The sequence below is a fragment of the Streptomyces massasporeus genome (assembly GCF_014648995.1).
GTDB classification, from domain to species: Bacteria; Actinomycetota; Actinomycetes; order Streptomycetales; family Streptomycetaceae; genus Streptomyces; species Streptomyces massasporeus.
Genome location: NZ_BMSE01000006.1, coordinates 225,068 through 282,560, shown reverse-complemented (window position 1 = coordinate 282,560; position 57,493 = coordinate 225,068). Strand labels below are relative to the sequence as shown.

The following is a 57,493-nucleotide window of genomic DNA, read 5'->3' as shown; positions in this document are numbered from 1 at the left end:
GGTCAGCGTGATGTAGCGGCCGGGCTTGGTGAATCCGGAGCCCGTGGGCACCGGATTCAGAACGCTCGTGTTGCTCGGCGACGTCACCGGCAGGATCGACGCCATCTTGTAGACGAAATACTCGTCCTGCGTCTCCACGACGATCGGGTCGCCCGGAGCGAGCTTGTTGATGTACCGGAACGGCTCTCCGTGGGTGTTGCGGTGACCCGCGAGCCCGAAGTTCCCGCTCTTGTCGCCGGGCATCGCCGTCTTCAGCGCGCCCTCGGCGTAGTGGCCGACCATGCCCCGGTCGAGCACGCCCTTGCTGCTGGTGCCCTCGGCGATCGGGACGACCACGTCCAGCTTCGGAATGTGCAGGATGGCGAAACCCTGCCCCGGTTCGAACGCCCCGGGGTTGCGCTTGCCGCTCGCCCAGTCGTTCTGGAGGCTGCTGGCCTCCTGGCCGGCCTGGGCGTGCGCCCGGACGTTCGTCCACCACAGCTGGTAGGTGACGAACAGCAGCATCAGCACGCCAGTGGTGATGAACACCTCTCCTATCGCCCGGCTCGCGACGACCGCCGCGCCGGGCTTGCGCGCCCGCGCCTGCCGCCGCGCCTCGACCCGCGACAGCGGCGCCCGCGACGGGCTGCCCGTGCCGGTGCCACGGCCGGCGTGGGCGGCATGGGAGCCCGACGGGGTGTCCGACGCGCCGCCATGGCGTCCGTGACGACGCTTGGCGGCCTTCCTGCGGGCCGCGCGCCCACCGTGGGCGGGCCCGTCCTGCCGCGAGGCGGAAGAGCCCGCAGAGCCCGTTGTGGAGCCGCCGGTCTCCGGCGGTGGATCCGGGATCCGCAGCGCCACCGTCTCCTCGTCGGCGGGCGGCAGATACGTCTCCTCCGGGACGGGTTCGTACGACGCGTACGGCTGCTGCGGCTGCGACTGCGGGGACACACCGTACGTCTCCCCGCCCGACCACTCCTCGAACGCACCCCGCGCCCCGTACGACTGCTGCCCGTACGAGGTGTCGGACTCGCGCTCGGGGCGCAGGGCGGTCACGCCGAGGCCCTGCCCACCACCGGGGCGAGCCCGGCCGACCTCGCCACGGCACCCTGGTCGCCGCACTCCACCAGCCAGTTGGCCAGCATCCGGTGCCCGTGCTCGGTCAGCACCGACTCGGGGTGGAACTGCACACCCTCGACCGGAAGTTCGCGGTGCCTCAGGCCCATCACGATGCCGTCGTGCGTGCGGGCCGTGACCTCCAGCTCCGCCGGGACCGTGGCGGGCTCGGCGGCCAGCGAGTGGTAGCGCGTCGCCGTGAAGGGGGAGGGCAGACCGGCGAAGACTCCGCCGCCGCCGTGCTCGACCAGTGAGGTCTTGCCGTGCAGCAGCTCGGGCGCCCGGTCCACCACACCGCCGTACGCCACCTGCATCGACTGCATGCCGAGGCAGACGCCGAAGACCGGGACCCCCGTGCCGGCGCAGTGCCGGACCATGTCGACGCAGACACCGGCCTGCTCGGGCGTGCCGGGCCCCGGGGAGAGCAGGACCCCGTCGAAGCCGTCCTGGGCGTGCGCCGTCGACACCTCGTCATTGCGCAGGACCTCGCACTCGGCCCCGAGCTGGTAGAGGTACTGGACCAGGTTGAAGACGAAGCTGTCGTAGTTGTCGACGACGAGAATGCGCGCGCTCACTGGTTGTCCACCGTCACATCGTTGAAGGGCAGCAGCGGTTCCGCCCACGGGAAGACGTACTGGAAGAGGACGTAGACCACGGCCACGACCAGGACGAGTGAGATCACTGCCTTCACCCACGTGTTCCCCGGCAGATGCCGCCAGATCCAGCCGTACATGCCGTCCCTTCCGTCGTACCACGGCACCAGACCCACGCCGTACAGCCACCAGACTAACGGCGCAGCGCCTCCGGTTTCCCTGCCTCCACGGGCTGGGTGGAGTCCAGGTGCGCCCAGACGATCAGACGGTGACTGTGTCCCCACTCCGGTTCGCACGTGGTCAGCGTCAGATACCGGCCCGGACGCGTATACCCGGATGTACGTGGGACAGGGTCGATCACCTCGATGTCCGAGGGCACTGTTTTGTACGGTCCTTTGTCGATCCGATACGTGAACCAGGTCGTGCCGTCGGTCAGCACCACCGCGTCACCCCGCCTGAGCTCGGGGAAGTCCTTGAACGGGTCCCCGTACGTGCGGCGGTGGCCGGCGACCGCGAAGTTCCCCCTCTGCCCGAGCTGGGCCGTCTCGGCGTAGTGGCCGAGGCCCTTCTTCAGGGTGCCGGTGGCGGTGCCTTCGAGCACCGGCTTGTTCCACGTGAAACCAAGCCGCGGGATGTACATGATCCCGAAAGGCCTGCCCTTGGCGTAGGGCGCGGGTTTCGCCGGGCCCACAGGGGAGCCGGCAGCCGGCGGACGGGGCTTGGACCACTCCTTCCGGAGCAGGTCGATCTGGTCGTCCATGACGCCGTCGGCCCGCACGCCGGTCCAGAAGAGCACGTAGACGACGAACAGCACGATCAGGCTGCCGACGGTGATGCACAGTTCGCTGACGGTCCTGACGATCACGCGCACCGGCAGCTCCCCCGGTCCGGCTACTGCTCCACGGGCTTCGCGTAATGCAGATCCACTGTGCCCGAGTAGCCGGGCAGAGTCACCGGGCCGTTCTCCTCGACTTTCCAGCCGAGCCCGTAGACGTTGACGTAGACCATGTAGTTCTGGATCGCCGGGGAGGCCGCGAGCGCCTTCTGCAGCTTGCCCGGGTCACCGACCGCCGTGATCTTGTACGGCGGTGAGTAGACGCGGCCCTGGAGGATCAGGGTGTTGCCCACGCAGCGCACGGCACTGGTGGAGATCAGCCGCTGGTCCATGACCTTGATCCCCTTGGCCCCGCCCTGCCACATCGCGTTCACCACGGCCTGGAGGTCCTGCTGGTGGATGACCAGGTAGTCGGGCTGCGGCTCGGGGTAGCCGGGGAGCTTGGCGGTGGCGTCCGGCGGGGCGTCGTTCAGAGTGACCGTGAGCGAGTCGCCCTTGAGCTTCTGCGTCCCCGCGCGCTTCTCCAGGGCCGTGAGCTTGTCGTCCTCCGCCTTGGTGCTGCCGTCGTCGCGCTCGGCGAGGGCCTCTATGTCCTGGCGCAGGGTGCCGTTGGTCTCGTCCAGCTCGCCATTCTCCCGGCTGCGCTCGTGGATGAGGTCGGACAGCTTCAGCAGCGAGCTGTCCGTGCGGATGTTGGTGCCCTTGGCGGTATCGAAGCTGGTGAAGAAGATGAGCCCCGCGAGAGCGAACACTGCCGCCGTGAGGATGCGCACGGGCCGAAAACGGCGCACGCGCTCAGGGGTGGATCCCGTCCCGGGGGAGTCGGCAGAATTGCTCAACGTACCCTTATCTCCTTCGGCGCGGCGGAAGCACTACGCTAACGGACGCCCGGGGGAGCAAATCGGAGTCCCCTCACGCTGCCCCGAGACCGACCCAGTTACCTGCGCGGCCACGCAGCGCATCGACAGGAGAGACCCTCGTGCCGAAGTCACGTATCCGCAAGAAGGCCGATTACACGCCGCCGCCTGCCAAGCAGACGACCGCCATCAAGCTGAGCAACCGTGCCTGGGTCGCGCCGGTCATGCTGGCCATGTTCCTCATCGGCCTGGCCTGGATCGTCGTCTTCTACGTCACCGACGGATCGCTGCCCATCGACTCTCTGGGCAACTGGAACATCGTGGTGGGCTTCGGCTTCATCGCCGCCGGGTTCGGTGTCTCGACCCAGTGGAAGTAGCGGCCACGACCCGGTGAACGCAGCTCTGCCCAGGGTTGTTCGCTGAGTTATCCACAGCGGTTTTCCACATGGGGATAATGAAGACGATCTGTGGATAACCCGCTGGACGTTGACGCCGGTATGACGGAAGTACCGGTCTTCGAAAACTTGTTCGCCCCCTGTCCGACCTGCGGAAACTCAGGTCAGTGACAGGGGGCACATGTGTTCCCGCACCGTATGCACAAGATCCGACACCCGCTGTGGACAACGCCTGGTCAGGCGAGCTGCGCCGTCCTCAGAACGGTCATGAGCACGACCACACCCAGGACCAGGGCGCAGGCGCCGTACTGAACCAGTGCGCGGCGCTCCCGCGGGGCGTGGACCATGGCGTATCCGACGACGACACCGGCGACCAGGCCGCCGATGTGGGCCTGCCAGGAGATGTTGAACCCCGGGCTGAAGGTGAAGATCAGGTTGATCACCAGCAGCGCGATGATCGGCCGCATGTCGTAGTTGAGCCGGCGCATCAACACGGCCGTGGCACCGAACAGGCCGAAGATCGCGCCGGAGGCGCCCAGGGTGGCCGTGCTCGGGGACGCCAGCAGGTAGGCGAGTGCGCTGCCCGCGAGGCCGGAGATGAAGTAGAGCGCGAGATAGCGGACGCGCCCGAGGGCCGCTTCCAGCGGGCCGCCGAGCCACCACAGGCTGAGCATGTTGAACGCGATGTGCCAGGGCTCCTGGTGCGTGAACATCGACGTCACCATGCGGTACCACTCGCCTCCCGCCACGCCCTGGGTGGGCGTGAAGGGCGCGGGCGGCCAGGCGCCGAGCAGGACGATGTCGGTCAGGAGTGACTCGTGGACCTGGACGGCGATGAACACGGCCAGGTTGATCCCGATGAGGATCTTGGTCAGCAGCCGGGGGTCGGCTGCGATGGAGCCGCCCGCGATCGTCCGGGGCATGGCGGCCGTGGACGAGTGGCCCGTGCCGGAACCGGTGCGGACGCACTCGGGGCAATGGAAGCCGACGGAGGCGTTGACCATGCACTCGGGGCAGATCGGGCGTTCGCAGCGCGTGCAGCGGATGCCCGTTTCACGATCTGGGTGGCGGTAGCACATGGGGACGCTGTGGGCGTCCTGCGGGCTGCCCGCAGCCTGGTCGTCCATGGTCTCCCCTAGGTCGTGTGAGAAAAGCCCGCCCCGCCCATCCTTACGGATGAGCGGGGCGATTGGTTCCCTGCGGGAGCCGTCGCACTCAGCGGGTCTCGATGACGACCGACTCGATGACCACGTCGTTCAGCGGCCGGTCGGTGCGCGGGTTCGTCTGGGTCGTGGCGATGGTGTCCACGACCTTCTGGCTGGCCGCGTCGGTGACCTCGCCGAAGATGGTGTGCTTGCGGTTCAGCCACGCCGTCGGGGAGACGGTGACGAAGAACTGGGAGCCGTTGGTGCCCGGTCCGGCGTTGGCCATCGCCAGCAGGTAGGGCTTGTCGAAGCGCAGGTCAGGGTGGAACTCGTCCTCGAACTGGTAGCCGGGACCGCCGGTGCCGTTGCCCAGCGGGTCACCGCCCTGGATCATGAAGCCACTGATCACCCGGTGGAAGACCGTGCCGTCGTAGAGCTTGTCCGTGGACTTCTCGCCCGTCTCCGGGTGGGTCCACTCCCGCTCGCCCTGGGCGAGCTCGACGAAGTTCTTGACCGTCTTGGGCGCGTGGTTCGGCAGAAGCCGGACTTCGATGTCGCCGTGATTGGTCTTCAGGGTGGCGTAGAGCTGCTCAGCCACGATCTGCCTTCCGTTGTCTTTCCGTGACCCCCTGATCCTCGCACGGACCGGCCCTCGCGTCGTCCGGCCTCGGTGCGGCGGGGGGAAACCCTCGGCGGGTGTCCGTGGAAAATCCGGCCAGTAGTCCCGGGGCGGGGGCGCTGGGCGGCGATCCGTGGCATTGTCGACGACAAGCTCCTGTTGCCCCCTATTCATCCGCTATTGCACGTGATCGGCTCCGGATGCCGACTTGTGTGACCCGGATGCCCTTCCGCGCATGCCTGGTCGTGCGCCAGGAGGCATGATCCGTAAAAGGGTGGAAAGTCGAAATACCGTACGCCACCGAGGAGGAGGAACCCGTGACCCGCATCGACAGCGTGCGCGCCGCGACTGGTTCGGCGAAGGACAGCGTGCTGCACGCCGCGGAAGTGGTGGCGCCCTACGCCGACACGGCCAAGGACAGGGCCGCGCACTACGCACACGAGGCACGCGTACGGCTAGCGCCCAAGGTGACGCAGGCCGCAGGGCAGGCGCGTGTCCAGTACGGCACTCTGGTGCAGCCGTATCTGGAGCAGGCCCGCACGCATGTGCCGCCGAAGGTCGACCAGGCCGCCCAGGAAGCCGCCGAACGCACCCGTAAGGCCGCCCGCCAGGCGGCGGAGTTCTCCAGGCCGAGGATCGAGCAGGCGGTGGCCGCGGCCGTGCCCGTCACGGCCGAGGCCGCGGCGCGGAGTACGGCCGCCATGGCCGCGCTGCGCGGCCAGGTCACGTCCAAGGAGATCCAGAAGTTGGTCCGCAAGCACGAGCGGCGGGCCAAGGCCGGTAAGGCCATGAAGACGCTGGTGATCCTGGGCGCCGTGGCGGGTGGTGCTTTCGCCGCGTGGAAGTGGTGGGACAAGCAGGCCAACCCGGACTGGCTGGTGGAGCCGCCGGCGGCGACGGAGGTCCCGGAGTCGGGGCATCTGTCGACCGTGGACGGCACGGGCCCGTCGGTCCTGGACCCGGAGGTCGAGGCCAAGCAGGCCGAGGACGAGGCCGCCGGGCGCGACGACCGTTCCTGAGGGCGCACCGGATTCAACAGCACGGCGGGGCGGGAGACTTGAGGGTCTCCCGCCCCGCCGTGCTGTTTCACGTGAAACACCGGCAGCCCGCAGCCGCCCCCGTGCGCGAAAAATGCCCCCCGAGACCGCGTTTCCGCAGTTCGGAGGGCATTTCCGGAAGTGGAGCCTAGGGGAGTCGAACCCCTGACATCTGCCATGCAAAGACAGCGCTCTACCAACTGAGCTAAGGCCCCGTAAGGGGACGTCCGACCGGATGAGCCGCATCCCGGCGGGCGTCGGAGACCAGAGTACCGGGTCACCCCCGTGGTTCCGCAAAAAGATTGGGGGTCCCCGTCGCCGACCACTCTCCGTAAGATGCTCGGCGTGGTTCGCTACCGCGAACCGCCGTACATGGGGAAGCGATGGGGAGACGCAATGGACGCCGCACAGCAGGAAGCGACCGCAAGAGCGCGGGAACTGCAGCGGAACTGGTACGGGGAGCCGCTGGGGGCGCTCTTCCGTAGGCTCATCGACGATCTTGGTCTCAACCAGGCTCGTCTCGCGGGGGTTCTGGGACTGTCCGCACCGATGCTGTCGCAGCTGATGAGCGGTCAGCGGGCGAAGATCGGCAACCCGGCTGTCGTGCAGCGGGTGCAGCTGCTGCAGGACCTGGCGGGGCAGGTCGCGGACGGCAGCGTGAGCGCCGCCGAGGCCACCGAGCGCATGGAGGAGATCAAGAAGTCACAAGGGGGGTCGGTGCTCAGCAACACCACTCAGACGACGAGCAGTTCGGGAGCGCCCACGGTCAAGCGGGTCGTCCGTGAGATCCAGTCGCTGCTGCGGTCGGTCGCGGCGGCGGGCGACATCATCGACGCCGCCGACACTCTCGCCCCGAGCCATCCGGAACTGGCAGAGTTCCTCCGGGTCTACGGCGCCGGCCGCACCTCGGACGCCGTCACGCACTACCAGTCCCACCAGAACTGATCCCACCGTCCGGCGCCGAAGGGGGTTCGGCAGCGGGCTGCGGGTGAGGTGACGGGGGACGCGTCGCGGACGGGCGGGCACGAGGGGGCGTGTTCCGTACGGGGGACCGGTCGACGCGAGGGGGATGTACCGCTCATCGAAGGACTCGGGGGAGTCGGGGGGATGCCCGCGATCCAGGGGATTCAGGGGATTCAGGGGGCCGTTTCGCTTGTCGGGGAGTCGTAGCGCTCACCGAGGGGGAAGCAAGGGGGGAAGCCGCAGGGGGAGGAGCGACGTACAGCCATGGGTGAGGTCTTCGCCGGCCGGTACGAACTGGTCGACCCGATCGGACGCGGAGGGGTCGGCGCCGTCTGGCGCGCCTGGGACCACCGCCGCCGTCGCTACGTGGCCGCCAAGGTCCTGCTCCAGAGCGACGCGCACTCGCTGCTGCGCTTCGTCCGGGAACAGGCCCTGCGGATCGACCACCCCCATGTACTGGCCCCCACCAGCTGGGCCGCCGACGACGACAAGGTCCTGTTCACCATGGATCTGGTCGCGGGCGGATCCCTGGTCCATCTCGTCGGGGACTACGGTCCCCTCCCTCCGGCCTTCGTCTGCACCCTGCTCGACCAGTTGCTGGCGGGCCTGGCCGCGGTGCACGCGGAGGGCGTCGTGCACCGTGACGTGAAACCCGCCAACGTGCTGCTGGAGGCCACCGGCACGGGCCGGCCGCGGCTGCGGCTGTCCGACTTCGGCATCGCGATGCGGCTGGGCGAGCCCCGCCTTACGGAGACCAACCTCGTCGTCGGGACGCCCGGTTATCTCGCGCCCGAGCAGATGATGGGCGCCGAACCGGACTTCCCCGCCGACCTGTTCGCGGTAGGGCTGGTCGCGTTGTATCTGCTGGAGGGTGCCAAGCCGGACAGCAAGGCGCTCATCCAGTACTTCGCCGAGCACGGGACGCCCGGTGCGCCCAAGGGCATCCCGGAGCCGCTGTGGCAGGTGGTGGCCATGTTGCTCCAGCCGGATCCGGAGGCGCGGTTCCGTACGGCCACGGGGGCACGCAAGGCCCTCGCCGCCGCCACGGAGCTCCTGCCGGACCCGGGTCCGGACGACGAGCTGATCGAGATCTTCGATCAACTCGGCCCGCTTCCAAGGGGGTTCGCCCCCGAGGGGCCGTTGGAGAGAGCGAAGGGGCTGGGGCCGAGGCAGGAGCCGCCCAGCTCCTCGGGGGCCGGAGAGGAGCGGTCCCGGCAGGGAGACGGCGGGGGCGAGCTCTCGGTGTCCGGCGGGCAGCACGCCGAGCCTTGGCAGCAAGGCGCCGAGGCGGTGCCGACCGACCCGCGACGCGCCACCGGCCCCGACTCCGCCCCGTTGCCCTCGATGTCGGACACCGGCAGCTTCCATCTGCCGCCTCCGCAGGCCACCGTCACGTCGTCGCCCATGCCCGGGCCGGCCGGGCCGGCTCCGTATCAGCAGGCGCCCGTCTCCCCCCACGATCCGACGCACCGGCTGTCCCCCGCCCAGCCACTCCCGCCGGTGTACTCCGGCCCGCCCCTGCCCCCTGCGGAGCGGTACCGCGCGGACGCCTCCACGGCCTCGTACACCGCGCAGAGCCCGCAGGCCCCATCGGTCGGCCAGACGCCGTCACGGCACCGGGCACAGCGGCGTTCCCACGCAGGGCCTCCGGCCAAGGTGGCGGTGCCGCTGCTGCTCCTCGCACTGGCCTGTTACGCGGTGGGCTTCTGGGCCCTCACCCGCATCTGAGGGGTCCTGCGCCAGACCAGGGTCCGCCTACGTTGTGGTCCTCCGCCTGGCCATTACTGTCCAGACCCCGAGCCCCACGAGCAGGGCGCTCCCGGTGCCGATGCCGCCCACGGCGAGCGCCCTCATGGCGGTGTCGTCGCCCGCGGCCACACCCTCCGCGGCCGCCTCACGGTCCTCGTCCGAGACCTCGAAGACGCCCTTGGGCACGGACTCCCCCGCGTACTCGGGCCCGCTCCGGGGCTCCCCGCTCGTGCGGACGCGCAGGGTCATCACGAACGGCCCGTCCCCGAAGGTGTCCGCGACGGCCTCCGAGAGGTGTGCGACGAGGTAGTAGGAACCGGCGAAGCGCAGCGCGCTGACCTGTGCGGTGGCGGCGTAGCGGTTGGCGTGGTCGACCGGTGGCAGAGGAGGCAGGCTCCCGGACTTCTGATCCCCGTCGTAGCCGACCCCCACGTCGGCGACACGGCCGCGTGCGGGGTTGTAGAGATCCAGGTCGAGCGCGTCGGACGTGTAGCCGGTGCCGCCGGAGTCCGAGCTGCCGAGCTCCGCGGTGACGGACGGCTGCTGCCCCCAGTCGACCGGCACCTCGTAGAAGAGGGTCTGGCCGGGCCGGATGTCGTCCCGCCAGACTCCCTGGTCGACGGGGGTCGCCCCGCTGAATCCCGCGCCGCCCTTCCGGCGCTCGGGCTCTCCCTGGAGCGGCTGGGGCGTGGCGGAGTTCCATGCCTCGGGCGCGCTGGTCGCCCCGGTCTTCGCTTCCCCGGGTTCGGTCATCGCGACGAGTTCCAGATCCCAGGCGTTCGGCGAGGAGCCCTCACCGTCGGGGTCGGCGCGCTCCACGGACACGAAGTAGGCACCGGCCTTCCGGCACAGCGGCCTGCCGGTCTCGCGCTTGCCCCAGGCCGCGATGGGGTGGGGGCTGCGTGCGGCTCCGAAAGTCGCGGTGTCGTCGGAGCAGGTGGTGCCCTCGGCGTCCTGCACGGTCACCTTGACCCCGTCGATGACGGAGACCGTGCTGCCGGGGGAGGGGACGGCGGTGACGGAGACGTACGCGTTCGACGCGGCGTCGAGGTCGAGGCGGTAGCTGACCTTGCCGCTGCTCGGCAGGGAGCTCCTGTAGGTCCCGCCGGGCTGCAGCAGGGCGGCGTCTCCGGTGCTTCGCGCTCCCTCGACGCTCTGCGCGCCGTCGGCGAAGGCGTACGGGCTCGGTGTGCCGACGGCCTCTCCGGCTGCGGCGGCCTGTCCCGGCACCACGGCCGCTGTCGCCCCCAGCACCACCGCCGCGGCGCCGACGCGCACGGCCACCGCCGGACGGCGGCGCCACGCCCCTGCGCGCAGCCCCCACGCCGTACGACACCGTCCCGTACGACACCGACCCCTCACGCGCCACCCCTCACCGTCGCCGGTCACGAAGCCGTGCCACCGTGGCCCATCCTGCCGCGCCGGCCGGGTTCACGACCGGCCCTCGGCACACAAAACCCCGACCGCGAGGCGGCCGGGGTGTGCTTGGTCTGGGTTGTCGTGACTCACGAACCCGTGGGCACGGAGTCAGTCGCCTCCGTCCACAGATCCTGCTCGGCGCGATCCGCCTGGATCTGGCGGTACACGAGGAGCCCGCCGATGGCGGCCAGTGCGACCAGGAGAAGCTTCTTCACCGCGCGACCTCGTCTTTCGTTGACGTAGGGGACCTCTGGCGCCCGACTATACACACCGACCGATACCGATCGGTGACCTGAGTCGGCCCTCAACTCCCGTCCCGGTGACCGGGATAGAAGCGGAATACACCGCTCCGATCGGAGGGTGATCACACCCCGACGGACGGTTACTTTGACCTCCCTTATCCGCTCTCCTTACGTTTTCGCCACTCTTGAGGCCATCCGGGTGGTGTTCATCTGAACATCGACGCGCCACGGGCGTAGGTCCACCACTTCTCGGCCCTCATACACATCATGAGGAAAGTACGCAAATCGCCCAACCCGAAAGTGAGGGGCCATGGCCCGGAACAAGGTCATGAAGGTGTGGACCGCCATCGTCACCGCATTCATCGCGCTGTGCACGGCGCTCGGACTCGTCACCACGACCGCCGCCGCGGCCGTACCGCAGGCCGAGCAGAAGAGCAACAGCAACGGCGCGAGCATCCCGCAGCAGCGGACGGCGGCACCGGCGACGTTCCCCAGGTCCTCCCCCAGGGCCCTGCCCCCCACGATGAAGCAGCGCATCCGAGCCGAGGCCCACGGCAAGACCCCCCGTTGCCGGCACCGTTCGCCCGCGGACACGGTGTCCTCCCCCGGCACCGACTGCACCGACGAGGACCCCGACGCGGACCATCTCACGCCCCTGAAGCGCTGAACCCCGGAACACCACCCAAGCGATCTGCGTACAAAGCCCGGCAGCTCGACAGAGCGGCCGGGCTTACGCATGTCCTGATCCACGGACCGGGCCCTGGATCAGGACATGCCCAGTGGGCCGTCTCGACACAAAGCCACACGCCACCGTGCGGTGCTCGCGGTGGCAGACCCCTATGCCCCCGTGCGGTCGCCACGCGAGCCCTGGCACGGATCGCCATCGCTTGACCGGGGACCGAAGCCATGTCGCACGGTTCGGCTGATGTCAGCCATGCATGCCAAAGACCCCCAGCCGGTATCGACTGAGGGTCTTTTCGCTGGTGGGGCTAACAGGATTTGAACCTGTGGCCTCATCCTTATCAGGGATGCGCTCTAACCAACTGAGCTATAGCCCCGCCGCGCTCTGCGGTGTGTCCCGCGCGCTGACTCCTGAAGATTAGCGCACGACACGGGCAGTCCCAAAATCGGTTGTCGGGGCACCGTCAGGGCAACGACAGAGGTGATGTCACTCGTCCTCGGCGAGGGTCAGCTCGACACCGCCCACGAAGCCCGCGGACAGGTTGTAGATGAACGCGCCGAGCGTCGCGAGGGCGGTCGCCAGGACCACGTCGATGACCGCGATGATCGACGTGAACATCAGGACGTTGGGCAGCGACAGGAAGGCCTGCAGGTCGAAGCCGTTGGACTCGTTAGAGCCGGTGGCCTCCGAGATCGTGCCGCCGACCGTCGAGAAGACGCCCATCGCGTCCATGACCATCCACAGCACGGCGGACGCGACGATCGTGCAGATGCCCAGGGCGATGGAGAGCAGGAAGCTGACCTTCATCACCGACCACGGGTCGGCCTTCGCCACCCGCAGCCGCGCCTTGCGGACGCGCGGAGTGGTGCGCGCCCCCGTACGAGGACGCCGCACGGCGCCGGCAGCGGCGCCCCCGGCCGCCGCCTGCTGCGCCGGGTAGGCCTGCGGCGGGTGGTACGGCCCGGCCTGCTGCTGTGCCTGCCGCTCGCCGGGCAGGGGCGAGGCCGTGCCCGGCTCCTGCGCGGCCGGCTGCGGCTGCGCGTCGGGGGCGGACGGGCCCGTGCCGGGCTTCTTCTTCTGGGTCTGCGGACCTCGGGTGTCCGTCACAGTTCCCCCCTGTGATTCTTGCGCGTCAGGCGACGGCGTGTCCTTGGTCGGGGACTTGATCGCCTTCAGGTTGGTCGTGTGCGGGTCCGCCGCACGCGCGGCGGAGCCACGACCGCCGTCGTCCGCTTCCGTACCCCTCGAGGTTCCGGCCGGTCCGGCGCCCGTGGCTCCGCTCACGCTGACTCACTCCTCGTGCCTACTCGGCCGAGGGCGCCTCACCCTCGTCCGTGCCGGTGGTCACGGCGCCTTCGGCGGTCTCGTCGACGACCACGTCGCCGTCGACCTCCTCCGCCTCGCGCCCCGCCTCGGCGTTGCGAGCGATGCCCACGACGGCATCGCGCTTGCCCAGATTGATCAGTTGGACGCCCATGGTGTCACGGCCGGTTTCCCTGATCTCGTTGACTCGCGTACGAATCACACCGCCCGACAGCGTGATGGCGAGGATCTCGTCGGTCTCCTCGACCACCAGCGCGCCGACGAGGGATCCACGGTCCTCGACGATCTTGGCGGCCTTGATGCCGAGGCCACCGCGACCCTGGACGCGGTACTCGTCGACGTTGGTCCGCTTCGCGTACCCGCCGTCTGTGGCAGTGAACACGAACGTACCGGGTCGAACAACATTCATCGAGAGCAGCTCGTCTCCCTCGCGGAAGCTCATGCCCTTGACACCTGAGGTGGCACGGCCCATGGGCCGCAGGGTGTCGTCCGATGCAGTGAACCTGATCGATTGCGCCTTCTTGCTGATCAGAAGCAGATCATCGTCCGCCGAGACCAGCTCGGCTCCGATCAGTTCGTCGTCCGAACCGTCCTGACCCTCGCGAAGGTTGATGGCGATCACACCACCGGAACGGGGCGAATCGTAATCCTTCAGAGGCGTCTTCTTCACAAGTCCGGCCTTGGTGGCGAGCACGAGGTAGGGAACCGCCTCGTAGTCGCGGATCGCCAGGATCTCGGCGATCGCCTCGTCCGGCTGGAAGGCGAGCAGGTTCGCGACATGCTGACCACGCGCGTCCCGGCCGGCGTCGGGCAGCTCGTAGCCCTTCACGCGGTAGACGCGGCCCTTGTTGGTGAAGAACAGCAGCCAGTGGTGCGTGGTGGACACGAAGAAGTGGTCGACGATGTCGTCTTCCTTGAGCTTCGTGCCGCGCACGCCCTTGCCGCCGCGCTTCTGGGCGCGGTAGTCGTCGGTCTTGGTGCGCTTGATGTAGCCGCCCCGGGTGACCGTGACGACGATGTCCTCCTCGGCGATCAGGTCCTCGATGGACATGTCGCCCTCGTAGGGGATCAGCGTCGTCTTGCGGTCGTCGCCGAACTTCTCGACGATCGCGGCCAGTTCGGCGCTGACGATGCCGCGCTGGCGGACCGGGGAGGCGAGGATCTCGTTGTACTCGTTGATCTTCGCCTGGAGTTCGTCGTGCTCCTGGACGATCTTCTGGCGCTCCAGGGCGGCCAGTCGGCGCAGCTGCATCTCGAGGATGGCGTTGGCCTGGATCTCGTCGATCTCCAGCAGGCTCATCAGGCCGCCGCGGGCGATCTCGACGGTGTCGCTGCGCCGGATCAGCGCGATGACCTCGTCGATGGCGTCCAGGGCCTTCAGCAGACCGCGCAGGATGTGCGCCCGCTCCTCGGCCTTGCGCAGCCGGAAGCGCGTACGGCGGACGATGACCTCGATCTGGTGCGTCACCCAGTGGCGGATGAACGCGTCGAGCGAGAGCGTGCGCGGCACGCCGTCCACCAGCGCCAGCATGTTGGCGCCGAAGTTCGTCTGCAGGTCGGTGTGCTTGTAGAGGTTGTTCAGCACGACCTTGGCGACCGCGTCCCGCTTGAGCACGATGACCAGGCGCTGGCCCGTGCGCGAGGAGGTCTCGTCACGGACGTCCGCGATGCCGCCGATCTTGCCGTCCTTCACGAGGTCGGCGATCTTCTGGGCGAGGTTGTCCGGGTTGACCTGGTACGGAAGCTCCGTGACCACCAGGCACTGGCGGTTCTGGATCTCCTCGACCTCGACGACCGCGCGCATGGTGATGGAGCCGCGGCCGGTACGGTACGCCTCCTCGATGCCCCGGCGGCCGACGACGAGCGCGCCGGTCGGGAAGTCCGGGCCCTTGATGCGCTCGATGAGCGCGTCCAGCAGCTCCTCGTGGGAGGCCTCGGGGTTCTCCAGGTACCACTGGGCGCCGGCCGCGACCTCGCGCAGGTTGTGCGGCGGGATGTTGGTGGCCATGCCGACCGCGATACCGGCCGAGCCGTTGATCAGCAGGTTCGGGAAGCGGGCCGGCAGGACGGTCGGCTCCTGGGAGCGGCCGTCGTAGTTGTCCGTGAAGTCGACGGTCTCCTCGTCGATGTCGCGGACCATCTCCATCGACAGCGGCGCCATCTTGCACTCGGTGTACCGCATGGCCGCGGCCGGGTCGTTGCCCGGGGAGCCGAAGTTGCCGTTGGAGTCGACGAGCGGCATGCGCATCGACCACGGCTGCGCGAGGCGGACCAGCGCGTCGTAGATGGAGGAGTCGCCGTGCGGGTGGTAGTTGCCCATGACGTCGCCGACGACGCGGGCGCACTTGTAGAAGCCGCGCTCGGGGCGGTAGCCGCCGTCGTACATGGCGTACAGGACGCGCCGGTGGACGGGCTTGAGGCCGTCACGGACGTCCGGCAGCGCACGCGAGACGATGACGGACATCGCGTAGTCGAGATACGAGCGCTGCATCTCCGTCTCGAGCCCGACGGGCTCGACGCGCATGGCCAGGGCGTCACCCTCGGGCGTCGTCACGGGAGTGTTCTCGTCGGTCATTGCTGGTGAAGATCCTTCCTGATGCGGTCAGCTGAGACCGACTCAGATGTCGAGGAAGCGGACGTCCTTGGCGTTGCGCTGGATGAACGCGCGGCGGGCCTCGACGTCCTCGCCCATGAGGACCGAGAACAGGTCGTCGGCCTGGGCGGCGTCGTCGAGGGTGACCTGGCCGAGGACGCGGTGCTCCTGGTCCATGGTCGTGATGCGCAGTTCCTCGGCGTTCATCTCACCGAGACCCTTGAAGCGCTGCACCGAGTCGTCCTTGATGCGCTTGCCCGCGTTGCGGCCCATCTCGATCAGGGCGTCGCGCTCGCGGTCGGAGTACGCGTACTCGAAGTCGTCCTTGCCCCACTTGATCTTGTAGAGCGGCGGGCGGGAGAGGTACACGTGCCCGGCCTCGACCAGGGGCCGCATGAAGCGGAACAGGAAGGTCAGCAGCAGGGTGTTGATGTGCTGGCCGTCGACGTCGGCGTCGGCCATCAAGATGATCTTGTGATAGCGCAGCTTCTCGATGTCGAAGTCCTCGTGGACTCCGGTACCGAAGGCCGAGATCAGCGCCTGGATCTCCTGGTTCTGCAGGATCTTGTCGATCCGCGCCTTCTCGACGTTGAGGATCTTGCCGCGGATCGGGAGGATCGCCTGGTACTGCGGGTTGCGGCCGGACTTGGCCGAGCCGCCGGCGGAGTCACCCTCGACGATGAAGATCTCGCACTTGGTGGGGTCGTTCGACTGGCAGTCGGAGAGCTTGCCCGGCAGGGACGCGGTCTCCAGCAGGCCCTTGCGCCGGGTGAGGTCACGGGCCTTGCGGGCCGCCACGCGCGCGGTGGCCGCCTGGATGCCCTTGCGGATGATGTCCGCGGCCTCGTTCGGGTTGCGGTCCAGCCAGTCCGTGAGGTGCTCGTAGACGACCTTCTGCACGAAGGTCTTGACCTCGGTGTTGCCCAGCTTGGTCTTGGTCTGGCCCTCGAACTGGGGCTCGCTCAGCTTGACCGAGATGATCGCCGTCAGACCCTCGCGGATGTCGTCACCCGTGAGGTTGTCGTCCTTCTCGCGCAGCAGCCTCTTGTCGCGCGCGTACTTGTTGATCAGCGAGGTCAGCGCGGAGCGGAAGCCCTCTTCGTGCGTACCGCCCTCGTGGGTGTGGATGATGTTGGCGAACGAGTACACACCCTCGGTGTAGCCGCCGTTCCACTGCATCGCGACCTCGAGGGACAGGCTCTTGTCCTTGTCCTCGGCCTCGAGGTCGATCACGGTGGGGTGCACCAGGTCTCCCTTGCGGGAGTTGAGGTACGTCACGAAGTCGACGATGCCGCCCTCGTAGTGGTACGAGACGCTCTTGACCTCGTGCTTCTCGTCCTCGCCCGCCTCGTCCGCGCCGGCGGTGGCCTTCGCCGACTCGCGCTCGTCGGTGAGGTTGATGCGCAGGCCCTTGTTGAGGAACGCCATCTCCTGGAAGCGCCGCGACAGCGTCTCGAAGGAGTAGTCGGTGGTCTCGAAGATGTCCGGGTCGGCCCAGAAGGTGACCGAGGTGCCGTGCTCGTCCGTGGCCTCGTGCTTGGCGAGCGGGGCCGTGGGGACGCCCAACTTGTAGTCCTGCGTCCAGCGGTGGCCGTCGGTCTTGACCTCCACCGCGACCCTGGTGGACAGGGCGTTGACGACGGAGACACCCACGCCGTGCAGACCGCCGGAGACCGCGTAGCCGCCGCCGCCGAACTTGCCGCCCGCGTGCAGGACCGTCAGCACGACCTCGAGGGCCGGCTTGCCCTCGGAGGGGACGATGCCGACCGGGATGCCACGGCCGTTGTCGACGACCCGCACGCCACCGTCGGCGAGGATCGTGACGTCGATGGTGTCCGCGTGCCCGGCGAGCGCCTCGTCGACGGAGTTGTCGACGACCTCCTGCACCAGGTGGTGGAGTCCGCGCTCACCGGTCGAGCCGATGTACATACCGGGTCGCTTGCGGACCGCGTCCAGACCCTCGAGGACGGTGATGGCGCTGGCGTCGTACGAGGCGGTCACCTCGCCGTTCGACGAGGTGACCGCGCCGGTGGTGCCGGCGTCGGTGGACGGAATGTTCTCGTTGGGGTTGCCGGAATCGGCCACGAAGCGCCCTTTCTGGCACAGCACGAGCCAGGCTCGTCGGCGGGTTGCCGGAGCGGCTGCGGCATGTTGCGTTGGTAAGCCTTGATCAGCGTTGCTCAGCTTTTCCCGGACGGTCCCCAGCGAGTGGGGCGGGATTGCTTCCAGTCTACCGGTAGCACTGACACTGATGGGGGTTTGCCGGTACCTGAGTCCGCATGTGCCGCCCTCGACGGGTCTTGTCCGACTCCCGATATACGGATGGGGGCTCCAAGAGGCTCACAGAGGCACTCAGCGCTTCCGGCCGTCAACCCTTGGCTACTTCGGAGTCAGGTCGCGATTCGCAACCGTGTGCGGGCACACGACGAAGGGGCCGCCGACGCTCCGGAAGAGCGGACGGAAGCCCTTGATGTGATGTCAGTCACGTACTGTCGACGGGCGGGAAACCGGTGGAGATCAGCCGTAGGTATCGCCCGGACCGGTACTGCCGGGGGCACGCAGCGGGCCGTAGCGGCGGGCCGGGCCACCGGGGCCCTGCACCTTGATCAGCGTCACCCTGCCGTGGCCCAGGTCCTCGTTGAGGCGCGCGACCAGCGTGGGCGCGAGCAGCCGGAGGTTGGTCGCCCAGGCCGTCGAGTCGCAGCGCACGGTCAGGACGCGCTCGTCCTCGTCGTACTTCTCCGGCACACAGTGCTTGGCGACGTCCTCGCCGACGATCTGCGGCCAGCGGCCCATCACACCGCCCACCGCGGCCGGCGCCTCCCAGCCGCGTTCGGTGATCAGCCGGTTGATCGCGGAGCCGAGCGCCATGGGGTCGCGCCCGTCAGCGCGCGCGCCGGAGCGCAGACCGCCGCGGCGCGCCTGCTTCTTCTGCTGCGCCGCGTCCCCGCGCGCGCGTGCGGCGTCCTTGGCGGCGCGCAGCGCCACGCGCGCGAGGTCGACGCCGGAAGGCCCGGGGGGCCTGGCGGGCTCGGGGGACTTGGCGGGCTCGGGGGCGCCGCCGGATGTGTTCTCCGTCATACGCGCTCGACCGTCCCCTCGGACACGGCGAACCGCGTCCCGGACAGCACATGCGGTACGTCGTCGTCGACCGCGGCCGTCACCAGGACCTGCTCGCCGGGCGCGACCAGCTCGGCGAGGCGCTCCCGGCGACGGGTGTCCAGCTCGGCGAAGACGTCGTCGAGCACCAGCACCGGCTCGTTGCCCTCCGCCCTGAGGAGGTCGTACGAGGCCAGGCGCAGCGCCAGCGCGTAGGACCAGGACTCGCCGTGGGAGGCGTAGCCCTTGGCGGGGAGCTGTCCGAGCTTGAGCTGCAGGTCGTCGCGGTGCGGGCCGATCAGGGTGACGCCGCGCTCGATCTCCTGCTTGCGGGCCTCGGCGAGCGCGGCCATCAGCTGCTCGAAGAGGTCCTCGCGGGTCTGCGCCTCGCCCGGCGCGGACGGCTTGTACTCCAGCGCGATCGGGCCGCCGCCGGGAGCGAGTTGCTCGTACGCCTTGTCGGCCAGCGGCTGGATCGTGGCGATCAGGTCCAGGCGCTGGGCGAGCAACTCGGCGCCCGCGCGCGCGAGATGCTGGTCCCACACGTCCAGGGTGGACATGTCCATGGTGCGACCGCCGTGCCGACGGGCCAGCGCCGCCGACTTCAGCAGGGTGTTGCGCTGCTTGAGGACCCGGTCGTAGTCGGAACGGACCCCGGCCATGCGCGGGGAGCGCGCGGTGATCAGCTCGTCGAGGAAGCGCCGCCGCTCACCGGGGTCGCCCTTGACCAGCGCGAGATCCTCGGGCGCGAACAGCACGGTCCGCACGATCCCCAGCACGTCACGCGGCCTGACCTGCGAGGACCTGTTGATCCGGGCCCGGTTGGCGCGCCCCGGATTCAGCTCCAGCTCGACCAGCTGCTGCCGATCGCCCTGCCGGACCTGGGCCCGGATGATCGCGCGCTCGGCGCCCATGCGGACCAGGGGGGCATCGGAGGAGACCCGGTGGCTGCCGAGGGTGGCGAGATAGCCGACGGCCTCGACGAGGTTGGTCTTGCCCTGCCCGTTCGGCCCGACGAAGGCCGTCACCCCGGGGTCGAGCGGGACCTCGACCCGGGGGTACGAGCGGAAGTCGGCCAGCGACAGATGCGTGACGTGCATGGTCGTTCGCCGACCTCCCTCGGTACTCGGTTACTTCTTCTCGACCGCGTGGCCGCCGAACTGGTTCCGCAGCGCCGCGATCATCTTCATCTGGGGGGAGTCCTCCTGGCGGGAGGAGAACCGCGCGAACAGCGACGCGGTGATCGCCGGCAGCGGCACCGCGTTGTCGATGGCCGCTTCCACGGTCCAGCGTCCCTCGCCGGAGTCCTGTGCATAACCCCGGAGCTCGTCGAGGTGCTCGTCCCCGTCGAGCGCGTTGACCGCGAGGTCGAGCAGCCAGGAGCGGATGACCGTGCCCTCCTGCCAGGAGCGGAAGACCTCCCGGACGTCGGTCACGGAGTCGACCTTCTCCAGGAGCTCCCAGCCCTCGGCGTAGGCCTGCATCATCGCGTACTCGATGCCGTTGTGGACCATCTTCGCGAAGTGGCCCGCGCCGACCTTGCCGGCGTGCACCGAGCCGGAGTCGCCCTCCGGCTTGAGCGCGTCGAAGACCGGCTGCACCTTGGCGACGTTCTCCTTGTCGCCGCCGTACATCAGCGCGTAGCCGTTCTCCAGGCCCCAGACGCCGCCGGAGACACCGCAGTCGACGAAGCCGATGCCCTTGGCCGCCAGCTCCTCGGCGTGCTTCTCGTCGTCGGTCCAGCGGGAGTTGCCGCCGTCCACGACGACGTCGCCGGGCTCCAGCAGCTCGGCGAGTTGGTCGATCGTGGTCTGCGTGGCCTCACCGGCCGGGACCATCACCCAGATCACGCGCGGGCCGCTGAGCTTGCCCACAAGCTCTTCCAGGCTGTGGACATCGGCGAGGTCCGGGTTGCGGTCGTATCCGAGGACGGTGTGACCTGCGCGGCGGATCCGCTCGCGCATGTTGCCGCCCATCTTGCCGAGGCCGACGAGACCGAGCTCCATCAGTTGTGTTCCTTAGGTTCTGCGACGTGGCGTGGCGGCACGTGCGTACCGCGAGGCACTTTCGTACCCGCGTCCGAGCCTAAACCCGGACGCTCGCGCACATCTGTGGGCATACGCGCTCAGTCGTACGCCCTCACCTGCAGGTTTGTCCTCAGCCTGTGGACAACCGCTGGCGATCCTCCGCGTCTCACCGGCCCTCGAGCGGGCTCAGCCGCTGAGGCGCACCGGCATGATCAGGTACTTGTAAGCCTCGTCCGCCTCGGCGTCCAGCGCCGGCTTGCCACTGAGCAGCGCGGGCTTGGTGGACGTCGTGAACGACAGCTGGGCCACCGGGGAGTCGATGGCGCTCAGGCCGTCCAGCAGGAACGTCGGGTTGAAGGCGATCGAGATGTCGTCGCCCTCGAGCTGGGCGTCAACCCTTTCCACAGCCTGTGCGTCGTCGCTGGAACCGGCCTCCAGGATGAGCACGCCCTGCTCGAAGCTGAGCCGCACCGGGGTGTTGCGCTCGGCGACCAGGGCCACGCGCTTGACGGCCTCCACGAAGGGGGCGGTCTCGATGACGGCGACGCTGTTGAACTCCGTCGGGAACAGCGTGCGGTACTTCGGGAGGTCGCCCTCCAGCAGGCGGGTCGTCGTACGGCGACCCGCGCCCTCGAAACCGATCAGGCCCTCGCCGGAGCCCGAGCCGGACAGCGCCAGGATCACCTGGTCGCCGCTGGTCAGGGCCTTGGCGGTGTCCAGGAGCGTCTTGGCGGGCACCAGGGCGACGGCCGAGGCGTCGGGGTTCTCCGGCTTCCACAGGAACTCGCGGACCGCGAAGCGGTAGCGGTCGGTGGACGCCAGCGTGACGGTGTCGCCCTCGATCTCGATGCGGACACCGGTGAGGACGGGCAGCGTGTCGTCACGGCCGGCCGCGATGGCGACCTGGGAGGCGGCGGAGGCGAAGACCTCGCCGGGGACCGTGCCCGTCGCGTTCGGCATCTGGGGCAGGGCCGGGTACTCCTCCACAGGCAGGGTGTGGAGTGTGAACCGGGACGAGCCGCAGACCACGGTCGCCCGTACACCGTCTGTGGAAATCTCCACCGGCCGGTTCGGCAGTGCGCGGCAGATGTCCGCGAGCAGGCGGCCGGAGACCAGGACCGTGCCCTCCTCGTCGACCTCGGCCTCCACGGACACCCGTGCGGAGACCTCGTAGTCGAAGCTGGACAGGCTCAGCTGGCCTTCCTCGGCCTTCAGCAGCAGGCCGGCGAGGACAGGCGCCGGCGGACGGGCCGGGAGGCTGCGTGCCGCCCAGGCCACTGCCTCCGCGAGTACGTCGCGTTCCACCCGGATCTTCACTGTTGCCGCCTCCTGCTGTTGCCGGCGCTTCTCGCTCTGCCTGGCCCTCGTCGTCTGTCTCGGTGTCGACGGTCCCTGTGAGGGGGAGGACACCGGGGACCAGTCTGACGCACGGCACTGACAGTAGGTGCCTCTCGGGGTCAAGTCGTGACGAGGGGCGGTCGGGCACCGAAGAGCGAGTTGTGCACAGGGCCCCCTTCGAAACGGATTCCCAGCTCTCTCTAGTCGGGAGTAGTAGTAGGGGCTGTGGATACCGTGGATAACCTCGTTTGCCCAGCTCAGGGCGGGAATTTTGTCCACGGGTCCTGTGGGTGGAGGCGGTGGACAACCGGGCGTATCTGTGGAGAACAGAAAGTTCTGCACACGCCGTGCACAGGGTGAGGCGAGTTCTCCCCAGCGTCGTCCCCAGCTTTACCCACCTTTCCCACAGCCCAACCCGGCACCTTCGTGTGACGCCTTTCACTCGACCCGGTGAGGAGGCGCGTCGTGTTGCCGAACAGTGGACAGGCATGTGGAGAAGCGACCGATCGCTGGGGACAACTGCCCCCAGCCTGTGGGTGGCCGGTGGACAACTCGGTGCACAGCCTGTGGATCATCTCGTCGTCCACAGTCTGTGGAGATCCTTCGTCCACGAATCCACAACCACCTGAGCTGGTCTGATGGTCTTTCAACAAGGGCTGCTGTGGACACGATCTGGACAACTCCCCGGTCCCCAGGATGTGGACGGCAGAAAGTCCCCGAATCTGTGGAGGGAGGCCGTAACCCGGCGATTAATCGAACAGCGGGTTGCGGTGGGGGTGCGGCGGGGTGCGCGCGGCGGGAGCCGGTGAGGGGGCTCGGCGGCCCGGAATCCGCGCCGCACGGCTGCTGCGGCGACCGGAACAGGGCGCGTGGCACAGCACCGCAGTGGCCGCAGTGGCCGCAGTGGCCGCAGTGGCCGCAGTGGGCCTCAGCGAGCCTCTGCGATCTCCGCACAAGAAGAAGGGCGCTCCCGGAGAGTTCCGGGAGCGCCCTCAGCAGCGTTCTGCGGCGTGCGGCCGACGCCGTCAGCCGTTCTTGATGCGGTTGGTCAGCTCCGTGACCTGGTTGTAGATGGAGCGGCGCTCGGCCATGAGATTGCGGATCTTGCGGTCCGCGTGCATGACCGTGGTGTGGTCGCGGCCGCCGAACAGCGCGCCGATCTTCGGCAGCGACAGGTCCGTCAGCTCGCGGCACAGGTACATGGCGATCTGTCGGGCCGTGACGAGGGCGCGGCCGCGCGAGGTGCCGCACAGGTCCTCGACGGTCAGCCCGAAGTAGTCCGCCGTCGCGCCCATGATGGCCGTCGACGTGATCTCGGGGGCAGAGTCATCGCCACCGGGGATGAGGTCCTTGAGGACGATCTCCGTCAGCCCCAGGTCCACCGGCTGCCGGTTGAGTGAGGCGAACGCCGTGACCCGGATCAGCGCGCCCTCCAGCTCACGGATGTTGCGCGAGATCCGGGACGCGATGAACTCCAGAACCTCTGGCGGCGCGTTCAGCTGCTCCTGCACCGCCTTCTTGCGGAGGATCGCGATCCGCGTCTCCAGCTCCGGCGGCTGGACGTCCGTGATCAGACCCCATTCGAAACGGTTTCGCAGCCGGTCCTCCAGCGTCACCAGCTGCTTCGGCGGCCGGTCGGAGGACAGCACGATCTGCTTGTTGGCGTTGTGGAGCGTGTTGAAGGTGTGGAAGAACTCCTCCTGCGTCGACTCCTTGTCCGCGAGGAACTGGATGTCGTCGACGAGCAGGATGTCCATCTCGCGGTACCGCTTGCGGAAGCTGTCGCCCTTGCCGTCGCGGATGGAGTTGATGAACTCGTTGGTGAACTCCTCCGAGCTCACGTACCGCACCCGCGTGCCCGGGTAGAGGCTGCGCGCGTAGTGCCCGATCGCGTGCAGCAGGTGCGTCTTGCCGAGCCCGGACTCCCCGTAGATGAACAGGGGGTTGTACGCCTTCGCCGGCGCCTCGGCCACAGCGACCGCGGCCGCGTGCGCGAAGCGGTTGGAGGCACCGATGACGAACGTGTCGAAGAGGTACTTCGGGTTCAGACGCGCGGTGGGTTCGCCCGGGCCGGTCGCCGGCGCGGGCTGCGCGGCCAGCGGGCCGGGGGCTCCGGTCGTCGGCAGGTTGGGGCCGACCGGGCCGCCCCGGTGGACGTGGCCGGAGCCGGCCGGCGGCTCGGGCTCCCGGCGCACCGGGTCGCGCTGATCGTAATCGCCGCGCGACGTTTCGTAGTCGGGACGCTGCTGCTCGTAGGAGGGGCGCTCCATGGGCTGTGGGCGGTAGTCCTGCGAAGGGGAGCCGTAGGCGTCCTGGGAGGGCGGGCCGTAGGAGTCCGAGGAGCCGTACGAGTCCTGCGAGCCGTACGAGTCCTGCCCGGGTGACGCGTACGGGTCACGCTCGGGAAAGCCGAGGCGCTGCTGCTGCCAGCCGTACTCGTCCTGCTGTTTGGGCCGCGGCCAGGCGCCGGGCTCGGGGCGCTGGTACTCGGACGGGTACGCGGGACGGGCGGTGGGGAGTTGATCTGCGCGCGTAGGCGGAAGCTGGTCGCCGCGCGTAGGAGGAAGCTGGTCACCGGCCGGACCGGGCAGCTGGTCGGCGCGGTGGCGGCCGTACCCCTCGTACCCGTCACGGTCCTGGCGGTCATAGGGGTCGCGTTCCGGACGGTCGTATCCGTCGCGTTCCTGCCGGTCGTACTTGTCGCGCTCGGGACGGTCGTATCCGTCGCGCTCGGGACGGTCATATCCGTCACGGTCCGGACGGTCGTAACCCTCCCGGTTCTGGCGCGCGGCCGGGAGCTCGGGCTCCTCGTAGCGCTGCTGGGCGCGGGCCGGGGGCGCCGGCGGGGCGGGGGGCTCGCCCGCGGAGTCGTCGACGGTGATCGCGATCCGGATCGGGCGGCCGCACTCGCGGCTCAGCGTCTCGCTGACGATCGGCGCCAGCCGGCCCTCAAGTACGCCCTTCGCGAATTCGTTCGGTACGGCGAGCAGAGCGGTGTCCGCGACCAGCGCGAGCGGCTGACAGCGCCGGATCCAGTGTTCGTCCTTCCCCTCGACCCCTTGGACGCGGCCCTCCCCAAGGAGCTGCTCCAATACGCGTGGCCACACTGCGGCAAGATCGGCAGGTACGTCAGCCACAGGGCACGCTCTCTCACAGGTCCCACGAACGTGTGGTTCTGGGACGGCTCGGGATGTAAATCGGGTGGGGCAGGGATAAGGGAACGAATCGGAGTTCCGTCACGGTAGTCAGGGCGGCCGGTACGGTTCAAGTTGTTGTCCCCAGCCTGTGGACAAGTGTCTCCCGGCGACTCCTGGTTTGACCGGATGGCGTAGCCGCGCGTACCGTAACCAGGTCGAGTTGTCGATGGCTGCTGCCGCCTGCCTCCGATGGGCACAGATCATTTGGGTGATCGGTCAGCGGTGCACTCGGGCGTAACTGCGAGCTACTCGTGGGCGCACGGTGACAGCCAGGACGGCACCCCGCAACTACCGATTTCTTCTGGAGCCCCCGAGTGAGCAAGCGCACCTTCCAGCCGAACAACCGTCGTCGCGCGAAGACCCACGGCTTCCGCCTGCGGATGCGTACCCGTGCCGGTCGCGCGATTCTCGCGAACCGCCGCAGCAAGGGTCGCGCCAGCCTGTCCGCCTGATCCTGATCAGGTCATGACGTCGTGCTGCCTACCGAGCATCGGCTGAGGCGGCGCGAGGACTTCGCGACCGCGGTACGACGAGGACGCCGGGCCGGACGCCCGCTCCTCGTCGTCCACCTACGTAGCGGTTCCACGGACCCGCACGCGCCTGGGGAGAGCGCTCCCCCGACGCGTGCGGGTTTCGTCGTGAGCAAGGCAGTGGGTGGCGCGGTCGTGCGGAACAAAGTGAAGCGCAGGCTTCGCCACCTGATGCGGGAGCGAGTCGCCCAGCTGCCCCCCGGTAGCCTGGTAGTCGTACGAGCGCTGCCCGGATCGGGCGACGCCGACCATGCACAGCTGGCCCGAGACCTGGATGCCGCTCTCCAGCGGTTGCTGGGAGGGGGCGCGCGATGAAGTACCCGCTGCTGGCTCTGATCAAGCTCTACCAGTGGACGATCAGTCCGCTGCTCGGGCCGGTCTGCAAGTACTACCCGTCGTGCTCCCACTACGGCTTCACGGCCATCGACCGGCATGGTGCCATCAAGGGAACGGCGCTCACGGCCTGGCGCATCCTGCGGTGCAATCCGTGGTCGCTGGGCGGTGTGGACCATGTCCCGCCGCGCAAGCGCCCGCGGTGGCACGAAATGCTGCGTAACGCGTGGCGGGCACGCAAGGGCGGGCCCTCCGCCGCCGGACCGGCCACCGAAGGACAGGCTTCTCCCACAAGTCCGTCCAGTCCTTCGGGCCCGGCCGCAGAGACACCGTCCCATGCCCAAGGAGCATGATTAGTGGACACGATTGCCAGCCTCTTCAGCTTTATCACCACACCCGTCTCCTGGGTCATCGTCCAGTTCCACTCGGTGTACGGCGCCATCTTCGGCCCCGACACCGGCTGGGCCTGGGGCCTGTCGATCGTGTCCCTGGTGATCCTGATCCGTATCTGCCTCATCCCGCTCTTCGTGAAGCAGATCAAGTCGACTCGGGCCATGCAGACGCTGCAGCCCGAGATGAAGAAGATCCAAGAGCGCTACAAGAACGACAAGCAGCGTCAGTCCGAAGAGATGATGAAGCTGTACAAGGAGACGGGCACCAACCCGCTCTCCTCGTGCCTTCCCATCCTGGCGCAGTCCCCGTTCTTCTTCGCCCTGTACCACGTGCTCAACAGCATCGCGACGGGCGACACCATCGGTGTGATCAACCAGAGCCTGCTGCAGAGCGCGCAGAAGGCGCACATCGTCGGGGCTCCGCTGGCCGCGAAGTTCACCGACAGCGCGTCGAAGGTGGAAGCACTCGGTGCCTCCCTCACCGACGTCCGTGTGGTCACCGCCATCATGATCGTTCTGATGTCGGCGTCGCAGTTCTTCACCCAGCGCCAGCTGATGACGAAGAACGTCGACACCACGGTGAAGACCCCGTTCATGCAGCAGCAGAAGATGCTGATGTACGTCTTCCCGGTCATGTTCGCCGTCTTCGGCATCAACTTCCCGGTCGGTGTCCTCGTCTACTGGCTGACCACCAACGTGTGGACCATGGGCCAGCAGATGTACGTGATCCACAACAACCCGACCCCGGGTTCCAAGGCTCAGGCCTCGTACCTCGACCGCCTGACCAAGCACGTCGCGCAGCACAACAAGGTCAGCAAGCGCCGCGACCGGGCCATCGTCAAGGCGATCGTCGCCAAGGGCCGCGACCGCAACGAGTTCGAGCGCAAGTTCATCAACGGCCTGAGCAAGGCCGGCCTCGCCGCCCAGGCCGACGGCACCGTGATCAAGAGCGACGCCGCAGCCACGGCCCAGGCCGAGGACGGCACGCCGACCACCGGCGGCGGTACCCCGAAGCGTCAGCAGCCCAAGCGGCAGAGCAAGTCGCAGCGGCAGCACGGCGCAGTCGGCGGCGCCAAGGCGGCCGGTGAGACCGACGAGCCGAAGACGTCGCTGACCAAGTCCGACGAGCCCGAGGACGCCAAGCCCGCCGCCGCTGCCAAGAAGGGCGGCGCGAAGCCCGCCGGCGGTACCCGCAGCAAGGCCCAGTCCGGACAGCGCAAGGGCCCGCAGCGGCCCAAGTCCCCGTCCAAGAAGTAAGAAGGAGTCCATCCCGTGACGGAAGGCACCACCTCCGCCGCTGCCGAGGGTGCAGACACCCTGACTCGCCTGGAGCAGGAAGGCGAGATCGCGGCGGACTACCTGGAGGGTCTGCTCGACATCGCCGATCTCGACGGCGACATCGACATGGACGTCGAGGCCGACCGTGCCTCCGTCTCGATCATCAGCGACTCGGGCGGCCGTGACCTGCAGAAGCTGGTCGGCCGTGACGGCGAGGTACTGGAGGCGCTCCAGGAGCTCACCCGTCTGGCCGTGCACCGGGAGACCGGCGACCGCAGCCGTCTGATGCTCGACATCGCGGGGTACCGGGCACAGAAGCGCTCGGAGCTGTCCGAGCTGGGCGCCAAGGCCGCCGCGGAGGCCAAGAGCAGCGGCGAGGCCGTGAAGCTGAAGCCGATGTCGCCCTTCGAGCGCAAGGTCGTGCACGATGCGGTCAAGGCCGCGGGCCTGCGCAGCGAGTCCGAGGGCGAGGAGCCGCAGCGCTTCGTCGTCGTGCTGCCCGCCTGATCGGCCTCTACGTTCCCCGGCCCCGTCTGTTGAGCAGGCGGGGCCGAACTTTGTCAGCCTGATAGTTCTGGTGGTTCTGGTGTCGGCGCCGGGTGCGCTGACGCGGTACGGAAGGACGGTCCCCCGTGACGGAGGCAGCGGAGCTTCCCCCCGCGCCCGAGCAGGCGCGAGAGGTGTTCGGTGATCGCTTCGCGGATGCGGTGCGGTACGCCGAGCTGCTCGCTGAGGCCGGCGTGCAGCGCGGCCTCATCGGCCCGCGTGAGGTGCCTCGCCTGTGGGAGCGGCATCTGTTGAACTGTGCGGTGCTCTCCGAGGTCGTGCCCGACGGCGTGACGGTGTGCGATGTCGGCTCGGGCGCCGGTCTCCCCGGCATTCCGCTGGCGCTGGTCCGCACCGACCTGAAGATCACGCTCCTGGAGCCGCTGCTGCGGCGCACCAACTTCCTCACCGAGGTCGTGGAACTGCTCGGCCTCGATCATGTGACCGTGGTGCGCGGGCGGGCCGAGGAGGTCATGGGGAAGATCCAGCCCGTCCACGTGGTGACGGCCCGAGCCGTCGCGCCGCTCGACCGGCTCGCCACCTGGGGCATTCCGCTGCTGCGACCGTACGGGGAGATGCTCGCGCTCAAGGGAGACACGGCCGAGGAGGAGCTGAAGAGCGCTTCGGTGGCGCTGAGCAAGCTGGGTGCGGTGGAGACGTCCATCCTGCAGGTGGGTGAGGGCGTGGTGGACCCGTTGTCCACCGTCGTGCGGGTCGAGGTTGGGGAGAGCCCTGGCGGTGTGCGCTTCGCTGCGAAGCGGGCCAAGGCGGCGCGCACAGGGCGGACGCGTCGTCGGCGCTGATCCGTCCTGACGACGAGACGTACTCCACACAAGCTGCCAAATCGATGCATGCCGGAGTGTCGCGACAGTCCGGCCATGGCTGCTGTGCATCGTGTTTCACGTGAAACGTCGCTCACTGCTGCACGGCATCATCAGTCGTGGCCGCGCTGCGGCCGAACCCCGCGACCGAAAGCCTCTTGGTTCACTCGATGAGGGACCCGAGGTATCCACAGAGGTGGATTTCTCCACAGAACGCCAGGCCTCACTGGTTCACGACCCCGAAGACATGGGAGGCTCTGTTCATTGCGAGCCTGAAGTCGAGGAGAGTGAATCCTTGCGGTCCGACGCCAACATCGCGGGACCGATGACCGATCCGGTCCCCGGTCCCCGTACCGAGTCGATGGGGGCGGATGTTTCACGTGAAACACCGCCTCCGATGGACGACACTCCCATCGGTCGTGCTGCCCAACTGGCAGTGGAGGCTCTGGGCCGTGCCGGCGAGGGCTTGCCACGGCCCGAGCAGACCCGAATCATCGTGGTCGCCAACCAGAAGGGTGGTGTGGGCAAGACGACGACGACCGTCAACCTTGCCGCATCACTGGCGCTGCACGGTGGCCGGGTCCTCGTGGTCGACCTCGACCCGCAGGGCAATGCGTCCACCGCACTGGGCATCGACCACCACGCCGAAGTCCCGTCCATCTACGACGTGTTGGTGGAGAGCCGACCTCTCTCCGAAGTCGTCCAGCCGGTTCCCGATGTCGAGGGCCTCTTCTGCGCCCCTGCCACGATCGATCTCGCCGGTGCGGAGATCGAGCTGGTGTCCCTCGTGGCACGGGAGAGCAGGCTGCAGCGCGCGATCCAGGCGTACGAGCAGCCGCTGGACTACATCCTCATCGACTGCCCGCCCTCACTCGGTCTCCTGACAGTCAACGCACTCGTGGCGGGCCAGGAAGTTCTGATCCCCATCCAGTGCGAGTACTACGCGCTGGAGGGCCTCGGGCAGCTGCTGCGTAACGTCGATCTCGTGCGGGGGCACCTCAACCCCGCCCTGCATGTATCGACCATCCTGCTCACCATGTACGACGGCCGGACGCGCCTCGCGTCCCAGGTCGCTGAAGAGGTGCGCACCCACTTCGGCGACGAGGTGCTGCGCACGAGCATCCCCCGCTCTGTCCGTATCTCGGAGGCTCCGAGCTATGGGCAGACGGTCTTGACCTACGATCCAGGATCGAGTGGTGCCCTCTCCTACCTTGAGGCGGCACGCGAGATCGCGCTGAAGGGCGTCGGCATCAGCTATGACGCCACGCACGCCCATATCGGCGCACAGCAGAACGACCCGAGCATGGTGGAGGGCATTCAGTGAGCGAGCGACGGAGGGGGCTGGGCCGTGGTCTCGGCGCACTGATCCCTGCCGCACCGACGGAGAAGTCGGTGGCCCAGGCCGCGGCGGGGAACGCTGCTTCCACGTCCCCGGCGGCAGTGCCTGTGCTGCCGAGCGATCGTGGGGTGGCTGCGGCGAAGGTAGCGACCCTGCCGAATGTTTCACGTGAAACAGAGGAGCCGGCGCAGCCGAGCGCTTCTGCCACGCCTGCGGCACCCATCGGCGCGCACTTCGCCGAGATCCCCCTCGACTTCATCACGCCGAACCCGCGTCAGCCTCGTGATGTCTTCGACGAGGACGCGCTGTCCGAGCTCATTACCTCCATCAAGGAAGTAGGGCTCCTTCAGCCGGTCGTTGTACGGCAGGTGGGTGTCGACCGCTACGAGCTCATCATGGGTGAGCGTCGCTGGCGGGCCTGCCGCGAGGCGGGGCTGGAGGCGATCCCGGCGATCGTGCGGGCCACCGAGGACGAGAAGCTCCTCCTGGACGCACTGCTGGAGAACCTGCACCGTGCACAGCTGAACCCGCTGGAAGAGGCTGCCGCCTACGACCAGTTGCTGAGGGACTTCAACTGCACGCACGACCAGCTGGCGGACCGCATCGGCCGGTCCCGCCCGCAGGTTTCCAATACCTTGCGTCTGCTGAAGCTCTCGCCGGCCGTGCAGCGCCGGGTCGCCGCCGGGGTTCTCTCCGCCGGCCACGCACGGGCGCTGCTCTCCGTCGAGGACTCGGAGGAGCAGGATCGGCTGGCTCACCGCATCGTGGCCGAGGGCCTCTCGGTGCGAGCCGTCGAGGAGATCGTGACCCTGATGGGGTCGCGGCCTCAGAAGGCTCAGAAGCCCAAGGGCCCGCGTGCCGGTGCCCGGGTTTCGCCGGCCCTGTCCGACCTCGCCACGCGGCTCTCGGACCGCTTCGAGACGCGGGTGAAGGTCGACCTGGGTCAGAAGAAGGGAAAGATCACCGTCGAGTTCGCCTCGATGGAGGATCTTGAGCGGATCCTCGGCTCACTCGCTCCTGGCGAGGGGCCGGTCCTGCAGAACAGCCTCTCGGAGGGCGACTCCGAAGAGAGCGAGTCCTGAGCCTCCGGCATGGAGCCTCTGCTGTGCAGGGAGACAGAGCGGGCCGTGTCCGGTGTGTGCCGGAACGTGGCTCGCTCTTTCCTTTCTGCCGGTATCGATGGAATCGCATCGTGGATACGATGCGTCAGGTACGGCGCAACCACTCTGCAGCACCTCTGAAAGGGAGGCAGGGGCCATGCGAACCATGAGCCGCACCGGACTGGTGAGCGCCGGTTTGGGGCTGGGAGCGGTCGGTGGGTTCATCGGCAGTCTCCTCAGGGAACGGAGCGCTCTGACAGCCGCCCGCGACGCGGTGGCGGGCGAAGGAAGCGAGGATCAGCCTTCATGGGCCGCCGGCTCGTACCGCTCACGCTGGACAACCTCCAGGACCTTCCCAAGCGTTGTCGCTCGTGTGTCTTCTGGGAGCTCGACCCAGTCAGCGGTGAGGCCGCGGTAAAGGAGGGCACGTCCGCTCCGGAGAAGGAAGCCTGGATCTCAGCGGTTCTGCTGGACTGGGGGTCCTGCGGCCGGGTCGTGTACGTCGACGACGTGCCGGTGGGCTACGTGCTCTACGCCCCACCCGCCTACGTCCCCCGCTCCACGGCGTTTCCCACGAGCCCCGTCTCGCCTGACGCGGTGCAGTTGATGACCGCGTTCATCGTGCCCGGCTACCAGGGGCAGGGGCTGGGCAGAGTGATGGTTCAGACGGTCGCCAAGGATCTGCTGCGGCGTGGATTCAAGGCGATCGAGGCCTTTGGAGACGCGCGCTGGAAGGAACCGGCCTGCGTGTTGCCCGCCGACCATCTTCTGGCGGTTGGCTTCAAGACGGTCCGCCAGCATCCCACTCATCCGCGGCTGAGGCTGGAACTGAGGTCGACGCTCTCCTGGAAGGAAGACGTCGAGATGGCCCTGGACCGGCTCCTGGGAGCCGTGCAGAAGGAGCCGGCGCTGCGGCCGCTGTGAGCAGACAAACGAATGGGCCAACCCTTCCGGGTTGGCCCATTCGTGTTTCACGTGAAACATGCACCGTCGGTGTGACGCTGCAGCCGATTCACTCGGCGATGAACTCCTCGAGGTCGCGAACGATCGCGGCCTTCGGCTTCGCGCCCACGATGGTCTTGGCGACCTCGCCACCCTGGTAGACGTTCAGGGTCGGGATGGACATGACGCCGTACTTGGCGGCCGTACCCGGGTTCTCGTCAATGTTCAGCTTGACGATCTCGATCTTGTCGCCGTACTCGGCGGCGATCGCCTCAAGGGAGGGAGCGATCTGGCGGCACGGACCGCACCAGGCGGCCCAGAAGTCCACCAGAACAGGCTTGTCGCTCTTGAGGACGTCCGTCTCGAAGGAGTCGTCGGTCACATTCTTCAGGGTGCCGGCCACGGCGGGCTCCTTAACTGGTTGGTGCGTGGGGCGGGTAGGGAGAGGTCAGACGGAGGTCTTCTCGGGCTCGGGCTGCTCCTCGTCCGCCAGGGCGGCGAGGTAGCGCTCGGCGTCGAGAGCTGCGGAGCAGCCGGTCCCGGCCGCGGTGATCGCCTGACGGTAGGTGTGGTCGACCACGTCGCCGGCGCCGAAGACACCGGTCAGGTTCGTGCGCGTCGACGGCGCTTCCACCTTCAGGTAGCCCTCTTCGTCCAGGTCGAGCTGGCCCTTGAAGAGCTCGGTGCGCGGGTCGTGGCCGATGGCGATGAAGAGTCCGGTCACCGGCAGGTCCGAGATCTCACCGGTCTTGAGGTTGCGCAGCTTCAGACCGGAGAGCTTCGGGTCGCCCTGGATCTCGGCGACCTCGCTGTCCCACACGAAGGAGATCTTCGGGTCGGCGAAGGCGCGCTCCTGCATGGCCTTGGAGGCGCGCAGGGTGTCGCGGCGGTGGACGATGGTCACCGACTTGGCGAACCGCGAGAGGAAGGTGGCTTCCTCCATCGCGGTGTCGCCACCACCGATCACGGCGATGTCCTGGTCCTTGAAGAAGAACCCGTCACAGGTGGCGCACCAGGACACACCGCGGCCCGACAGGGCGTCCTCGTTCGGCAGTCCGAGCTTGCGGTGCTGCGAGCCGGTGGCGACGATGACGGCCTTCGCCCGGTGCACGGTGCCGGCCGTGTCCGTGACGGTCTTGATCTCACCGCTCAGGTCGACGGTCACGATGTCGTCCGGGACGAGCTCGGCTCCGAAGCGCTCCGACTGGGCGCGCATGTTGTCCATGAGCTCGGGGCCCATGATGCCGTCCTGGAAGCCCGGGAAGTTCTCGACCTCGGTGGTGTTCATGAGCGCACCACCCGCGGTGACGGCGCCCTCGAACACCAGTGGCTTCAGCGACGCGCGCGCGGTGTAGAGCGCCGCCGTGTAGCCGGCGGGCCCGGAGCCGATGATGATCACGTTACGGACGTCGCTCACGGCTTGTTTCCTCGTCTCTGGACTGCGTCGGTCGAGCGGTGGGAGTTCTCTATGACCTCTCACCCCACCCAACGGATCCTAAGGGGCGCGCATTCCCACTGTGTCCGGGCACACGGAGATGCGGGCGCCCCGCGGTGACCCCACAGGGCTAAGACGAAGCGTCCGCTCAGGCCGATGGGTAGGTGCGCTCTAGGAGCACTGTGCCGGCGGCGGTGGGCGCCTTGTGATCCACACAGGTCGCGTCGACGATGTAGGCGGTGACCTTAGTGGCGTCGGCGGCGTCGGGAAGCAGCACGAGCATGGCCTTCTTGCCTTGATAGGTGCCGTTCTCGGCGGCCAGGGCCGCGTCGTCGCGCCCGATGCCGTCGCGGACGCAGCCGGGCACCACGACCTCCTTGGCGAGCTTCGGCTGATTGGTGCCGGGAGCCGTCGCCGCGCCGAAGGGGGTGCGGGATCCGCCGCCCTTGGTCTTGTTCTCGGCCAGGAGACCGGTGACCTGCTCCGGCAGCTTCCCTTCGGAGAAGGTGTCCGCCGCCGTGGTCTGCCGTTCGCCTTCCGCTCCGGTGGGAGGCTTGTTGTCGCCGAGCGACGTCAGCAGGACCGATCCCAGCCCCAAGGCGGCCACCGTGAAGACGGTCCCCAGGACGGCGATCCTGCGGCGTCCGTAGCGGGTGCGGCTCTTACGGCCCGGACCGGTGGTGGAGGAGCGGGGACGGCCGACAGGCCGGTCGGGGGGCGTCGATGTTTCACGTGAAACATGCGTATCGCCGTCGTCAGAGGCGGAACCGGGAACGCTCACCGGCTCCGGACTCTCTGCGGCCTCCGGTCCTGCGGCGGTCAGCAGGGCCTCGGCGGCGAGAGCGGCATCGATGCGGCCGGCGACGTCGGCGGGCATGCGAGGCGGGCCCGGCAGTGTGCCGAGCAACCCGCGGATCTCCTCCAGGGAGGCGTAGACGTTCGCACAGAGTTCGCAGTCGTCCAGGTGCCGGCGCAGCTCGGTGGTCCGGGCCGGTGGGAGGAGACCCTCGGCGAGGTCGGAGATCTCCGCGACGTCCGGGTGCCCGGCCATGTCTGTCGTCGACGTCACGCTCGTCCACCTCCGCCCTTCACTGCAGCTGAGTCGCTCGGTCCTGTGTCCGGGGGGTCCGTTCGGCGTTGCCCCGCTGCGGGTGGGACGGTCGGCCCCTGCGTCCGGTTCCGTTCTCCGCCCGGGTTCTTGTCCTCACCGCTGTTGTCAGGCCTCAGGTGGGTGAGCAGCGGCAGGAGTCTGGCCCTTCCGCGCGCACATCTGCTCTTCACCGTGCCGGTCGGCACGTCGAGAATGCGGGCGGCCTCCGCGACCGGGTAGCCCTGCATGTCCACAAGGACGAGGGCGGCGCGCTGGTCTGCGGGCAGGGTTCCCAGGGCTTCGATGAGCTGCCGGTGGAGATCGTTGCGCTCGGCGGGGGCCGAGGCCGACTCGTGCGGCTCCAGCAGCTGCTCAAGGCGCTCGGTGTCGTCGACGGGTGAGGTCTTCCGAGAGGCCGCCTTGCGGGCGCGGTCCAGGCAGGCGTTCACCGTGATCCGGTGCAGCCACGTCGTGACGGCCGACTGGCCCCGGAAGGTGTGGGCGGCCCGGTAGGCGGAGACCAGCGCGTCCTGGACGGCGTCGGCGGCTTCCTCGCGGTCGCCCAGGGTGCGCAGGGCGACGGCCCAGAGGCGGTCACGATGACGGCGTACCAATTCGGCGAAGGCTTCCGGGTCGCCTCCCACATGAAGGCGGATCAGTTGGGCATCGGTCGCCGGTGAGCTGTTCTGGTGCTCTACCTGCACGTCCCCTCCCCGTTCCGCTCTGAGTGTTCCATTGAATCCTGCGGGCCGGTGGGATGTAAACGCGCCTCAGCGAACCCGAGGCGGGTCCCGGAACGCTGTGACAGACACAGCACCTCCCATTGGCCTGATCATGATCATGAGCTCTCTGCTGGTCACATAATTGATGCGTCATGTTCTTTCGGCACACAACAGGCAACAGGAGAAGCTGGTGAAGAAGTTGAGTAGGCGTCGAGCTGCCGCTATGGGGACGGTCGTGTCGACCATCGCGGGAGCGGTCATTTTTGCGGGATCCGGAACGGCTCAGGCTGCGACCACGTGTCCAGGGAGTCGAATTGACCGGCTTTCCTTTGACACAGGGTGGGTGGATCTCTACTACAGCAATGGCACCAACTGCGTGATCACCACATCACGGACCCCTGGAGTCAAGTTGCGGATGATAGCTCAGCTTGAGGTGCTCGGCGGGACCAAGAAGACGGACTCTGGGTACTACTCCTACCACGCCGGCCCGGTGAGCCTGTATGCCAATGGGGCGTGCGTGCGCTTCCTCGGCCAGGTGGGGACCACCGGTGACAATTCCGACTGGGGTCACTGCGGCTGATCCTTGCGTCCGGTTCGGAGCCTGAACTTCGAACCGGACGCGCTTGCGGTGCAGCTGGAGCGCTCTCAGCCGCGCACTTGAATTTCTGAGATACCTCCTCGGAAGCGGTCCGCGGAGCCGTCGGCCGGAAGTTCCGTGATGTGGATGAGGACGTAACGCGTCTTGACCGGCTTCTTCAGCGTGACCTTGAGGTCGGAACCCACAGTCGACAATTCGGTGATTTCCTCGGAGAAATCACTCAGAGATGACGGATCGGAAATATCGGCACCGGCGGCGAGAACCTGTGCTGTCTGCCCGCTTCGGTACATGGAAATATCGAGACGGGACACGTCTGTAACCTTGCCGAGGTCCAGGATCAGCCCGCTGCCGTCCTTGCGCTGCGGCAGATTCCCGAAGTTGGGGTACCCCCGGTACTCCGGCGTGATCCACGCGGTGTCCGCCTGGCCGTCGACGGCGAGCTGGACCTCGTCCTCCTGTATGCCGGAACCGCCCGGGGCGAACTCCCGCACGCTGTCGATCGGGATCTGCTTCAGCGGTGCGACCGGCTTGTTGCCGCCGTCCCCGTCGTTCGTCTGCGTCTGGCCCGGGTCCTCGTTCTTGCCGCCCTGGTCCATCAGCGCGTCCGCCAGCTGCCAGCTGCCGAGGCCCAGTGCGGCGATCAGGAGCGCGGAGACGGCCCACTTCAGGGCCTTGCCCGTGCGGCTCTGGAGCGGGGGCGGCGGAGTCGGGACCGGCTGGGTGACGCCGGGACGCGGGGTCTGACGGCCGTACGTGCCCTGCTGGTACGTCGTGCGCTGGTACTCGGGCGGGGCGGTGAACGCCGGCTCCGGCGGGCGGATGCGGGGCATCTCGCCGATCGCCTTCACCAGCTCCTCCGGCGTGGTGCACGGCGACTCGTGCCGGGACGCGGTGGCGCCGTCGTTGACGAGCGCGCGCATGGAGAGCTCGGACAGCCCGCGGTGCACACCGGCCCGCACCTGGTCGGGCGCGATCAGGCCGATGTCCTTCGGCAGGCCCGACAGGCCGTAGGCGTCGCTCTCGTACGGCCAGCGCTGGGTGAGCGCCGCGTACAGCAGGGCACCGATGGCCTCGGTGTCCGTGCGCTGCGGTGTGTCGGACGAGACGCCGCGCAGGGCGGCGTTGACGGCGAGGCCGCGGATGCGCCACTGGCCGGTCGAGGCACGGAGCACGGCGTTGGGGTTCAGCCGCAGATGGGCGAGGCCCTCACGATGGGCGGCGGCCATGGCGGAGGAGACCTGACTGACCATCTGGTAGGCGTCGTAGGGCTCCAGGGGCCCGGAGGCGAGGAGCGTGGTCAGTTCCGTCGCGTCGGGAAGCCATTCGTGCACGACGTAGACGACGTCGTTCTCCTCCACCGCGTCCAGCACCTGGACGAAGCGTGGGTCACCCAGGAGGGCGGACGAGCGGGCGGCCGCCAGGACGGAACGGGCCCGTGAGTGGTCGGCGGGCAGGATGTGCACCCCGACAGCACGGCGGAGCTTCTCGTCCACGGCACGCCAACTGCTGAAACCGTCCAGACGGGTGACGCACTCCTCGAGGCGGTAGCGTCTGGCGAGTTTGTGACCACTGTGCAGTTCGGGCGGCGAGGTCGTTCCGGCACCGTCGGTCCTGGTGCTCTCCTGTACCTCGTCGCTGTCCGTGTCCCGCTCCCGGTTCTTGGCCACCCCGTCGGCCGTGGACTGGTCCGCCTGTGCGGTCAGCGACGTCTCGTCGCTGTTGTCTGCCACGTCGACGGCAGCCGTACTCCGTTCCGCCACCGTCGTTCCTGCCTCCCCATCCATTACGCGCCGGGCCGGCGTCCCATGCATGCCGCCCGACGCCGAAACCAATTGTGCCCACAGTCCGCCGCTATGCACGACACGCGGTGGCTGACGATGGTTGTGCGCCTACCCCCCGACTCAGCGTCCCAGGCGTCCGCGGACCATGCCGACCAGCGAGTTGAGTTCCTCGATGCGCATGCGGCGGGCGGCGACGAAGAAGATCCCGAGTAGTACGACGCCGCCGGCCAGGACCGCGGCGAGCGAGCCGGCCGGGCCCTGGCCGAGCGAGTGGCCGATGCCGTAGCAGGCCGCGCCGCTGAGCAGGGCGGCCGGAACCGACGCGATGCACAGCCGGGCGTAAGTCCGCAGGACGCGGGCGCCGTCGAGGTCCCCGCCGAGCCGCTTGCTCAGCCGGCGCCAGGCGACGCCGACGCCGATCGCGTAGGCCAGGCCGTACGAGGCGGCCATGCCGACCACGGCCCAGCGGGACGGGATGACGAAGTAGCAGATCGCCGAGGCGCCCGCGTTGACCGCGGCCACGATGACCGTGTTGTAGAAGGGAGTTCGGGTGTCCTCGTAGGCGTAGAAGGCACGCAGGACCACGTACTGCACGGAGTACGGGATCAGGCCGAGTCCGAACGCCATGAGCATGAAGCCCATGTTGGTGGCCTCGCTGGTGCCCGAGGAGCCGAACATCAGGGTGCACATCGGGATGCCGAGGGAGAGGAACCCGAACGCGATCGGCACGATCGCCACCGCCGTGGTGCGCAGGCCCTGGGAGATGTCGTCGCGGACGGCGCCTCCGTCGCCCTCGGCCGCCGAGCGCGACAGGCGCGGCAGCAGGGCGGCCATGAGGGAGACCGTGATGATGGCCTGCGGCAGGCCCCAGATCAGCTGTGCGTTGGCGTAGGCGGCGAAGCCGGTGCCGTCCACCGGCGAGGCCTTGCCCGCCGCGGTGGACAGCTGGATGACGATCATGGCGCCGGCCTGGTTGGCGAGGACGAACAGCACCGTCCACTTGGCCAGTGTGACGGCCTTGCCGAGCCCCTGGCCCTTCCAGTCGAAGCGCAGCCGCAGCCGGAAGCCGGTCTCGCGCAGGTAGGGGATCATCGCGAGCGCCTGGACCACGAGGCCGAGCAGGATGCCGATGCCGAGCAGGCGCTGGCCCTCCGGCGGGATGTTCGCGGCCTTCATCCCGGAGTCGGCCGCGGTGCCGTAGACGTAGATGAACATGCCCAGCGTCACGATGATGACGATGTTGTTCAGGACCGGGGTCCACATCATCGCGCCGAACTTGCCGCGGGCGTTGAGGATCTGGCCCATCACCACGTGGATGCCCATGAAGAAGATGGTGGGCAGGAAGTACTGGGCGAAGGTGACGGCGACCTCGTTCGCGGCCGGGTCGCTCGCCACCGGGTCCGACAGCACGCGGATCAGGAGCGGTGCGCCGAGGACGGAGAGGGCGGTGAGTCCGCCCAGCGTCACGATGACCAGGGTGAGCAGGCGGTTGGCGTACGCCTCGCCGCCGTCGTCGTCCTGCTTCATGGCGCGCACGAGCTGCGGTACGAAGACGGAGTTGAGACCACCGCCGACGGTGAGGATGTAGATCATCGTCGGCAGCTGGTAGGCGACCTGGAAGGTGTCACCGAGGAGGCCGACGCCCAGCGCCGACACGATCAGCGCGGAGCGGATGAAGCCGGTGAGGCGGGAGACCATCGTGCCCGCTGCCATCACGGCGCTGGACTTCATCAGGCCCGCGGCGCGGCCGCCCTTCTTGGGGGCGGATGCGGCGGCGGGCTCGGGGGCCGGCGTCTCGTCCACGACGGGCGGTACCGCCGCGGTCCGGCCGGGCTCCGCGTACTGCTCCGCGTACTGACCCTGCGGTGCGTACGGGCCCTGTGCCATCTGCCCCGGGGCCGGGGACGGGCCTGGGACCGACGGCGACTCGTACGACGGGTGACCGCTGCCCTGCTGCTGGTCCCGGAAGAGGTGCGCGAACGCGTCCGGCTCCTGGCGGGGCTCGCCGGCCTGGGAGACGAGGTCGTCCACGCCGACGAACTGGGTGGTGCGGGGGTCGTCGCCGTACGGCAGATGCCGCGTGGGGCCCTCCGGCTCTGGTGCGGGTGTCTGCGCCCACACCTGCGGGTCGGGCGCGTACGGCGACTGCGGCGGCTGACCGTACAGCTGCTGCTGCGGCTGGTACGTGCCGGGAGCGGGCGGCGGGTGCGCGGAGCGGTCGTAGAGCGCCTCACCGACCGGGTCCTGGGTGGAGAGGTCCTGTGCCCGGTAGGGGTCCTGGCCGTAGGCGTCCTGGAGGTAGATGTCCGCGGGTGGCTGCGGCGGCACCTGGCCGTGCTCGGGCGGTGAACCCTCGGGCCCGCCCGCGTCGGGGTAGCCCGAGTTGCCCGCGGCACGGCCGCGGTCACCGTCGTACGGCGCGTTCATGCTTACCCCACCTCATCGTCCCGGGCCCACCGGCCACGATTTCTCAACGGTCCACTCTCTCACCCGTCCCGGACGGGTCGGCGCTTTCCGCTGCGGTGTCCGGGGCCGGGTCACTCGGCTGCTCGGAGGCATCTGCCCCTGAGCCGGGCCCGGCCTCCTCCTTGAGACGTGCGCCGGAGGGCTCCGGGTTCTGCGGAGCGTCTTCCCGGTCGTGCGGGCCGTCGGTCTCGCCGTCCGTCTCGACGGTGTCGTCCTCGGCTGCCTCACGGGCGGCGGCGCGCTTGCGATGGGTGTACATCCGGAAGCCCGCGAGGACCAGGAGCAGGACGCCACCGCCGATGACCAGCATCACCGTGGGCGTGACCTCGGTGACCTTCACGTCGAAGGTGACCGGGGCGCCGTACTTCTGGCCGTCCTCCGTGTACAGCTGGGCGACGACTTCCGCGCGGCCGTTGGCGTTGGCCGACGTGGTGAACTTCACCGACTGGGCGTGGCCGCCGTTGACGGTGACGGGCTGCTCCTCGTAGGCGTCTCCGCCGATCTTGAGGCGCGTGGGGTTCTTCGACGTGAGCCGCAGCTCCAGGTGCTCGACACCCTGGACCAGGTTGTTCTGCACGGTCACGGGGATCGTGGCACTGCGGCCGGAGAGCTTGGTCTCCGACTTCTGGATCAGCTTGACCCCGTCGATGAGCCCGTTGAGGTACGACTCGATGCCATCGCGGTATCCCACCGCCGCGATGCCCCGGCCGCGCCATGACGTGGACATCTCTCGGTTCATGGCCCGCCCGAACGGGGTCACCACCCGGGACTGGCGGGTGAGGATCACCTTGAACTTGTCGAGCTTGCCCTGGGTCCGGGCGATCTGCTCGAAGGCGGCCCGCGGCAGCTCTTGCTTGCCCAGCGAGGAGGGGTAGGCGGAGGCCGACGGCACCTTCGTGTTGGCCGCCGGGTCGGGCTTGGCCTTCGCGGCGGCTGTGAGGTCCTGCGACTCGGACCAGTTCCCGTCCTGGAGGGTTCCCAGAGCTTCTGCCATGGCCTGTGCCTGGCTCACGGACGGCATGCGCTGCGGGGCGACGACGACGCTGCGCTGCTTGCCGGTCTGCAGGCCGAGCGTGAGGCTCTGCGCCAGGAAACGCTGTACGGCGAGCGTAGAGGCGGAGGCCCTGGTCAGGTTGCCCTGGAAGGCCGTCGACATCCGGGAGTCCGCGACGACGGCCGTGGTGCCGCCGCCGATGGGCCGGGCCGCGGAGGGCGTGTACGACAGGTTGTCCTGGAGGCTGTCGCTGCGGGTGATCACCTTGTCGGCGCCCGCGGATGTGGCGACCTTCACGATCGACGGGTCGACGGCGCCGTCCACCGGCCAGACGAAGTCCGTGGACGGTTTCACGTGGAGGATCGTGTCGACCGTCTTGTCGGCGACGTCGGTGGCCTCCTTGAGGTGGCCCAGGGAGCCGGTGACGTTCGTGCCGTTGTGCGCGAGGGAGGCCAGGTCCGGGTCGCCGAAGGGCAGGGCGGCCACCTCGTTGCCCGTGACCGCCTGCTGGAGCTCGGCCAGCCAGTGCTTGGCGACCTCCTGGTTCTTGCCGGGCGTGGTGCTGCCGTCCGCGGCGCGGACCTGGTAGCTCCGCGTCATCGCGTCGACGGACGCCAGCAGGTCCGGGTCGACCACCCACGTGACGTCGAGGCCCTTGCCCAGCGACACCATCTGGTCGAGGCGGCCGCCCGGCGAGATCTCCTCGGCGAGCTCGTCATCACGGAAGACCGGTGTCTGCTGCTCGTTCGACCCCGTCTCGGCTGCCATGTGGGCGCTGGAGACGAGCGGCCACAGGAAGGTGGTCTTCGTCTTGGTGCCGGCTTCCTCCGGCTGCCACGGCAGGAACGTGCGCTGGACGCCGAGGACCTGGTCCCAGGGCTGCGCCGAGGTCTCCCCGGAGAGCGAGACGGCCAGCTGGTAGACGCCGTCACGGCCGAGATCGAGCTTGTCGGCCGGTACGGAGATGCTGAAGGGCTCCGCGACGCCGGGGGTGAGAGCGGAGTACTTCTCGGTGTACTTGCCGCCGACCTTCTCGCCGGAGGGTCCCTGGAGATCGTCGCTCTTCTTGGCGAGGGTGTCGATCGACGAGCGGGTCTCGAGAGGGGGACCCACCTGGAGGTCTACATGCGCGCCGGTGACGGTCTGCTTGCCGTTGTTCGTCACCGTGCCCGACACGGTGACCGTGTCGCCCTCGGAGGGGGCGCTGGGGGTGAGCGAGTCGACGGCGACCGATACCGAGCCCGCGCCGGCGGCAGCCTGCAGGGACTCCTGCCCGGCCGCGTCCGCCGGCGTCGCGGCGGGCAACTGGAGGAGTCCGGCCAGCAGCGGCGCGCCGGTGAGCAGTGCCCCGGTGCGCCGCAGCCAGCGGCGGGCAGGTGAGGCACTGGTCCTCTGGAAGTCTGCCGCCTCGGCCACGCGCTCGTCCGTCCCTCGTCGTCGTCAGTGGTCGTCGGAATGTGCGTCCACGCATGGTAACGATGCGCGCTGAGGGGAAGTGCCGCGGTCCGCCCCACAAGATCGCGGGGCGGACTCCGTGCTGCCCGGTATATGACTCTATGTGCGGGAGCAGCTCTTTACGGCTCAGGAGCTGCGCTTGTGCGCCCATGACGGACGTGTCCCCATGCATCTGCATGGGGAATGGCGTGCGGAATAGGAGGAGCTCGCGGTGGCCCGGGCCACGTACCCTCTTCTGTTGTGCCGAACGCCAACGAAGAAACGTCCAGTGCCCTGAGCCAGGTGCAGCACCGCGCGGTGAGTGAACTGTTGCGGGTCGCTCCTGTCGCCGACGACCTCGCCCGCCGCTTCCAGGAGGCCGGGTTCTCACTCGCCCTCGTCGGCGGCTCGGTACGGGACGCGCTGCTGGGCCGGCTCGGCAACGACCTGGATTTCACGACCGACGCCCGCCCCGAGGACGTCCTCAAGATCGTGCGCCCGTGGGCAGACGCCGTCTGGGAGGTCGGAATCGCCTTCGGCACGGTCGGTGCCCACAAGGACGGCTACCAGATCGAGGTGACCACCTACCGCTCCGAGGCCTACGACCGCACCTCGCGCAAGCCCGAGGTGTCGTACGGGGACTCCATCGAGGAGGATCTCGTCCGCCGTGACTTCACGGTGAACGCGATGGCGGTGGCCCTGCCGGAGAAGGAGTTCGTCGACCCGCACGGGGGGCTCGAGGACCTCGCGGCGCGTGTGCTGCGTACTCCCGGCACGCCGGAAGAGTCGTTCTCGGACGACCCCCTGCGGATGATGAGGGCCGCGCGCTTCGCGGCTCAGCTCGGTTTCGAGGTCGCCCCCGAGGTCGTCACGGCGATGACGGAGATGGCTGGGCGCATCGAGATCGTCTCGGCGGAGCGGGTGCGGGACGAGCTGAACAAGCTGCTCCTCTCCCAGCAGCCGCGCACGGGCCTGACGCTGCTCGTCGAGACGGGCCTCGCCGAACGCGTGATGCCCGAGCTGCCGGCTCTGCGCTTGGAGCGTGACGAGCACCACCGGCACAAGGACGTCTACGACCACTCGCTGATCGTCCTGGAGCAGGCGATGGCCCTGGAGGAGGACGGCCCAGACCTCACCCTGCGCCTTGCCGCTCTCCTACACGACATCGGCAAGCCGCGCACCCGTCGATTCGAGAAGGACGGCCGGGTCTCGTTCCACCATCACGAGGTGGTCGGGGCGAAGATGACCAAGAAGCGCATGACGGCTCTGAAGTACTCCAACGAGCTGGTGAAGGACGTCTCACGTCTGGTCGAACTCCACCTGCGCTTCCACGGCTACGGCACCGGTGAGTGGACGGACTCGGCGGTCCGCCGCTACGTCCGTGACGCCGGTCCGCTCCTGAACCGCCTCCACAAGCTGACCCGCTCGGACTGCACGACGCGCAACAAGCGCAAGGCGGCGGCTCTGTCGCGTGCCTACGACGGGCTGGAGGAGCGGATCGCCAAGCTGCAGGAGCAGGAGGAGCTGGACTCGATCCGTCCGGACCTCGACGGCAACCAGATCATGGAAATCCTCGGTGTGGGTCCCGGCCCGGCCATCGGCCGCGCCTACCAGCACATGCTGGAGATGCGCCTGGAGAACGGGCCGATGGAGCATGACGCTGCGGTGGCCGCTCTCAAGGAGTGGTGGGCCGGGCAGGAGAGCTGAGGCTGTGAAACGAGGTCATGTTTCACGTGAAACATGACCCCCTTTGCGGCCAGGCGTCCTGGCGGAGACAGACCGAGGGGCGGTGTTTCACGTGAAACACCGCCCCTCGTCACGTCTGCCTACTTCTTGTAGTCCTTCAGGCAGAGCAGGAAGTCCTTGCCGTCACCGCTCTCGGTGTACGTGTACTGGAAGTCCTTGGCCTCGGCCTCGCACTTGCTGGAGGCCAGCGTCTGCGTGAGGTACGAGCCCTCGATCTTGGCCAGCACCTTGTACTGGGCCTTCGCGTCGCTGCACTCGACGACCTCGAGGTCCGGGTTGTTGTCGCTGGTGCTGCCGCGGTGCATGCAGTCGCCGACAGCCGCCGTGTTGGCGTCGTCCCGGCTGGTCACGTAGCCGACGATGGCTATGGTCGCCACGGCTATGACGACCGCGATGTTCTTGATCGTCTTGAAGCTGAGCTTGCGGCCGGACGGCTGCGGGGGAACCGGAGCGTACGGAGCGGCGCCCTGGGGCGGGAAGCCGGGCTGTCCGGGCTGCTGGGGGTAGCCGCCTTGGGGCGGGACCGGAGCCTGGGGTGCAGCCGCGGGCTGGCCCTGTGCGAATGGATTGCCCTGGGGCGGCGGAGTAGTCACTTGGGGGTCCCCCTAGAACATGGTGAGTGACGCGAACATGTCGCGAGATAAGACCCACGTAAGGTAGCGGTCCGCACTGACAACGCAGTAGCCAGAAGTGGCTCTGTGTCATTGATGTGACACTTACTGGCGGCCAAAACGGGCCATAGCTACAGCTACTGCCGCGTAGATAACGGCGATCGTGATCACCAGCGGGACGGACCGGCCGTCCGGCGGCAGCATCACGGCGGCCACGGCGGCCGCGCCGACGAAGGAAACGTTGAAGAGGACGTCGTAAACCGAGAAGATCCGGCCACGGAACCCGTCCTCGACGGAAGACTGGACGATGGTGTCCGTGGCGATCTTCGCGCCCTGGGTGGTGAGCCCCAGGACGAAGGCCGCGGCCAGCAGCGGAGCGGTGGCGAACGGCAGTCCGAGCGCGGGCTCCAGCAGCGCCGCGGCTCCCGCGCACACGACGATCCAGCGGCCCGGTCCGAGCCGCCCCGCGCTCCAAGGGGTCACCACGGCAGCCGCGAAGAACCCGGCGCCGGAGAAGCCCAACGCCAGTCCCAGCAGGGCGAGTCCGTCGTCCGCGGTCGAGGTGAGCGCGTACCGGCACAGCATCAGCAGCATGACCAGCAGGGCGCCGTAGCAGAACCGCATCAGCGACATCGCCGCGAGCGCCCAGGCGGCCTCCCGGCGCTGCGGCGCGGCCAGGTGACGCACGCCCGCCGCCAGGTCGCGGGCGGTGCCCGTGAGAGCCGTTCCGATCTCCTCGCGTGGCAAGGGCCGGTCAGGGCCGAGGAGTTCCCGCGCCATGCTCAGCGATGCGAGCGCGGCGCACAGATACAGCCCGGCTCCCACGAGCACCACCGCGGCGTCCGAGTCCGCCACCGCCAGGCGCACGACGAAGGCGAGTCCGCCGCCCGCGGTCGCGGCCAGCGTCCCGGCCGTCGGGGAGAGGGAGTTGGCGATGACCAAACGGTCGGCGTCGACCACACGCGGAAGGGCGGCGGAAAGGCCGGACAGGACGAAGCGGTTGACGGCGGTGACACACAGGGCCGAGACGTAGAAGAGCCAGTCGGGTGCCGGACTGAGGATCAGCAGGGCCGTCACAAGGGCCAGCAGAGCACGCAACAGGCTGCCGAACAGCAGGACCTGACGGCGCCTCCAGCGGTCCAGCAGAACGCCGGCGAAGGGGCCGACGAGGGAGTACGGGAGCAGCAGCACGGCCATCGCGGAGGCGACACCGGCCGCCGAGGTCTCCTTCTCCGGCGAGAAGACCACGTACGCGGCGAGCGCGACCTGGTAGACGCCGTCGGCACCCTGGGACAGCAGACGTACGGCGAGCAGGCGCCGGAAGCCCTGGAAGCGCAACAGGACGCGCAGGTCACGGACGACGGCCATGGGGCCCAGCCTCACATACGGGGAGGGTCCCCGGGTCGTACGACCCGGGGACCCTCACAGCCCTGGCAGGAGCGACTGGTTGCGGCGCCTCAGCGCTCGACCTCACCCTTGATGAACTTCTCGACGTTCTCGCGGGCCTCGTCGTCGAAGTACTGCACGGGCGGGGACTTCATGAAGTAGCTCGACGCGGAGAGGATCGGACCACCGATGCCGCGGTCCTTGGCGATCTTCGCGGCGCGCAGGGCGTCGATGATGACGCCGGCGGAGTTCGGGGAGTCCCAGACCTCGAGCTTGTACTCCAGGTTCAGCGGGACGTCACCGAAGGCACGGCCCTCGAGGCGGACGTAGGCCCACTTGCGGTCGTCCAGCCAGGCGACGTAGTCGGACGGGCCGATGTGAACGTTGCCCTCGCCCAGCTCGCGGTCGCGGATCTGGGAGGTGACGGCCTGCGTCTTGGAGATCTTCTTCGACTCGAGGCGGTCGCGCTCGAGCATGTTCTTGAAGTCCATGTTGCCGCCGACGTTCAGCTGCATCGTGCGGTCCAGGACGACGCCCCGGTCCTCGAACAGCTTCGCCATCACACGGTGCGTGATGGTGGCGCCCACCTGGGACTTGATGTCGTCACCGACGATCGGGACGCCCGCCGCGGTGAACTTGTCCGCCCACTCCTTGGTGCCGGCGATGAAGACCGGAAGGGCGTTGACGAAGGCGACCTTGGCGTCGATGGCGCACTGCGCGTAGTACTTCGCCGCGTCCTCGGAGCCGACGGGCAGGTAGCAGACGAGGACGTCGACCTGCCGGTCCTTGAGGACCTGGACGATGTCGGCCGGCTCCTCGGCGGACTCCTCGATGGTCTCGCGGTAGTACTTGCCGAGACCGTCGAGGGTGTGGCCGCGCTGCACCGTGACACCCGTGCTGGGGACGTCGCAGATCTTGATGGTGTTGTTCTCGGAGGCGCCGATGGCGTCCGCCAGGTCGAGACCGACCTTCTTGGCGTCCACGTCGAACGCGGCGACGAACTCGACGTCGCTGACGTGGTAGTCGCCGAACTGGACGTGCATCAGGCCCGGCACCCTGGACGCCGGGTCGGCGTCCTTGTAGTACTCGACTCCCTGCACCAGCGATGCGGCGCAGTTGCCCACACCGACGATGGCTACGCGAACCGAACCCATGGCGGTTGCTCCCTGTGTGTACGAGTGAGGCCCTGAGTGGGCTCTCACGTGGCGGTGTCGTCGGGCGTATCCGGCCGGGGGTCGTCCCCCGGCCGGGGCAGGACGCCCGACGCTCCAGATGTGGTGTCACGCGATGCGGGCTCTCCTGAGGCCGGACCCTTGAGGTCCCGCCCCGCCCGCTCGCTCTCGATGAGCTCGTTCAGCCAGCGCACCTCACGCTCCACGGACTCCATTCCGTGGCGCTGGAGCTCGAGCGTGTAGTCGTCGAGGCGCTCCCGGGTCCGGGCCAGGGACGCGCTCATCTTCTCCAGCCGCTCCTCCAGCCGGCTGCGGCGACCTTCCAACACGCGCATGCGGACATCGCGTGAGGTCTGTCCGAAGAAGGCGAAACGGGCCGCGAAGGTTTCGTCCTCGTACGCGTCGGGCCCCGTCTGCGAGAGCAGCTGCTCGAAGTGCTCCTTACCCTCCGCCGTCAACCGGTAGACGATCTTGGCGCGGCGCCCCGCGAGGGGGGCGGCGAGGGCTTCCTCGGGGGTACTCCCGGGTTCCTCGATCAACCAGCCGTTGGCGACCAGCGTCTTGAGGCAGGGGTAGAGCGTCCCGTAGCTGAACGCACGGAAGACGCCCAGCGACGTGTTGAGCCGTTTACGCAGCTCATAGCCGTGCATCGGAGACTCGCGGAGCAGGCCGAGTACGGCGAACTCGAGGATCCCGGAACGCCGGCTCATCGTCGCCTCCTCTCGCCGCGGTGCGCATGTATCGGTCCGATGTGTCGGACCGATGTGTCGAGCTGATGTATCGACTCGATACATCACGACGATAGAACGGCCTTCCGGATGCGACAAGAGGGGGCCCGGTGACCGGGATCACATCACCGATTCATCGGACACGAGTTGCCTGATTTGAGGTGAACTTCGGGGCTCGGCAGGTTTTGGTGGTGCGTAGTCTGTGCGCCATGCACATCACCGGGAACCGAGTGACGCCTGAGAGCGTCGTCGTCTTCGGTGCAGTACGGGTGCATGCGGGACCGATGAATGCGGAGCCGACCGCATCCGTACTTCGGGGGGACCGGAAACTAGCCGCCGTTTCCAGGCGCGCAGGGGTGCGCCTGCCCGAGGAGTAGTCGTTCGATGAGCGAGCACCGTCGCAAACCGCCGCAGCCGCAGGGAGGCGGACGTGCCGCGGCCCGACGCGGCCAGTCCGGCTCGTCCCCCGGCCGCCGTGCGGCACCGCGAGGCGCCACCGGGTCTCCGTCCGACTCCTATGGGTCGGACGCTTTCGACTCAGGGGGTGAGGAGCGTCAGTACGGCGGCCGTGCCGAGGCCCGCCGTGCTGCGCAGAGAAGTACGGGGGGCAGCCGCCGCAGAGCGGCCGAACCGACTCGAGGTGGCCGGCGTGCCGCCCCCGGCGGGCCGAACGGGCCCGGCCGGGGCAGAGGCCGCGCCGCCGCTGTTCCCGACAAGAACCGGCTGATCGACTATCCGCGGGCCGGCAAGTACGGCTGGCAGCGCTGGATGCCGTCGTGGAAGCTCGTCTCCGGCCTGTGCATCGGCTTCTTCGGCAGCCTGGTGGCCGTGGCGGGCATCGGCTACGCCATGGTGGGCGTTCCCAACGAGGAGAACGCGGCCGCGCTGTCGCAGAACAACGTCTACTACTGGGCCGACGGCAGCCAGATGGTCGCGGCGGGCAGCGGGCAGAACCGGCAGAACGTCACGATCGACCGGATCCCCAAGGCCATGCAGTGGGCGGTGATCTCCGCCGAGAACAAGAGCTTCTACCAGGACAAGGGCGTCGACCCCATGGGCATCGCCCGGGCCCTGGCGAACATGGCCCGCGGCGGTAACACGCAGGGCGGTTCGACGATCACTCAGCAGTTCGTCAAGAACACCTACCTGAGCCAGGAACAGTCGCTCAGCCGTAAGTTCAAGGAGATGTTCATCTCCATCAAGGTGGGCACGAAGGTCTCCAAGCCGGTGATCCTCCAGGGCTACCTGAACACCTCGTACTACGGCCGCGGCGCGTACGGCATCCAGGCCGCCGCCCAGGCCTATTACGGCAAGGAAGCAAAGGACCTCCAGCCGAGCGAGTGTGCCTTCCTTGCCGCTCTTCTGAAGGGGCCGACGTACTACGACCCCGCGGGTAATGACGGCATCGACAAGACGGCGACCAGCGAGGCCAACACCAAGCGTTCCAAGGCCCGTTGGGGCTGGATCCTCGAGCAGATGCACAACGACAAGAGGATCACGGACAAGCAGTACCAGGACGCGATCAAGAAGTACCCCATGCCTCAGGACCGCAAGGCGTCCAAGGGCATGACCGGCCAGATCGGCTACCTGGTGGACACGGCCAAGAAGTACGTCCTGAACCACTCCAACATCTCCGAGAAGCAGTTCGACCTGGGCGGCTACCAGATCAAGACGACCTTCAAGAAGGCCAACGTCGAGGCGCTGGCGAAGGCCGTCAAGAAGGTCGAGAAGGAGAAGCTCGACCCGAAGAACCGTGAGCTGGACAAGCACGTCCAGTTCGGCGCGGCCTCGGTGAAGCCCAAGGACGGCGCCATCGTCGCGCTCTACGGCGGCGCGGGGTACGAGAACGGCCACTTCAACAACAACGCTGACACCTCGGGTGTCCCCGTCGGTTCGACGTGGAAGCCGTTCGTGCTCGCCGCCGCGATGGAGCACGGCACTTATCGGAGCGAGGGAGCCGGGGTCTCGCCCCTGAGTAAGTACAACGGCAACGACCATCTCAAGGTCAGGAACAACGACGGCACCTATGTCCTGAAGAAGGACAACACCCCGTTCTTCCAGGAGAACGAGAGTGACCACCCGTGGGGGTACATCTCCCTGCGCAAGGCGATGGAGCAGTCGGTCAACACGCCGTTCGTGCAGCTCGGCATGGACGTGGGGATGAGGAACGTGCGGGATGTGGCCGAGAAGTCCGGCATCCTGGACGCGAGCTTCGCCACGCTCAACCCGTCGTTCGCGCTCGGTACGTCGACCCCCAGCGCGATCCGTATGGCCGACGCCTACGCGACGTTCGCCGCATCGGGTAAGCAGGCCGCCCCGTACTCGGTGACCAGCGTCAAGTTCAACGGCCGGGGGGTCGAGGGCTTCGAGAAGCCGAGGATCACGCAGGCCATGCCCGAGAAGGTGGCCAACAACGTCACCGACACTCTGGAGAACGTCATCCAGAACGGTACGGGTAAGAACGCGCTGGCCCTGGGTCGTACGGCGGCCGGCAAGACCGGTACCACGGACGAGAACAAGTCCGCCTGGTTCGTCGGCTACACCCAGCAGCTGTCGACCTCGGTCGCGATGTTCCGCGAGGATCCCAAGAGCGCCAAGCTGCTCTCCATGAACGGCACGGCGGGGGAGGAGTCCATCCACGGTGGTGACACTCCCACGCAGGTGTGGACCGAGTACATGAAGGCGGCACTGAAGGGCGTGACCGACATCGGCTTCCCGGACGCCGAGAAGATCGGCGTGATCCAGGACGAGCTGGGTGCTCCGTCGCCGAAGCCGACGCCCAGCGTGGAGCCCAGCGAGACCGTGACCGAGTCGCCGAGCCCCACGCCCACGGAGAGCTCGAGTCCGTCGCCCACGCCGAGCAACACCTGTGGGTTCTTCGGATGCGAGAACGACGGTGGCACGGAGAACGGTGGCACGGAGAACGGCGGGACCGACGGAGGCGTGTCCTCCCCGCCCGCACCGACCGACACAACCGAGAACGGCGGCAACACCAGAGGCAACGGCAACGGCAACGGAGGCATCTTCGGAGGCCCCGAGGGATAGCCGCAGTCAGATCGCCCGGCTTGGGTGTTTCACGTGAAACGCGAAGGTGTTTCACGTGAAACAAGGGCCGCCGTCCCCCTTCGGGTGCGGCGGCCCTCGGCGTATTGCCAGACTCGTACGGCAGGATGTGCGGCATGGCCAGTGCAGAATCGACGCAAGCGAGCGTCCATGAGCGGGAGCCGGTGCGGCCGACCAAGGAGGACGAGGTCGCCGCAGCCGGCAGCGAGCTGATCGGCGGTCCGCTCGGGCGGCGTGCCCTGCTCGGGTCGTCCTGGTGGACTCCCGTGCGGGTGATCGCGCTGGTGGCGATCGGCATGTTCGCCCTCGGCCTGGTCCAGAAGGCGCCCTGCTATGACGGCGACTGGTTCTTCGGCGCCAGCTCCCAGTACACGCACGCGTGCTACTCCGACATCCCCCACCTCTACCAGGGGCGGGGCTTCGCTGATGGGCTCGTGCCGTACTTCGACCGGCTTCCCGGCGACATGCAGTATCTGGAGTACCCGGTGCTCACCGGTGTCTTCATGGAAGTCGCCTCCTGGCTCACGCCCGGCAGCGGCACCATCCAGTACCAGGAGCAGTGGTACTGGATGGTCAACGCCGGAATGCTCATGGTGTGTGCGGCGGTCATCGTCGTCTGCGTGACCCGCACCCACGCCCGGCGTCCCTGGGACGGCCTGCTGGTCGCCCTGGCGCCTGCCGCAGCGCTGACGGCGACCATCAACTGGGACCTGCTCGCCGTGGCTCTGACGGCGGCGGCGATGCTGATGTGGTCACGTGGCCGTTCCCTCGCGTTCGGCGTCCTGCTGGGGCTGGCCACGGCCGCCAAGCTCTACCCCTTCCTGCTCCTCGGGCCGCTGATGGTGCTGTGCTGGCGCGCGGGCAGGTGGCGGGAGTTCGGTACGGCTCTGGGCGGCGCCATCGTCGCCTGGGTCGTCGTGAACGGGCCGGTGATGCTCTTCGCCTTCGAGGGCTGGTCGAAGTTCTACACGTTCAGCCAGGAGCGGGGCGTCGACTTCGGCTCCTTCTGGCTGATCATGGCCCAGAACTCGGACGATCCGCTCAGCACCGACACCGTGAACACACTGGCCACGCTGCTGATGCTGGTGTGCTGTGCGGCCGTCGCGGCGCTCGCACTGATCGCCCCGCGCCGCCCACGCTTCGCCCAGCTCGCCTTTCTGATCGTCGCGGCGTTCATCCTCACCAACAAGGTCTACTCGCCGCAGTACGTCCTGTGGCTGGTGCCGCTGGCCGCTCTCGCCCGGCCGAAGTGGCGGGACTTCCTGATCTGGCAGGCCTGCGAGGTGGCGTACTTCCTGGGGATCTGGCTGTACCTCGCGTACACGACCAGTGGAGACGCCCACAAGGGGCTGCCCACCGACGGCTACCACTGGGCCATCGGCCTGCATCTGCTCGGGACGCTGTACCTGTGCGTGATGGTCGTGCGCGACATCTTCATGCCGGACCGGGATCCGGTGCGGCGTTCCGGCGACGACGACCCCTCGGGCGGAGTGCTCGACGGCGCCGAGGACGTCTTCGTTCTCGGTCCGGCGGCCCGCCCCCGGAAGCACGTGGCCGATGCCCAGTTCGACGGGCCGCCGGTCGAGTGGGGCAAGCCGGGCCCCACGGGTGGTTCGCTCTGAGCGAACGGCGCGCGAGGTCGTAGCCGGGAACGCCGAAGGCCGTACACGGGACACCGTGTACGGCCTTCTTGCTGCGCTGCGAGGGTGCGCGTCGCGCGACGGTCAGCGGTCCATGATCCGGTCGAACTGCGTGGTGGTGTGCCGCAGATGGGCCACCAGCTCATCGCCGACCTTCGGCTCGGGCGCGTCCGCCGGCACGAACAGGATCGAGACCTGCATGTGCGGCGGCTCCGCGAACCAGCGCTGCTTGCCGCCCCAGACGAACGGAGAAAGGTTCCGGTTCACCGTCGCGAGGCCGGCGCGGGCGACGCCCTTGGCGCGCGGCATGACGCCGTGCAGTGCCTTGGGGGCCTCCAGACCCACTCCGTGCGACGTACCGCCCGCCACGACCACCAGGAAGCCGTCGGAGGCCGCCTTCTGCTGCCGGTAGCCGAAACGGTCGCCCTTGGCGACACGCGTGACGTCCAGGACCGCGCCGCGGTACTCGGTGGCGTCGTGGTCCCCCAGCCACAGGCGCGTGCCGATACGGGCACGGAAGCGGGTCTGCGGGAACTGCTGCTGGAGTCGGGCGAGTTCCTCGGCCTTGAGGTGGCTGACGAACATGGTGTGCAGGGGCAGCCGGGCGGCACGCAGCCGGTCCATCCAGCCGATGACCTCCTCGACGGCGTCCGAGCCGTCGGTGCGGTCCAGCGGCAGGTGGATGGCGAAGCCCTCCAGGCGGACGTTCTCGATGGCGGCGTGCAGCTGCGCCAGGTCCTGCTCGCTGATGCCATGGCGCTTCATCGAGGACATCACCTCGATCACCACACGGGCACCGACCAGGCCGTACACACCGTCTATCGACGACACCGAGCGGATGACCCGGTCCGGCAGCGGCACCGGCTCCTCGCCCCGCCGGTAGGGCGTCAGCACCAGCAGGTCCCCGCCGAACCAGTCCTTGATCCGGGCGGCCTCGTACGTGGTTCCGACGGCGAGGACGTCCGAGCCCAGCCGTGTGGCCTCCTCCGCCAGCCGCTCGTGCCCGAAGCCGTAGCCGTTGCCCTTGCAGACCGGTACGAGGCCCGGGAACTGCTCCTGCACGTGCTTGTGGTGCGCACGCCAGCGCGCGGTGTCGACGTAGAGCGTGAGCGCCATGGCCGGACCTGGAACCTTTCTCGCGGTGCCGTGAATCGGCGGTTGCCGTGTGTCAGAGGTATAGAAGCACTGAACGGGACATCAGCGGCGCGACATGTAGATGTCGAGCGCCTTGTGCAGCAGCTTGTTCAGCGGGAAGTCCCACTCGCCGAGGTACTCGGCCGCCTGGCCGCCGGTACCCACCTTGAACTGGATCAGACCGAAGAGGTGGTCGGTCTCGTCCAGCGAGTCGGAGATGCCGCGCAGGTCGTAGACGGTGGCGCCGAGCGCGTAGGCGTCGCGCAGCATCCGCCACTGCATCGCGTTCGAGGGGCGGACCTCACGGCCGATGTTGTCGGAGGCGCCGTAGGAGTACCAGACGTGCCCGCCGACGATCAGCATGGTCGCGGCCGACAGGTTCACGCCGTTGTGCCGGGCGAAGTACAGCCGCATGCGATTGGGGTCCTCGGTGTTGAGGGCCGTCCACATGCGCTGGAAGTACGACAGCGGGCGCGGCCGGAAGTGGTCGCGCACGGCCGTGATCTCGTAGAGCCGCTGCCATTCCTCGAGGTCCTGGTAGCCGCCCTGGACGACCTCGACACCGGCCTTCTCGGCCTTCTTGATGTTGCGGCGCCACAGCTGGTTGAAGTTCTTGTGGACCTCTTCCAGGGAGCGGTTCGCCAGCGGCACCTGGTACACGTAGCGGGGCTGGACGTCGCCGAAGCCGGCGCCGCCGTCCTCGCCCTGCTGCCAGCCCATGCGGCGCAGCTTGTCGGCGACCTCGAAGGCGCGCGGCTCGATGTGGTCGGCCTCGATGTCGCGCAGGCGCTTGACGTCGGGGTTCTGGATGCCCGCCTTGATGGAGGGGGCCTCCCAGCGCCGGATGATCACCGGCGGGCCCATCTTCACGGAGAAGGCGCCCTGCTGCTTCAGGTGCGCCAGCATCGGCTCGATCCAGTCCTGCAGATTCGGCGCGAACCAGTTGATGACCGGGCCCTCGGGCAGGTAGGCGAGGTAGCGCTTGATCTTGGGAAGTTGCCGGTAGAGGACCAGACCGGCACCGACCATCTCGCCCGTGCGGTCGTCGAACCAGCCGAGGTTCTCGGAGCGCCACTCCGCCTTGACGTCAGCCCAGGCCGGGACCTGCATGTGGCTCGCCGAGGGCAGGCTCTGGATGTAGGCCAGATGCTGCTCGCGACTGATGGTCCTCAGGGTCAGGCTCATTTCGGGGCGCTCCTCGGGCTGGTGTGTCCCCATGGGTACAGGGGCTCCGGCTCTCGCGCGAAGCCTACTGCGCCTGGGAAGCGCGCCGGTTGGGCGTACCTGACCTTCGCCCCGGCCCGAGGTCGGCCGGGGCGTGACCCGGTGTTCAGATGAGGGGTGCCCTGGCGTCAGCCGATGAGACCGCCGTGCGCCATGCCCAGGAAGAACCCGACGCCCGATGCGCCCAAGCCGAGGATCAGGCCGAAGCGCTCCCGGGTCGTCACCGAGATCCACTGGCCGTACGCGCCCGTGAGGATGCCCACGAGACCGGCCCAGGAGCTGAGCAGATGCAGGTCCTCGTCGATGATCGCCGAGAGGAACGAGGTGAGGCCCAGCACCAGGGTCACCGCGAGCAGCGCGTCCTGGAGGGGATGGGGCTTGCCGTCCGAGGCGAAGAGGCCGCCGGCGGTGTTGGGTCGCAATGCCTGTGCCATAGGGCACCTCCTGCGAAAGTCGGCGCATCGTAGCGCCATACACACCCGATGTGTACAGATTGGCTGCCCTGGCGGCCGGATTTCAACCGCAAGCCGCTGTGCGGGTACTCTGTACCGTCCGCACCGGTGTCTGTCCACGTCATGGCAGGGGCTTCTCGCCAGAAACCCCGACTGTCAGTGGTGGCCGATACCGTTGCTACGCATCACAACCCTCCTGCCACGGAACGACCGTGGCCGCTGAGTCCAAAGGAGGTGGGTTCCACATGCGTCACTACGAGGTGATGGTCATCCTCGACCCCGAGGTCGAGGAGCGCGCTGTCTCTCCGCTGATCGAGAACTTCCTCTCTGTCGTCCGTGACGGCGGCGGAAAGGTCGAGAAGGTCGACACCTGGGGCCGTCGTCGTCTCGCGTACGAGATCAAGAAGAAGCCCGAGGGCATCTACTCGGTCATCGACCTGCAGGCCGAGCCTGCGGTCGTCAAGGAGCTCGACCGCCAGATGAACCTGAACGAGTCGGTCCTCCGGACCAAGGTCCTCCGCCCCGAGACCCACTGAGCTTCCCAGCTCAGCTGATCCCGGGATTCGAGTAGCAAGCAGCCAGAGCAAACCCGCCGAGAGGTTCCCCCATGGCAGGCGAGACCGTCATCACGGTCGTCGGCAATCTTGTCGACGACCCCGAGCTGCGCTTCACCCCCTCCGGTGCGGCGGTCGCGAAGTTCCGTGTCGCGTCCACCCCCCGCACCTTCGACCGCCAGACGAACGAGTGGAAGGACGGCGAGAGCCTGTTCCTGACCTGCTCGGTCTGGCGTCAGGCGGCGGAGAACGTCGCCGAGTCGCTCCAGCGAGGCATGCGCGTCATCGTGCAGGGCCGGCTGAAGCAGCGGTCCTACGAGGACCGTGAGGGTGTCAAGCGCACGGTCTACGAGCTGGACGTCGAGGAAGTCGGCGCCAGCCTGCGCAACGCCACGGCCAAGGTCACCAAGACCACCGGCCGCGGTGGCCAGGGCGGCCAGGGTGGTTACGGCGGCGGTGGCGGTGGCGGCCAGGGTGGCGGCGGCTGGGGCGGCGGCCCCGGTGGCGGCCAGCAGGGCGGCGGCGCTCCCGCCGACGACCCGTGGGCGACAGGCGCTCCCGCCGGTGGCAACCAGGGCGGTAGCGGCGGCTGGGGTGGAAACTCCGGCGGCGGCGGCGGTGGCGGCGGCTACTCGGACGAGCCCCCCTTCTAGGGGCGGGTTCGCACTCACACTTCTTGATCACACAGGAGAAACACCATGGCTAAGCCGCCTGTGCGCAAGCCGAAGAAGAAGGTCTGCGCATTCTGCAAGGACAAGGTCACGTACGTGGACT

52 protein-coding genes and 2 tRNA genes (2 of these 54 cut by a window edge) are annotated in these 57,493 nt (G+C 68.4%); 21 read left to right on the top strand and 33 right to left on the bottom strand.

The features are described 5' to 3' along the window. The 5 genes in view from IE153_RS17050 to IE153_RS17030 are tightly spaced (at most 20 nt apart) and all read right to left on the bottom strand, a layout consistent with a single transcriptional unit that may run on beyond the window. A protein-coding gene (locus IE153_RS17050; protein WP_189590520.1) for a class E sortase crosses the window boundary here: on the bottom strand, positions 1-1,035 show its 5' portion. 105 nt of this gene lie to the left of the window's left edge; only the first 1,035 of its 1,140 coding nucleotides appear in the window; its start codon is at positions 1,033-1,035; its stop codon lies off the left edge, out of view. Beyond that, on the bottom strand, positions 1,032-1,670 hold the full coding sequence (locus IE153_RS17045) for an aminodeoxychorismate/anthranilate synthase component II (protein WP_031105357.1): 639 nt from the start codon (positions 1,668-1,670) through the stop codon (positions 1,032-1,034). Before IE153_RS17045 ends, IE153_RS17050 begins: the two co-directional genes overlap by 4 nt. Further along, positions 1,667-1,864: a hypothetical protein gene (locus IE153_RS17040; RefSeq protein WP_033309918.1), complete on the bottom strand. Its 198-nt coding sequence runs from the start codon at positions 1,862-1,864 to the stop codon at positions 1,667-1,669. The genes IE153_RS17045 and IE153_RS17040 overlap by 4 nt, the downstream gene beginning before the upstream one ends. Positions 1,865-1,881: 17 nt before the next feature. Then, a complete protein-coding gene (locus IE153_RS17035; protein ID WP_189590519.1) occupies positions 1,882-2,559 on the bottom strand; it encodes a class E sortase in 678 nt (225 codons plus the stop codon). Between the two features lie 20 nt (positions 2,560-2,579). After that, entirely contained in the window at positions 2,580-3,362 is a 783-nt protein-coding gene (locus IE153_RS17030) for a DUF881 domain-containing protein (RefSeq protein WP_189590518.1), read from the bottom strand. A gap of 140 nt (positions 3,363-3,502) precedes the next feature. Between IE153_RS17030 and crgA the strand changes: the two genes are divergently transcribed. After that, a complete protein-coding gene (gene crgA / locus IE153_RS17025; protein ID WP_030846986.1) occupies positions 3,503-3,757 on the top strand; it encodes a cell division protein CrgA in 255 nt (84 codons plus the stop codon). A gap of 254 nt (positions 3,758-4,011) precedes the next feature. Here the strand turns inward: crgA and IE153_RS17020 are convergent, their stop codons facing one another. Beyond that, the gene (locus tag IE153_RS17020) at positions 4,012-4,902 is read right to left on the bottom strand and encodes a rhomboid family intramembrane serine protease (protein WP_189590517.1); all 891 of its coding nucleotides are present in this window, start codon (positions 4,900-4,902) and stop codon (positions 4,012-4,014) included. 88 nt (positions 4,903-4,990) lie between these two features. Next, a complete protein-coding gene (locus tag IE153_RS17015) occupies positions 4,991-5,518 on the bottom strand; it encodes a peptidylprolyl isomerase (RefSeq protein WP_097217938.1) in 528 nt (175 codons plus the stop codon). A gap of 338 nt (positions 5,519-5,856) precedes the next feature. On the opposite strand from IE153_RS17015, the gene IE153_RS17010 reads away from it, so the two are divergent. Further along, positions 5,857-6,558, top strand: coding sequence for a DUF5324 family protein (locus tag IE153_RS17010; protein ID WP_189590516.1), 702 nt, complete (start codon positions 5,857-5,859; stop codon positions 6,556-6,558). 160 nt (positions 6,559-6,718) lie between these two features. Here IE153_RS17010 and IE153_RS17005 read toward each other — a convergent pair. Then, positions 6,719-6,791 (bottom strand) — tRNA-Ala (locus IE153_RS17005). 181 nt (positions 6,792-6,972) lie between these two features. Here IE153_RS17005 and IE153_RS17000 point away from each other — a divergent pair. Then, a complete protein-coding gene (locus tag IE153_RS17000) occupies positions 6,973-7,521 on the top strand; it encodes a helix-turn-helix domain-containing protein (RefSeq protein WP_189590515.1) in 549 nt (182 codons plus the stop codon). 282 nt (positions 7,522-7,803) lie between these two features. Continuing rightward, complete coding sequence (locus IE153_RS16995; protein WP_189590514.1) at positions 7,804-9,267, top strand: serine/threonine-protein kinase; 1,464 nt, start codon at positions 7,804-7,806, stop codon at positions 9,265-9,267. Between the two features lie 27 nt (positions 9,268-9,294). On the opposite strand, the gene IE153_RS16990 is transcribed toward IE153_RS16995, so the two are convergent. Together IE153_RS16990 and IE153_RS41635 are read right to left on the bottom strand one after the other, a co-directional pair. Further along, the gene (locus IE153_RS16990) at positions 9,295-10,572 is read right to left on the bottom strand and encodes a hypothetical protein (protein WP_189590513.1); all 1,278 of its coding nucleotides are present in this window, start codon (positions 10,570-10,572) and stop codon (positions 9,295-9,297) included. Positions 10,573-10,793: 221 nt separating this feature from the next. Further along, the gene (locus IE153_RS41635; protein WP_003999697.1) at positions 10,794-10,922 is read right to left on the bottom strand and encodes a DLW-39 family protein; all 129 of its coding nucleotides are present in this window, start codon (positions 10,920-10,922) and stop codon (positions 10,794-10,796) included. A gap of 337 nt (positions 10,923-11,259) precedes the next feature. Here IE153_RS41635 and IE153_RS16980 point away from each other — a divergent pair, with 337 nt between their 5' ends. Further along, positions 11,260-11,616, top strand: a complete 357-nt coding sequence (locus IE153_RS16980; RefSeq protein WP_189590512.1) for a DUF6344 domain-containing protein — start codon at positions 11,260-11,262, stop codon at positions 11,614-11,616. A 314-nt stretch (positions 11,617-11,930) separates the two neighbouring features. On the opposite strand, the gene IE153_RS16975 is transcribed toward IE153_RS16980, so the two are convergent. The 9 genes from IE153_RS16975 to dnaA all read right to left on the bottom strand — a co-directional run bounded on the left by IE153_RS16975 (position 11,931) and on the right by dnaA (position 25,148). Beyond that, positions 11,931-12,007: transfer RNA gene (locus IE153_RS16975), tRNA-Ile, on the bottom strand. Positions 12,008-12,117: 110 nt separating this feature from the next. Continuing rightward, positions 12,118-12,915 carry a DUF3566 domain-containing protein gene (locus IE153_RS16970; RefSeq protein ID WP_189590511.1) on the bottom strand — a complete coding sequence of 266 codons (798 nt, stop codon included), beginning with the start codon at positions 12,913-12,915 and terminating at the stop codon, positions 12,118-12,120. A gap of 19 nt (positions 12,916-12,934) precedes the next feature. Beyond that, positions 12,935-15,529 (bottom strand): DNA gyrase subunit A, encoded by a 2,595-nt coding sequence (gene gyrA / locus IE153_RS16965; RefSeq protein WP_031105342.1) that lies wholly within the window; start codon positions 15,527-15,529, stop codon positions 12,935-12,937. 42 nt (positions 15,530-15,571) lie between these two features. After that, positions 15,572-17,632, bottom strand: a complete 2,061-nt coding sequence (gene gyrB / locus IE153_RS16960; RefSeq protein WP_189590510.1) for a DNA topoisomerase (ATP-hydrolyzing) subunit B — start codon at positions 17,630-17,632, stop codon at positions 15,572-15,574. A 432-nt stretch (positions 17,633-18,064) separates the two neighbouring features. Beyond that, positions 18,065-18,628 (bottom strand): DciA family protein, encoded by a 564-nt coding sequence (locus tag IE153_RS16955; RefSeq protein ID WP_189590509.1) that lies wholly within the window; start codon positions 18,626-18,628, stop codon positions 18,065-18,067. Further along, a complete protein-coding gene (recF, locus tag IE153_RS16950; RefSeq protein ID WP_189590508.1) occupies positions 18,625-19,746 on the bottom strand; it encodes a DNA replication/repair protein RecF in 1,122 nt (373 codons plus the stop codon). Before recF ends, IE153_RS16955 begins: the two co-directional genes overlap by 4 nt. Before the next feature lie 30 nt (positions 19,747-19,776). Next, positions 19,777-20,652, bottom strand: a complete 876-nt coding sequence (gnd, locus tag IE153_RS16945; protein ID WP_097217915.1) for a phosphogluconate dehydrogenase (NAD(+)-dependent, decarboxylating) — start codon at positions 20,650-20,652, stop codon at positions 19,777-19,779. Between the two features lie 207 nt (positions 20,653-20,859). Then, positions 20,860-21,990: a DNA polymerase III subunit beta gene (gene dnaN / locus IE153_RS16940; protein WP_097217913.1), complete on the bottom strand. Its 1,131-nt coding sequence runs from the start codon at positions 21,988-21,990 to the stop codon at positions 20,860-20,862. A gap of 1,046 nt (positions 21,991-23,036) precedes the next feature. Continuing rightward, positions 23,037-25,148, bottom strand: coding sequence for a chromosomal replication initiator protein DnaA (gene dnaA, locus IE153_RS16935; protein ID WP_189590507.1), 2,112 nt, complete (start codon positions 25,146-25,148; stop codon positions 23,037-23,039). A 374-nt stretch (positions 25,149-25,522) separates the two neighbouring features. Here dnaA and rpmH point away from each other — a divergent pair, with 374 nt between their 5' ends. From rpmH to IE153_RS16890, 9 genes are all read left to right on the top strand, one after another. Then, a complete protein-coding gene (gene rpmH, locus IE153_RS16930; protein ID WP_005482975.1) occupies positions 25,523-25,660 on the top strand; it encodes a 50S ribosomal protein L34 in 138 nt (45 codons plus the stop codon). 21 nt (positions 25,661-25,681) lie between these two features. After that, the gene (gene rnpA, locus IE153_RS16925) at positions 25,682-26,053 is read left to right on the top strand and encodes a ribonuclease P protein component (RefSeq protein WP_078615240.1); all 372 of its coding nucleotides are present in this window, start codon (positions 25,682-25,684) and stop codon (positions 26,051-26,053) included. Then, on the top strand, positions 26,050-26,424 hold the full coding sequence (yidD, locus tag IE153_RS16920) for a membrane protein insertion efficiency factor YidD (RefSeq protein ID WP_097217907.1): 375 nt from the start codon (positions 26,050-26,052) through the stop codon (positions 26,422-26,424). The genes rnpA and yidD overlap by 4 nt, the downstream gene beginning before the upstream one ends. 3 nt (positions 26,425-26,427) lie before the next feature. Further along, positions 26,428-27,720, top strand: a complete 1,293-nt coding sequence (gene yidC / locus IE153_RS16915) for a membrane protein insertase YidC (protein ID WP_189590506.1) — start codon at positions 26,428-26,430, stop codon at positions 27,718-27,720. A 15-nt stretch (positions 27,721-27,735) separates the two neighbouring features. Beyond that, a complete protein-coding gene (locus tag IE153_RS16910; RefSeq protein WP_185008428.1) occupies positions 27,736-28,248 on the top strand; it encodes a Jag family protein in 513 nt (170 codons plus the stop codon). Positions 28,249-28,373: 125 nt separating this feature from the next. Beyond that, complete coding sequence (rsmG, locus tag IE153_RS16905; protein WP_189590505.1) at positions 28,374-29,090, top strand: 16S rRNA (guanine(527)-N(7))-methyltransferase RsmG; 717 nt, start codon at positions 28,374-28,376, stop codon at positions 29,088-29,090. Between the two features lie 265 nt (positions 29,091-29,355). Beyond that, entirely contained in the window at positions 29,356-30,432 is a 1,077-nt protein-coding gene (locus IE153_RS16900) for a ParA family protein (protein WP_185008886.1), read from the top strand. Beyond that, on the top strand, positions 30,429-31,529 hold the full coding sequence (locus tag IE153_RS16895; RefSeq protein WP_189590504.1) for a ParB/RepB/Spo0J family partition protein: 1,101 nt from the start codon (positions 30,429-30,431) through the stop codon (positions 31,527-31,529). The genes IE153_RS16900 and IE153_RS16895 overlap by 4 nt, the downstream gene beginning before the upstream one ends. Before the next feature lie 324 nt (positions 31,530-31,853). Next, positions 31,854-32,471: a GNAT family N-acetyltransferase gene (locus IE153_RS16890; RefSeq protein ID WP_031102672.1), complete on the top strand. Its 618-nt coding sequence runs from the start codon at positions 31,854-31,856 to the stop codon at positions 32,469-32,471. An 88-nt stretch (positions 32,472-32,559) separates the two neighbouring features. Here the strand turns inward: IE153_RS16890 and trxA are convergent, their stop codons facing one another. The 4 genes from trxA to sigM all read right to left on the bottom strand — a co-directional run bounded on the left by trxA (position 32,560) and on the right by sigM (position 35,718). Beyond that, on the bottom strand, positions 32,560-32,892 hold the full coding sequence (gene trxA, locus IE153_RS16885) for a thioredoxin (RefSeq protein ID WP_031102676.1): 333 nt from the start codon (positions 32,890-32,892) through the stop codon (positions 32,560-32,562). 45 nt (positions 32,893-32,937) lie between these two features. Continuing rightward, entirely contained in the window at positions 32,938-33,906 is a 969-nt protein-coding gene (gene trxB / locus IE153_RS16880) for a thioredoxin-disulfide reductase (RefSeq protein WP_189590503.1), read from the bottom strand. Between the two features lie 166 nt (positions 33,907-34,072). Then, positions 34,073-34,993, bottom strand: coding sequence for an anti-sigma factor family protein (locus IE153_RS16875; RefSeq protein ID WP_189590502.1), 921 nt, complete (start codon positions 34,991-34,993; stop codon positions 34,073-34,075). After that, the gene (sigM, locus tag IE153_RS16870) at positions 34,990-35,718 is read right to left on the bottom strand and encodes an RNA polymerase sigma factor SigM (protein ID WP_189590501.1); all 729 of its coding nucleotides are present in this window, start codon (positions 35,716-35,718) and stop codon (positions 34,990-34,992) included. The genes IE153_RS16875 and sigM overlap by 4 nt, the downstream gene beginning before the upstream one ends. A gap of 361 nt (positions 35,719-36,079) precedes the next feature. On the opposite strand from sigM, the gene IE153_RS16865 reads away from it, so the two are divergent. Continuing rightward, positions 36,080-36,316: a hypothetical protein gene (locus tag IE153_RS16865; RefSeq protein WP_189590500.1), complete on the top strand. Its 237-nt coding sequence runs from the start codon at positions 36,080-36,082 to the stop codon at positions 36,314-36,316. A 65-nt stretch (positions 36,317-36,381) separates the two neighbouring features. Here the strand turns inward: IE153_RS16865 and IE153_RS16860 are convergent, their stop codons facing one another. The 3 genes from IE153_RS16860 to IE153_RS16850 all read right to left on the bottom strand — a co-directional run bounded on the left by IE153_RS16860 (position 36,382) and on the right by IE153_RS16850 (position 42,991). Next, complete coding sequence (locus IE153_RS16860; RefSeq protein WP_189590499.1) at positions 36,382-38,094, bottom strand: protein kinase family protein; 1,713 nt, start codon at positions 38,092-38,094, stop codon at positions 36,382-36,384. Positions 38,095-38,235: 141 nt separating this feature from the next. Further along, positions 38,236-40,542: a murein biosynthesis integral membrane protein MurJ gene (murJ, locus tag IE153_RS16855; protein ID WP_189590498.1), complete on the bottom strand. Its 2,307-nt coding sequence runs from the start codon at positions 40,540-40,542 to the stop codon at positions 38,236-38,238. Between the two features lie 43 nt (positions 40,543-40,585). After that, complete coding sequence (locus IE153_RS16850) at positions 40,586-42,991, bottom strand: DUF6049 family protein (RefSeq protein WP_189590497.1); 2,406 nt, start codon at positions 42,989-42,991, stop codon at positions 40,586-40,588. Positions 42,992-43,270: 279 nt separating this feature from the next. Between IE153_RS16850 and IE153_RS16845 the strand changes: the two genes are divergently transcribed. Beyond that, positions 43,271-44,716, top strand: coding sequence for a CCA tRNA nucleotidyltransferase (locus tag IE153_RS16845; RefSeq protein WP_189590496.1), 1,446 nt, complete (start codon positions 43,271-43,273; stop codon positions 44,714-44,716). A gap of 119 nt (positions 44,717-44,835) precedes the next feature. Here IE153_RS16845 and IE153_RS16840 read toward each other — a convergent pair whose 3' ends face one another. From IE153_RS16840 to IE153_RS16825, 4 genes are all read right to left on the bottom strand, one after another. Beyond that, complete coding sequence (locus IE153_RS16840; RefSeq protein WP_189590495.1) at positions 44,836-45,348, bottom strand: LppU/SCO3897 family protein; 513 nt, start codon at positions 45,346-45,348, stop codon at positions 44,836-44,838. Positions 45,349-45,471: 123 nt separating this feature from the next. Beyond that, positions 45,472-46,734: an MFS transporter gene (locus IE153_RS16835; RefSeq protein WP_189590494.1), complete on the bottom strand. Its 1,263-nt coding sequence runs from the start codon at positions 46,732-46,734 to the stop codon at positions 45,472-45,474. 89 nt (positions 46,735-46,823) lie between these two features. Further along, positions 46,824-47,906: an inositol-3-phosphate synthase gene (locus IE153_RS16830; protein WP_189590493.1), complete on the bottom strand. Its 1,083-nt coding sequence runs from the start codon at positions 47,904-47,906 to the stop codon at positions 46,824-46,826. Positions 47,907-47,950: 44 nt separating this feature from the next. Next, a complete protein-coding gene (locus IE153_RS16825; protein WP_097217877.1) occupies positions 47,951-48,634 on the bottom strand; it encodes a PadR family transcriptional regulator in 684 nt (227 codons plus the stop codon). 402 nt (positions 48,635-49,036) lie between these two features. On the opposite strand from IE153_RS16825, the gene IE153_RS16820 reads away from it, so the two are divergent. Together IE153_RS16820 and IE153_RS16815 are read left to right on the top strand one after the other, a co-directional pair. After that, complete coding sequence (locus IE153_RS16820) at positions 49,037-51,697, top strand: transglycosylase domain-containing protein (RefSeq protein ID WP_229829019.1); 2,661 nt, start codon at positions 49,037-49,039, stop codon at positions 51,695-51,697. A gap of 125 nt (positions 51,698-51,822) precedes the next feature. Continuing rightward, complete coding sequence (locus tag IE153_RS16815; RefSeq protein ID WP_189590596.1) at positions 51,823-53,337, top strand: glycosyltransferase family 87 protein; 1,515 nt, start codon at positions 51,823-51,825, stop codon at positions 53,335-53,337. A 102-nt stretch (positions 53,338-53,439) separates the two neighbouring features. On the opposite strand, the gene IE153_RS16810 is transcribed toward IE153_RS16815, so the two are convergent. The 3 genes from IE153_RS16810 to IE153_RS16800 all read right to left on the bottom strand — a co-directional run bounded on the left by IE153_RS16810 (position 53,440) and on the right by IE153_RS16800 (position 56,147). Continuing rightward, complete coding sequence (locus tag IE153_RS16810) at positions 53,440-54,471, bottom strand: alanine racemase (RefSeq protein ID WP_030847092.1); 1,032 nt, start codon at positions 54,469-54,471, stop codon at positions 53,440-53,442. Positions 54,472-54,552: 81 nt separating this feature from the next. Further along, positions 54,553-55,674: a peptidoglycan bridge formation glycyltransferase FemX gene (gene femX / locus IE153_RS16805; protein ID WP_142161973.1), complete on the bottom strand. Its 1,122-nt coding sequence runs from the start codon at positions 55,672-55,674 to the stop codon at positions 54,553-54,555. Positions 55,675-55,841: 167 nt separating this feature from the next. Continuing rightward, positions 55,842-56,147, bottom strand: a complete 306-nt coding sequence (locus tag IE153_RS16800; protein WP_189590491.1) for a hypothetical protein — start codon at positions 56,145-56,147, stop codon at positions 55,842-55,844. Positions 56,148-56,410: 263 nt separating this feature from the next. Here IE153_RS16800 and rpsF point away from each other — a divergent pair, with 263 nt between their 5' ends. From rpsF to rpsR, 3 genes are all read left to right on the top strand, one after another. Continuing rightward, positions 56,411-56,701: a 30S ribosomal protein S6 gene (gene rpsF / locus IE153_RS16795; RefSeq protein ID WP_030847098.1), complete on the top strand. Its 291-nt coding sequence runs from the start codon at positions 56,411-56,413 to the stop codon at positions 56,699-56,701. 71 nt (positions 56,702-56,772) lie between these two features. Further along, complete coding sequence (locus IE153_RS16790) at positions 56,773-57,372, top strand: single-stranded DNA-binding protein (RefSeq protein WP_189590490.1); 600 nt, start codon at positions 56,773-56,775, stop codon at positions 57,370-57,372. Positions 57,373-57,417: 45 nt separating this feature from the next. Further along, a protein-coding gene (gene rpsR / locus IE153_RS16785; RefSeq protein WP_003949403.1) for a 30S ribosomal protein S18 crosses the window boundary here: on the top strand, positions 57,418-57,493 show its 5' portion. The gene runs 161 nt beyond the window's last position; 76 of the gene's 237 nt are visible here — the first part of the coding sequence; its start codon is at positions 57,418-57,420; its stop codon lies off the right edge, out of view.

Coding starts and splice junctions, on each gene's coding strand:
- IE153_RS16800 (WP_189590491.1), bottom strand. CDS start 56,147: ATGGCACAGGCATTGCGACCCAACACCGCCGGCGGCCTCTTCGCCTCG.
- murJ (WP_189590498.1), bottom strand. CDS start 40,542: ATGAACGCGCCGTACGACGGTGACCGCGGCCGTGCCGCGGGCAACTCG.
- IE153_RS16890 (WP_031102672.1), top strand. CDS start 31,854: ATGGGCCGCCGGCTCGTACCGCTCACGCTGGACAACCTCCAGGACCTT.
- gyrA (WP_031105342.1), bottom strand. CDS start 15,529: ATGACCGACGAGAACACTCCCGTGACGACGCCCGAGGGTGACGCCCTG.
- IE153_RS17000 (WP_189590515.1), top strand. CDS start 6,973: ATGGACGCCGCACAGCAGGAAGCGACCGCAAGAGCGCGGGAACTGCAG.
- IE153_RS16815 (WP_189590596.1), top strand. CDS start 51,823: ATGTGCGGCATGGCCAGTGCAGAATCGACGCAAGCGAGCGTCCATGAG.
- rpsF (WP_030847098.1), top strand. CDS start 56,411: ATGCGTCACTACGAGGTGATGGTCATCCTCGACCCCGAGGTCGAGGAG.
- IE153_RS16810 (WP_030847092.1), bottom strand. CDS start 54,471: ATGGCGCTCACGCTCTACGTCGACACCGCGCGCTGGCGTGCGCACCAC.
- IE153_RS16955 (WP_189590509.1), bottom strand. CDS start 18,628: ATGACGGAGAACACATCCGGCGGCGCCCCCGAGCCCGCCAAGTCCCCC.
- IE153_RS16835 (WP_189590494.1), bottom strand. CDS start 46,734: ATGGCCGTCGTCCGTGACCTGCGCGTCCTGTTGCGCTTCCAGGGCTTC.
- IE153_RS16820 (WP_229829019.1), top strand. CDS start 49,037: ATGAGCGAGCACCGTCGCAAACCGCCGCAGCCGCAGGGAGGCGGACGT.
- gnd (WP_097217915.1), bottom strand. CDS start 20,652: ATGGAGCTCGGTCTCGTCGGCCTCGGCAAGATGGGCGGCAACATGCGC.
- IE153_RS16825 (WP_097217877.1), bottom strand. CDS start 48,634: ATGAGCCGGCGTTCCGGGATCCTCGAGTTCGCCGTACTCGGCCTGCTC.
- yidD (WP_097217907.1), top strand. CDS start 26,050: ATGAAGTACCCGCTGCTGGCTCTGATCAAGCTCTACCAGTGGACGATC.
- recF (WP_189590508.1), bottom strand. CDS start 19,746: ATGCACGTCACGCATCTGTCGCTGGCCGACTTCCGCTCGTACCCCCGG.
- IE153_RS16980 (WP_189590512.1), top strand. CDS start 11,260: ATGGCCCGGAACAAGGTCATGAAGGTGTGGACCGCCATCGTCACCGCA.
- femX (WP_142161973.1), bottom strand. CDS start 55,674: ATGAGCCTGACCCTGAGGACCATCAGTCGCGAGCAGCATCTGGCCTAC.
- IE153_RS17020 (WP_189590517.1), bottom strand. CDS start 4,902: ATGGACGACCAGGCTGCGGGCAGCCCGCAGGACGCCCACAGCGTCCCC.
- IE153_RS16995 (WP_189590514.1), top strand. CDS start 7,804: ATGGGTGAGGTCTTCGCCGGCCGGTACGAACTGGTCGACCCGATCGGA.
- IE153_RS16900 (WP_185008886.1), top strand. CDS start 29,356: ATGGGAGGCTCTGTTCATTGCGAGCCTGAAGTCGAGGAGAGTGAATCC.
- IE153_RS16830 (WP_189590493.1), bottom strand. CDS start 47,906: ATGGGTTCGGTTCGCGTAGCCATCGTCGGTGTGGGCAACTGCGCCGCA.
- IE153_RS16790 (WP_189590490.1), top strand. CDS start 56,773: ATGGCAGGCGAGACCGTCATCACGGTCGTCGGCAATCTTGTCGACGAC.